The following is a 55,639-nucleotide window of genomic DNA, read 5'->3' on the forward strand; positions in this document are numbered from 1 at the left end:
AACGGAACAGCAGCAGGCCGAGCGGCAGCCCGACGACGAGGCCGATGAGCAGGGCGACCAGCAGCGGCACGCCCACCAGCGTCAGCACCCAGGCGATCACCGCGACCAGCAGGAACCGGGCCAGCAGGTACAGCGTCAGGTCACGGGCCAGGTTGGGGGCCTTCTCGTCGCTCACACCAACGCAGGCTACGCCCCGCCGGTGCGGTCCCGTTGCAGGCCCGCGTTGTTCGGGCGGCCCTCGAAGCGGGTCGAAAGCACGACGGTCGTGTTCGTCCGCCCGACGCCGGGGATGCGGCGGAGCCGGCCGAGGGTCCGCTCCAGCTCGTCGACGGTCGACACGCGCACCTTGACGACGAACGCTTCGTCACCCGCCACCGCGTAGCAGCTCTCGACCTCGTCGAGCTCGGCGAGCGCGTCGGCGACGTCGTCCTCCGTCGCGGTGTCGGTCGGGTGGATGCTGACGAGGGCGGTGACGCCGAGGCCGACCGAGTTCGGGTCGACGACCGCGTGGTAGCCGGTGATCACGCCGGCGGCTTCCAGCTTGCCGACCCGCTCGTGCACCGACGACGCGGACAACCCGACGGCCCGTCCGAGGTCGGCGTAGGTGGCCCGTCCGTTGATGCGCAACGCCGCGATGATCTTCCGGTCCAACTGATCCACGGGATCACTCTATGCGGTTGGACAATCCCCCATTGGCACCACGCCTGACGGCCGGTGACCCGCCGGAATCACGTCTCCGCACGTCAGCTCGCCGGACGGCCGGTTGCCGAAGGTAAACATCATGTCCGTTTTGACCTTTAAGGGCTCTTTACTCAAGGACAACCGTTCGAGTACCCGACGGGTGAAGTGCAACGATTGCCGTGTTGGCTACCCCGGCGCGACGGGCCAGAAGGGCCCGGACGCCTCCGGTATAGCAGTGAGGTCGTTAAGGAGGCGGAAAATGACCGCGACGATGGGCGGACGCCTGCTCACCCCTGGCGAGGTGGCGGCGCTGTTCCGGGTGGACCCGAAGACCGTGACCCGGTGGGCGACCGCGGGCCGGATCGGCTCGATCCGGACCCCGGGCGGGCACCGGCGGTTCCGGGAATCCGAGGTCAACGAGCTCCTCGCGGAGCTGACCACGGACGCCAGCGAACCGGCTCGCAAGGCCTGAACCACCCGACGCCAGGGCCGTGCCGGGCACGGGGACCGCTCCCCGGCCCCGCACGGCCCTTCGGTTTTCCGGAGGGTTCACGCGGGTTTTCGCGAACCGTCCGCACGCCGGAGCCGTATCCGGACCAGGGGCACCTGTTCCGGTCGTCACCCCACCCGAGGCGGTTCGGGCCGAAACCCGGCCCGACGGGTTAACCTCGGGGGACCCACACGGAAGGATCCGGCATGCTCGCTCTGCTCGCGGCGGTCGGCGCGCTGGTCGTCGCCCTGCTCCTGTGGCGGTCGTTCGCCGGCCAGCGGATCGGGGTCACCTCGGCCCCCCGCCGCGCCCCGATCGCCCCGGACGACGATCCCGACTTCCTGCGCCAGCTGGCCGAACAGCAACGCAAACGCCGGGACGAAGACCACTAGCCAAGGTCGCGCGGATCAGCGGTAACCCTGGGAAAGCGGGGTGGCGAAGCCGTCGGCGACGGTCGCGGCCAGCTCCAGCAGGGCCAGGCGCGTGTCGCCGGACAGGCGGTCCAGCTCGATCTCCGCGCCCTCTTCCAGGTGCGGGTCGAACGGCACGCGGCAGACCGCGCGGACCTTGGCGCCGAAGTGCGCCGACAGCTTGTCGAGGTCGACCGAGCCGCCCTTGGGCCGGACCGAGTTGATCACCGCCACCGAGCGTTTCACCAGCTCGCCGTAGCCGTGCGCCTCGAGCCAGTCCAGCGTCGCCGAGGCGCTGCGGGCGCCGTCGACCGAGCCCGAGGACACCACGACCAGCGCGTCCGCGACGTCCAGGACACCCTTCATCGCCGAGTGCATCAGGCCGGTCCCGCAGTCGGTCAGCACGATGTTGTAGAAGTGCTCCAGCAGGTTGACCGTGCGCCGGTAGTCGTCTTCGGAGAAGGCCTCGGAAACGGCCGGATCCTGCTCGCTGGCGAGGATTTCCAGCCGGCTGGCGCCCTGGGACGTGTAGGACCGCACGTCGCTGTAGCGCGTGATGCGGGCCGCGTCGCGCAGCAGGTGACGGACCGTGGCGGTGGTCTCCAGCGGGATCTTCTGCGACAGCGTGCCGCGGTCGGGGTTGGCGTCCACGGCCACGACGCGGTCGCCGCGCAGCGACGCGAACGTCGAGCCCAGTGTCGTCGTCACGGTCGTCTTGCCGACGCCGCCCTTGAGCGACAGCATCGCGATCTTGTAGCACCCGCGCAGCGGCTGGTTGACGCGCGCGATGAGGTCGCGGCGCTGGGTGTCGGCCGGGCTCTCGCCCGGGTTGATCAGCTTGCCGCTGCCGAGGTAGACGGCCTTGCGCCAGCCCGACTGCGGGGGCCGCTTGGTCTGCTTGACCAGGTGCGCGGTCGACAGGTCGTGACCGTGGCCCGGCTGCGGCGGCGCCGCGTGCCTGCCGCCCTGCGGCTGGGGCAGGCCGGGCTGCTGCTGCGGCGGGTACTGCGCCTGGGCCTGGGCGTACTGCTGCGCCGGGTCGTACTGCGGGTGCAGCGGCGGCAGGTTCTGGTCGTAGCCGTACGGCGGCACCTGGTGCGGCCCGGACACCGCCGGGTTCGGCACCTGGTGCGGGCCCGACACCGCCGGGTTCGGCAACTGGTGCGGGCCCGACACGACCGGGTTCGGCACCTGATGCGGGCCCGACGCCGCCGGGTTCGGCGGCGGCGCGACGGCCTGGGTCGGCTGCACGTCGTACGCGCCCGAGGTCTCCGGGTGCGGGTGTGAGTCCGTCCGGTCGTCGGCGAACAGCCCCGGTTGCTGCGGGGCAGCCGCCTGTTCAGCCTGTTCGGGGTGGCCAGGAGCCGATTCTTCGCTGGGTCCGGTCACCGGTGTAAACCTCCGCGCACTCCGCCCGACATCGCCACTCCCCCGGTGACGACGGTAGTCGGCGTACCCGCGGTCTGCTCAGCCCACCCCGGCGTAGGAGTGCAAGCCCGCCGTGACCAGGTTCACGAAGAACAGGTTGAAGATCATCGCGGCGAACCCGACGATGTTGATCGCCGCGGCCCGGGCGCCGCGCCAGCCCGCGGTCGCCCGCGAGTGCAGGTAGGCGGCGTAGATCACCCAGGCGATGAACGCGACGGTCTCCTTGGGGTCCCAGCCCCAGAACCGGCCCCACGCCGACTCGGCCCAGACCGCGCCGCAGAGCACGCCGAAGGTGAACACCGGGAAGGCGAAGATCGTCGTCCGGTAGGCGATCCGGTCGAGGACGTCGGCCGCGGGCAGCTTCGAGGCGAACCGGGCGAACTTGGTCCCGTCCTTCTCGTACGCCGACCGGAACAGATAAAGCACGCTCGCGACACCCGGCACCAGGAAGACGCCGGAGCCGATGATGGCCGCCGAGACGTGGATGACCAGCCAGTAGGACTGCAGCGCGGGCTGGACCGGCGCCGCGGTCGTGTACAGCAGCGTGCCGTTGATGAACATCAGGATCACGACGGGCAGCAGCAGGAAGCCGGTCAGGTGCCGGACCGGGAACTTCCACATCACGACCAGCCAGGTGACCACCGTGATGAAGGTGACCGCCATGCCGTACTCGTACATGTTGCCCCACGGCGCGCGGTGCACGGCGAGCCCGCGCAGCACGATCGCCGACAGCTGCAGCAGCGCGCCGAGGACGAGCAGCGACGCGCCCATCCGGCCGATCCGCTCGGGACGCCCGACCTCGCGCTGACCGGCAGGGACGTCCTCGACCGGCGGCCCACCCGCGCCGACGAGCTCACGGGCCCGCAGCTTGGCGCGCTCGGTGGCGAGCCGGCCCTTGGCGCCGAAGCCCTGTTCGATCAGCGTCATCATCAGCGCGACGACGTAGATCGCGGCGGCGGTGGTGTACAGCCAGTCGCTGTAGGTCGAGAGCGTCTCGTTGATCGGCATGCCTCAGCCCTTCTGACCACTGATCAGGCGTTCACTGATCTTGTGGAACTCTTCGCCGTACCCCGCCTGGTCGGTGCGGGCGAGTCCGGCGACCTCGATCACGGTACCCGGGTCGTCCTCGGTTCCCGGCTTCACCCGCACCCACAGCCGCCGGCGCTTGACCAGCAGCGACGCGCCGAGGCCGAGGAACATCGCGATGGCGAAGCCGAGCACGAATCCCTGCGTCGGGTCGTGGGAGACCTGCAGCGACACCCAGTGCCCGACGCCGTCGAAGCGGATCTTGGTGCCGTCGTCCAGCTTGATCTCCTGGCCGACCTTGAGGTTCTGGCGGGCGACCTTCTTCAGGCGGCCGTCGTCGATCAGCGACTGGTCGACCTCGAAGACGGACTGCCCGCGCCCGGCGTCCAGGCCGAGGTCGCCGCGCAGGACGTCGACGGCGACGGCGGGGTCCTTCAGCTCCGGCGCCGACGACGTCAGGACGTTGCCGTGCAGGAACGCCGTAGGCGCGAAGAGGCCGGTGACGGCCAGCTGGCGGGTCCGCCGCTGCACCTCGTCGGTGATGCCGGGCTGGTCGAACTTCGTGGCGCCCTCGGCGAGCATCGTGCCGGGGTCGACGGTGCGCCACTGCGTGTTCTGCGTGCGCTGCTCGCCGTCCGGGAAGGTGACCGTGAACTTCGGCGAGTAGCCCTGGCCGAGCAGGTAGACGCGGTCGCCCGCGGTCCGCAGCGGGGAGTTGACCTCGAGGCCGTACGGGCGCCAGGTGTTCGTGTCGAGGTCGGGGCCGGACTGGTACTCGATGTTCGAGTGGTAGTAGTCCGGCTGGCCGGACGCGGTGTAGCGCGCGGTGAAGTCGTTGACCTTCACGCAGAAGGGGTCGAGGTCGGTGCCGTCGACGCGCAGGCCCGCGTTGAAGGAGTCGTAGTTGTAGATGCCGGAGTTGCAGAAGGTGCTGCCGTCGGCCTGGACGATGACCTGGCCCTCGTAGCCGTAGAGCTTGCCGAGCGCGAAGAAGACGATCAGGCCGAGCATGCTGAAGTGGAAGAGCAGGTTGCCGGTTTCGCGCAGGTAGCCGCGTTCGGCGGAGATCGTCCGGACGCCGTCGGCCTCTTCGCGCTCGACGCGGCGCCAGCCGGACAGGTGCTTGTGGACGGCCGCGATCTCGGCGGCCACGTCGTTCTCGCCGCGGCCGAGCCGGTAGTGCGGCATCCGCGTCAGGTTGCGCGGGGTCAGCACCGGCTTGGCGCGCATCGCCTTGACGTAGTCGAAGCTGCGCGGGGTCAGGCAGCCGACCAGCGAGATCATCAGCAGCAGGTAGATCGCCGAGAACCAGACGCTGGAGTAGACGTCGTAGAACTCGAGCTTGTCGAGCAGGGTGCCCCACCAGCCGTGGGCGGCGATGTACTCGTCGACCTTGGGAGCGTTCAGCTTGCGCTGCGGCAGCAGCGCCCCGGGCAGGGCGGCCAGCGCGAGCAGGAAGAGCAGGACGAGCGCGGTGCGCATCGACGTCAGGCCGCGCCAGGTGTTACGCAGGAAAGCCAGGACGCGGCGGACCGGGCTCGTGTGGCGCTTGGGCGCTTCGGGGGGTGCTTCGGTGGTCGTCACAGCGGCAGCCTCAGGTCGCCGGCGAGCTCGTTGCGGAGCCAGCCCATCAGATCCCCCCAGACGCCGGTGACCAGCAGGATGCCGACGACCATCAGCAGCACGCCGCCGAAGATCTGCACCTGGCGGCCGTGCCGGCGCACCCAGTCGGTGGCGCGCACGGCCCAGCGGGCACCGAGCGCGATGAGCAGGAACGGCACGCCGAGGCCGAGGCAGTAGACGGCGATGAGCAGGTAGCCGCGGGCCTCGGCGCCGCCGGTGGCGCTGGCGAGCGTGGTGACGGCGGAGAGCGTGGGGCCGATGCAGGGCGTCCAGCCGAGGCCGAAGACGGCGCCGAGCAGCGGAGCACCCCAGATCCCGCCGCCGGGGACGCGGTGCGAGCGGACCTCCCGCTGCAGGCCGGGGATCCAGCCGAGGAAGACGAGGGCCATGCCGATGGTGAGGACACCGCCGATGCGCTGGAGGAGGTCCTGGTTGAGCACGAGCGTGTCGGCGAGCCAGACGAGCGTGCCGAGGGTGGCGACGAAGACGACGGTGAACCCGAGCACGAAGAGCAGAGCGGCCCCGAGGACGGCCCAGCGGCCCTGTTTGCGTTCTTCGTCGGCGCTGACGGCGGGAGCATCGGCCCCGACGAGCGCGGCGAGATAGGCGAGGTACCCCGGCACGAGCGGCACCACGCAGGGCGAGGCGAAGGAGAGGGCCCCGGCGAGCAGCGCAACGCCCGCAGCGAGCAGCAGCGGTCCGGAGATCGCCAGCTCGGTAACGGAGTTCACCCCGTTGAGGGTAGGCAGTGAGGTCCGGGTGAGAACGCCGGGGCCGGTTCACAGGACCTCGGTCACAGCAGTTCAGGACCTTGGTCCCGGTTCGTCCCGGCCCAGCCGAGCGGGGCGGGCGGTCAGGCCTCCGCGTCCAGGCCCTTCACCACCGGCAGCAGGTCCTGGGCCAGCACCTGCCGCAGGAACACCGCCGCCACCCGGTGCTGCTTGTCCAGCACGAGCGTCGACGGGATGATGTTGCGCGGGTAACCGGTCAGCTTCAGCAGCACCCGGCCGTCCGGGTCGTAGATCGACGGGTACGTCAGCCCGCGGTCCCGGACGAAGTCCTGCGCCACCTCGCGCGCCGGGTCACGGACGTCGATGCCCACCACCTGCACACCCTGCTTGGCCAGCGACTCCATCTCCGGTGCCTCCGTGCGGCACGGCCCGCACCACTGGCCCCACAGGTTGAGCACGAGCACCTTGCCCGGGAAGTCGGCCAGCGACAGCTGCTTGCCCTCGTGCATCAGGTCTTCGCCCGCCAGCACCGGGGCCGTCTGGCGCTGGGCGACGTCGTAGGTGATGTCGACCTTGCCGCCCGGGGACACGAAACTGAAGCTGCTGCCCTGGACCACCGCGTCCTTGCCGCTGCTGCAGCCCGCCAGTGCCAGCACCGCCGCCGCCACGCACACCAGCCGCTTCATGCCCCGGTCACCTTCGGGTCCGTCGTGCCCGCCGGCTCGCTGTAGACGATCTCCCGCAGCTCGTCGCCGTCGAACACCAGCGACGTCAGCGACGCCAGCGAGCACTGGCGACGCCGTGGGTCGTGCCACAGGCGCTTGCCCTCGAGGAACCGCCGCAGCGTCCAGATCGGCAGCTGGTGCGACACGCACAGCGCCTCGTGGCCGAGTGCCGCCTCGCGGGCCCGGTGGACCGCGCTCAGCATCCGGTGCGCGATCTCGATGTACGGCTCGCCCCACGACGGCTTGAAGGGGTTCACCAGCTTCGGCCAGTGGCGAGGCTCCCGCAGCGCGCCGTCGCCGACCGCGACGTGCAGGCCCTCGAACTGGTTGCCTGCCTCGATCAGGCCCTCGTCGGTCGCGATGTCGAGCCGGTGCGCCGCGGCGATCGGGGCCGCCGTCTCCTGGGCCCGCTGCAGCGGCGACGCGACGACGTGCACCAGGTCGTGACCCGCGACCGCTTCGGCGACCGTCAGTGCCTGACGCTGTCCGCGCTCGGAGAGCCGGTAGCCCGGCAGACGGCCGTACAGGATCTTCTCGGGGTTGTGCACTTCGCCGTGACGCAGCATGTGGACGACGGTCGTCACTGGACGGCTCCAGCCGCCGCACGCGCCGCCGCGGGGAGAGCCGCTTCGATCACCGAGAACGCTTCGTCGTCCATGGCCGCGTTGACGAACCAGGCCTCGTACGCGCTCGGAGGCCCGTACACGCCTCCGTCGAGCAACGCGTGGAAGAACGGCGGGAAGCGCCACGTCTCGGACGCCTGAGCCTCGGCGTAGTTGCGCACGGGCTGCTCTCCGAAGAACACGCTCACCAGGTTGCCCGCGTACTGGACGTTGTGCGCAACGCCGGCTTCGCTCAGCGCCGCGTCGAACAGCGAGCCGAGACGCTTCGCGTTGGCGTCGAGAGCCGCGTACACGGCGTCGTCGGCCGCGCGCAGCGTCGCGAGGCCCGCGGCGACGGCGACGGGGTTCCCGGACAGCGTGCCGGCCTGGTAGACCGGGCCGCCCGGGGCGAGCTTGGCCATCACGTCGGCGCGGCCGCCGAACGCCGCGGCCGGCAGGCCGCCGGACATCACCTTGCCGAACGTGTAGAGGTCGCCGGCCACGCCTTCGAGGCCGTACCAGCCCGCGCGCGAGACGCGGAACCCGGTCATCACCTCGTCCATGACGAGCAGCGCGCCGTGCTCGTGGGCGATCTCACGCAGCCCCGCGTTGAAGCCGTCGGCCGGGGCGACCGCACCCATGTTGCCCGCCGCCGCTTCGGTGATCACCGCGGCGATCTCACCCGGATTGTCCACAAAGGACTTCCGGACGGCGTCGAGGTCGTTGTAGGGCAGCACCAGCGTGTCCGCGGCCTGGGCGCCGGTCACCCCGGGTGACGTCGGCAGCCCGAGCGTCGCGACGCCGGAGCCGGCCTGGGCGAGCAGCGCGTCGACGTGACCGTGGTAACAGCCGGCGAACTTCACGATCTTCGAGCGGCCGGTGAAGCCCCTGGCCAGCCGGATCGCGCTCATCGTGGCCTCGGTGCCCGAGTTGACCAGCCGGACCTGCTCGACCGGCTCGACCCGGGCGATGATCTCCTCGGCCAGCTCGACCTCGCCGATCGTCGGCGTGCCGAACGACAGCCCGGACGTCGCCGCCGCGCGCGCCGCCTCGACGACCGCCGGGTGCGCGTGGCCGAGGATCATCGGGCCCCACGACGACACCAGGTCGACATAGCGGTTGCCGTCGGCGTCCCACAGGTGCGGGCCCTCGCCGCGGACCATGAACCGCGGGGTGCCGCCGACGGAGTTGAACGCGCGAACCGGCGAGTTCACCCCGCCCGGGACGGCCGCCTTGGCGCGTTCGAACCATGCCTTGGACTGCTCGGTTCCAGTGCTCACCCGTCCAGTCTCGCAAACCCGGGCGACCTGCCTACCGCGCGGCCTGCTGGGTGATGGCCTGCGCGGTCACCGTGCCGTCCTCGGCCGCCTGGCCCTGGACGACGACCGTCGCCCCCGGCTTCAGGTCCGACAGCTTGCCCGGCTGGGTGACGCCGACCGTGGTCGAGTCCGAAGTGGACACCTTGACGTCGTCGCCCTGCGCGGTCTTGACGTAGACCGTGGTGCCGTCGACGTGGTCGACCGTGCCCGTGGTGCCCCGGCCGCCGCGGAACCCGCCGCCCGGCTGGCCGCCGGCGCCCTGGGTGCCGCCCTGGGCGGTCCCGGCCGGCCGGGTGGGCGACGCGGGCGACGAAGAGCCGAACGCCGCGTGCGTCCAGGCGCCCGCGCCGAACGCGACCGCGAGGACGACGAGCCCGGCCAGCACCAGCGTCGTGCGGGAAAACGGCTTCGCGGCGCGGCGCATCTCGGCGTGCAGGTCGCCCTCGACCGCCGGGCTGGCGACGATCTGCTCGGCCGTCGGCTCGACGGCAGGCAGCACGGCCGTCGGCTCGTCTCCGGGCGGGGTCGTCGTGGAGGTGGACATGCGGGGACTCCTTATTCGTGCCGCAGGGCGTCGATGGGCCGCAGCTTGGCGGCCCGGTTCGCCGGGAAGCTGCCGAAGAACAGCCCGATCAGGGCGGATACCGCGAAGGCGAGCAGGATCGACGACGGCACCACGACGGGCTTGATGCCGGAGATGGTGAACCGGCTGCCGACCAGGCCGATCGCGACGCCGAGCAGCCCGCCGAACAGGCTCAGCATGGTCGCTTCGGCGAGGAACTGGCCGAGGATGGCCGACCGCGGCGCGCCGATGGCCTTGCGGATGCCGATCTCGCGGATCCGCTCGGTCACGGTGACGAGCATGATGTTGGTGACGCCGATGCCGCCGACGAGCAGGGAGATCGCCGCGACCGCCGCCAGCAGCACGGTGAACGTCTGGGTCGCCGACGTCCGGGTCGCGAGCAGCTGCTCGGAGTTCTGGATCTGGTAGTCGGCGGTGCCGCCGAGCCGGATGCCGTGGCGGGCGTTGAGGATGGCCGTGATCTCGGACTGGGCCAGGGACACGGAGTCCGCGCTGGTGGCCTGGACGGCGATCTGGCTGAGGCTGCCGTAGCCGGCCAGCGAGTTCTGCACGGCCGAGATCGGCGCGATCGCGACGTCGTCGGCGTTCTGCAGGCCGGTGCTGCCCTTGGCCTGCAGCACGCCGATCACCGTGAACTGGATGCTGTTGAGCAGCACGTTCTTGCCGACCGGCTCGGCCGTGCCGAAGAGCGACTGCGCGGTCGTCGGCCCGAGCACGACGACCTTCCGCGCCGTCGAGACGTCTTCGCTCGTGAAGAGCTGCCCGTCGGCGATCTCGCGGTTGGTGGTGGTGAAGTACGCCGGTTCGGTGCCCGCGACGCTGGAGATGTCGTAGGACGTCTGCCCGTAGGTGGCCGTCGCCGTCGTGTTCACCACCGGTGACGCGGCCTTGACGTCCGGCGCGCCGACGGGGTCGACGAGCGCGTGCGCGTCCTGCACGGTCAGCGGCCGCGCCGACGCGCTCTGGCCGCCGCCGCGCGCCGGGGAGACGTTGACGACGTTGGTGCCGAGGCCCTGGATGCTGGCCGCGATGGCCGCGGACGCGCCGTTGCCCACCGCGACCAGCAGGATCACCGCGGCGACGCCGATGGTGATGCCGAGCGTGGTGAGCGTCGAGCGCAGCTTGTTCGCGGTGAGCCCGCGCACGGCGAAGCGCAGGATTTCGAGGAAGCTCACGAGACCGCCCCCACCGCGCGCGTGACCTCGTCGGAGACGATGCGGCCGTCGTCGACCCGGACGATCCGGTGCGCGTGCCCGGCGACCTCGTCTTCGTGCGTGATCACGACGATGGTGCGGCCGAGCCGGTTGAGCCGGTCGAACACGCCGAGGACGTCTTCGGTGCTGCGGCGGTCGAGGTTGCCGGTGGGCTCGTCGGCCAGCAGCATCGCCGGTCCGGTGACCAGCGCCCGCGCCACCGCGACGCGCTGGATCTGCCCGCCGGACAGCTCGCTCGGCAGGTGCCTGGCCCGGTCCGACAACCCGACCATCTCCAGTGCCGCGAGCGCCCGGCGGCGCCGCTGTGCCCGGCGGACTCCACTGTAGACCAGCGGTAATTCCACATTGGACAGTGCGGACGTCCGCGGCACCAGGTTGAACGACTGGAAGACGAACCCGATCTTCCGGTTGCGCAGCAGGGCCAGCTGCCGTTCGTTGAGCCTGCCGATGCCGAAGCCGTCCAGCAGGTATTGGCCGGACGTCGGCACGTCGAGGCAGCCCAGCATGTTCAGCAGGGTCGACTTCCCGGAACCGGAGGCGCCCATGATGGCGACGTACTCGCCGGGCCACACGGTGAGGTCGACGCCGCGCAGCGCGTGCACGGCCGTCTCGCCGGCGCCGTAGGTCTTGCGCAGCCCGGAGACCGCGATCACCGGGTTCACCCGCGGCCGCCGAAGCCGCCGCCGGCGCCCGTGCCGCGCTGGCCGCCGCCCGGGAAGCCACCGGTCCCGCCGCCGGGGAACCCGCCGGTGCCACCGGTGCCGGTCCGGCCGGTGCCGGTGCCGGTCGTGGCCGTCCCGGTGAGCACGACGTTCTCGCCTTCGGTCAGGCCGGAGGTGATCTGCACGGTGGACTCGCCGCGGAGGCCGACCTGGACCTGGCGGGTCACGTTCCGGCCGTTCTCCTGCACGGTGACGAGGTTCGTGCTGCCGACGGTCTGCACCGCCGGGGCCGGCACGCTCAGCGCGTTCTCGGCGGAGGCGACGGTGATCACGACGCTCGCCGACTGGCCCGGCCGCAGCCCGTCCGGCGGGTCGGTCAGGGTCAGCTGGGCGCCGTAGGAGACGACGCTGCCGCTCGTCGTCGGCGTGAGGTTGATGCTGGCGACGGTCGCCTGGATCGGCTTGTCCGGCAGCGCGTTGAGCGTCACGGTGGCCTTCTGGCCGGTCTTGACCTTGCTGACGTCGATCTCGGCGACCGAGGTGTTGACGACCAGGCCGGTCATGTTCGTGATGGTGATGAACCCGCTGCTGCTCGAACTCGAACTCGACGAGGACGCGGCGCTGTTCGAGGAACCCTGCCCGCCTTGGCCGCTGCCGCCGGACGACGACTGGGCGCTGCCGCCGTTCGACGAGCCGCCGGAGGACTGCTGCCCGACCGCGCCGTTGATCGCGGTGACCGTGCCGGCGCCGGGCGCGTACAGCGTCGTGTTGTCGAGCGCGGTTTGGGCGGTCTGGACGTCCAGCTCGGCCTGGTCCAGCTTCGCCTGCGCCGACGTGACGTTGTTGGCGGCCGACTGCGCGCTGTTCTGGCTGTTCTGGTTGTTCTGGCCGGTCGCGGGAGTGTTTTCGGCGTTCTCGGCGGCGTCGAGGTTGTCCTGCGCGACCGCCAGGTTCGCCTTCGCGACCTGAAGCTGCTTCGCGGCCTGCGTGCTGTCGATGGTGGCGAGCTTCTGCCCGGCGCTGACGACGTCGCCGACCTTCACGTCGATCGAGGTGACCTTCCCGGCCGTCGCGAAGTTCGCCGCGCCGGTGTAGCTGCTGGCGATGGTGCCGGCGGCGGAAACGGTCTCGGTGACGGTCGCGCGGCGCACCGGGGTGCTGCGCGTCTGCGCCTGCGCCGTGTTCGTCGCCGGGGTGAATGCCTGGTATATCCCGAATCCCGCCCCGGCCAGCAGCACGACCAGGGCACCGTTGATCAGCCATGCCTTCGAGGCACGCACGCGCGTCATGCGGACACCTTGGTGCCGCTGCTTAGCAATTGACTGTTCGTTCCCTGTGCGGGAGCTGTGTATCAGGCCTTCGGCTTGCGGTGCCGCGCACGGACGGCGAGCGCGAGCTGACGGACCGCGTCGACCAGCAGGATCGCGGCCACGGTGCCGAGCCCGATGGCGGCGGCGAGCAGCCCGCCGAAGTACCGGTGCGACTCCAGCGTCGCGCCGTCGTCGGTGTGGGTGACGACGGTGGCGACGGCGCTGTGCCAGCAGAGGGTGGCGGCCCATCCGGCGGCGACGGCCAGCACGACCTCCACGGCGGCGACGAGCGTCCGCCACGGCTTGTGCAGCCGCGCGGGCGGGCCGGGTTCTTCCGGCGGCCAGAGCTCGGCCCCGGTGGGCTGCGGAAGGTCGATCACAACGGGGATTTTCTCATGCCTGCCCGGGCGCCGCCCGGACGAGCCGGTCGAGCGCGTCCCGCAGGGCTTCGACGTCCTTCGCCCAGGCGAGGACGACCGTGCCGTCCGCCAGCTTCACCGGCAGCGAGTCGTACTTGCGCGGCACCGCCCAGCCACCGCCGAGCACGCGCGCGCCGACCGGGGCGCCGACGTCCGTGACCGAAGCCAGCTGCTCGGCCGGCACCTTCTCCCGGCCCTGCCGCAGCTGCTTCGTCGTGACTTCCAGCGAGAGGAACCGGCGGCGCGCGTACACCCACGGCACGGTGATCGCGCAGAGCCCGGCCCCGACCAGCAGCCAGCCCACGACGTGCACCGGCCCGCCGGTCACCAGCTCGGCCAGCGCGCCGAGCAGCGCGAACACCGGACCCCACACGATGGCGGCCCAGCTCACGCCGGACTCGGCGTAGAGCCGGTCGCTCACGGCTTCTTGCCGGCCTTCGGGAAGTAGCCCGCCACCGCCGGCAGGTACATCAGGACCAGCGCGATCACGAACAGCAAGGTCGCGATGATCGAGGGCACGCTGTAGAAGATGCCCAGCTGGAACAGCACGCAGGCGACCGCGAACCCGGTCAGCACCGTGCGGGCCGAGCGGGTGCCTTCGCGGGCCTTGTACGCGAACAGCGCGATGAGCAGCGAGAACACCACGGCCCCGCCGAGCAGCAGCCAGAAGGCCGTGGTGGCGCCGTTGGCTATCGCCGCCGCGTCGACCTGCTGCCCCCGTTCCCGGCTCTGCCGAACCAGGGCGTCGATCAGCTGCTGCTTGATGGCCAGGGTGAACACCTGACCGCCGATGAGCACCAGGCCGCCCGCCAGCCACAGCCAGAACGACGCCTGCACCGCGCCGGGCGGGTTGGCCTTCGGCGCCGGCTGCCCCGGCAGCACCGGGTCGGGCGAACGGCCCAGTTTCCGCCGTTCGTCGTCGGTGAGCCCGCTGAGGTCCTCGGTGTCGGCCACGTGCGGACTCTAGTCGAGCCAGGCGGCGGCTTCGGTGGCCCAGTAGGTGAGGATCATGTCGGCGCCCGCCCGGCGGATCGAGGTGAGCACCTCGAGGATCGTCCGCTCGCGGTCCAGCCACCCGTTCGCCGCGGCGGCCTCGACCATCGCGTACTCCCCCGAGATGTTGTACGCCGCGACCGGCACCGGGGAGATGTCCGCGGCCGCCTTGATGACGTCCAAATAGGACAGCGCGGGCTTGACCATGACCATGTCCGCGCCCTCGGCGAGGTCGAGCTCGATCTCGCGCAGCGCCTCGCGGGCGTTGCCCGGGTCCTGCTGGTAGGTCTTGCGGTCGCCCTTGAGCTGCGAGTCGACGGCCTCGCGGAAGGGGCCGTAGAACGCGCTGGCGTACTTGGCGGCGTACGCGAGGATCGCCGTCTCCTTGTACCCGACCTCGTCGAGCGCCCGGCGGATGACGCCGATCTGGCCGTCCATCATCCCGCTCGGCCCGAGCACGTGCGCCCCGGCCTCGGCCTGCGCGACGGCCATCTGGGCGTAAACGCGGAGGGTGGCGTCGTTGTCGACCGCGCCGTCGGCGTCCAGGACGCCGCAGTGGCCGTGGTCGGTGAACTCGTCGAGGCAGGTGTCGGCCATCAGCACGGTGGCGTCACCGAGCTCGTGCCGCAGGTCGCGCAGGGCGACGTTGAGGATGCCGTGTTCGTCGACAGCTCCGGAGCCTTCGGCGTCGCGCGTCTGCGGGACGCCGAAGAGCATGAGCCCGCCGACCCCGGCGTTGACCGCGTCGACGGCGGCCTTCCGCAGGGTGTCCCGGGTGTGCTGGACGACGCCCGGCATGCTCGAGATCGGCCGGGGCTGGTCGATGCCCTCGGCGACGAACATCGGGAGGATCAGCTGGCGTGGCCGCAGCGTCGTTTCGCCCACCAGCCTGCGCATGGCCGGGGTGGTGCGAAGCCTGCGGGGACGATGCTCGGGGAACACCCCTCCAAGTTACTCCCGTCCTGATCGTCCGGGTTCCGCAAGGGTGCTTGACCCCGGTCCGCGCGGACGATTCGGTACGGAGGTGACCGAGTACGTCGAACGCCTGCCCGTGCCGCGGCTGGCACCCTTCGTGCGGACGGTCTGGCTCCAGCGCACCGGCGACGCGCCGTACGTCCAGCGGCACCTGCCCACCGGCGGCGTCGAGTTCCACTTCCCGCTCGGCGGACGGCCCCGGCTGCTCGGTCCGCTGACCGCCGCCCGGCTCGAGGTCATCCCCGCGCGCACGGCACTCGTCGGCGTGCGGTTCCGGCCGGGTGCCCGCCCCCGCTGCCGGTGCCCCTCGACGAACTGGTCGACCAGCACGTCGACCTGGCCGGCGACCGGCTGGCCGAAGCCGTCGCCACGGCGGGATCCGCGGAACGCGCGCTCGAGGCCGTCCAGGACCGGTTGCCGCCGCCCGCGGTGGACCCGCTGGTCGCCGAGGCCGTCCGGCTGCTGATGCCGTGGCGCCCCGTCGGCATCGACACCCTGGCCGGCCACCTGGCGCTCTCGCCCAGCCAGCTGCGCCGCCGCTGCCTGCGCGCGGTGGGCGTCGCGCCGAACGTCCTCCAGCGGACGCTGCGGTTCCAGGGATTCCTCGCGCTGGCCCAGGCGGGTGCCGTCGGCCCGGCCGGGTACGCCGACCAGGCGCACCTCGGCCGCGAGTGCCTGCGCCTGACCGGCCTCACCCCGCGTGCGTTGCTCGGCGGCAGCGTCGAGGAGTGTGCCTGCGGCCACGACCACTCGGCGTCGTACCTGCCGTTCCTGCGCGATTCGTTCAAGAACCCGGCGCGCGGCGTCCCTGGCCTGGCGCGATGATCCTCGTCACCGGCGGGCTCGGCATGATCGGCGCCCACACCGCCCGCGCTCTCCTCGACCTCGGCCACGAGGTGGTCGTCACCGCCCACCGGCGGGTCGAGGTGCCGTCGTTCCTCGACGGCCGGACATCGTGCACCTGGCGGGCAGCATCCCGGGCGCCGATCCGGTCGCGTTCTTCCGCCAGGACACTTCGGGGTTGCTGAACGCGCTGGAGGCGGCCCGCACGTGGAGCGTCCGCCGATTCGCCGTCGCGAGCAGCCTCGGGGTGTACGTCGGCCGTCCCGAGAACCCGTGGACCGAAGACCTCTCACTCCCGAGCGTCGGCCTGCCACACCTGATCATCGCGTTCAAGAAGGCGGTCGAGCCGCTGACGACGCACGGCCTCGCCGGGAGCGGCGTCGAGCCGGTGGTGCTGCGGATCGGGACGATCCGGGGCCCGCTGGTCGATCCGGAGTCGCCGTTCTGCCCGATCCCGCGGTTGGTCAACGCGGCCTCGCCGCCCCCGGACGTGCACGCGGGCGGCGGCGACGTCTGCTACGCCGCCGGACGCGGGAGGGCGATCGCCCTGCTCACGACCGCACCGAAGCTGAACCACGAGGTCTACAACGTCTCGAGCGGCCGCCCGTTCATGTACGGCGAGTTCGCGTCGGCGCTGGGCGTAACCCTTCAGCCGGGCGGCTCGAACGGCCCGTACCTCGACATCACCCGGCTCACTGAGGACACGGGGCTCGAGCCCCAGTTCGACGTCGCCGCCTCGGTGGCCGACTACCTGAAGTGGCGCGAGGACAACGACCGCTGAAACGAGCGAAGGCCGCCCCGGCGAACCGGGGCGGCCTTCGTCGTGAAGAACCTCAGGAGCGGCGAGCCCGCTTCGCCTTCCGCGGCGGCGGCAGCGCGCCCTCCGCGCGAAGCCGCGCAGCGTGCTCCGCCAGCGCGTCCACCAGGTGCGGGACGTCCGCCTTCTCCGGCTGGACGTCCACCCGGAGCCCGAACTCCACCGCCGTCTCCGCGGTCTTCGGGCCGATGCACGCCACCAGCGTGCGCGTGTGCGGCTTGCCCGCGATGCCGACCAGGTTCCGCACGGTCGACGACGACGTGAAGCACACCGCGTCGAAGCCGCCGGTCTTGATCATCTCGCGGGTCTCCGCGGGCGGCGGGGCCGCGCGGACCGTCCGGTACGCCGTCACGTCGTCGATCTCCCAGCCGCGCTCGCGCAGGCCGGCCGACAGCGTCTCCGTGGCGATGTCCGCCCGCGGCAGCAGCACGCGGTCGACCGGGTCCAGCACGTCGTCGTACGGCGGGAACTCCGCCAGCAGCCCTTCCGACGACTGCTCGCCGGACGGGACCAGCTCAGGGATGATGCCGAACGACCGCACCTTCGCCGCGGTCGATTCACCCACACAGGCGATCTTCACGCCGGAGAACGCGCGCGCGTCCAGGCCGAACTCCTCGAACTTCTCCCACACCGCGCGGACCGCGTTGGTGGAGGTGAAGACGATCCACTGGTAGCGGCCGTCGACCAGGCCCTTGACCGAGCGCTCCATCTGCGCCGGGCTGCGGGGCGGCTCGACCGAGATCGTCGGCACCTCGTGCGACGTCGCGCCGTGGCCGCGCAGGCGCTCGGCCATCTCGCCGGCCTGCTCCTTGGTGCGCGGCACCAGGACCTTCCAGCCGTACAGCGCGCGCGACTCCCACCACGACAGCTTCGAGCGCTGCCCGGCGGCCTGGCCGATCGTGACGATCAGCGGCCCGACGAGCTCGCCCGCGTCGTTGGCGAGCTTCTCCAGGGTGGTGTCCAGCGTGCGCTGGGTGTTGATCGTGCCGTTCGCGGTGACCGCGACCGGGGTGGACGCCGGGAGGCCGTTGCCGGTCAGCGCCGACGCCGCCTCGGCCAGGTGGGCCGACGTCGCGTGCAGCACCAGCGGGCCGGGCGCGGCGGCCAGCGCCGCCCAGTCGACGTCGCCGCGGACGTCGACCTCGGTGTGCGTGCCGCCCAGCGCGACGCCCGCGTACGCCGGGACGGCCGCACCCGGCGAAACACCCGGGATGACGTCGAACACGGCGCTCGTGCGCGCGACCGCCTGGACCTCGGCCACCACGGCCGGGGTGGTCAGCGGGTCGCCCGCCACCAGCCGCAGCACCAGACGGCCGGCCTTGGCCTCGGTCGTCAGGTCCTTGGCGACCTCGGCGGCCTCGCCGACGGCGGGCCGGACCTCGGCGCCCTCGGCGGCCATGGCCAGCACGGCCTGCGGCACGTCGGGGTCGGTCACCACGACCTCGGCCTTGGCGAGCAGTTCCTGGGCACGGACCGTGAGCAGGCCGGCGTCGCCGGGCCCGGAGCCCACGAACGCTACGCGCCCGGTGGTTTTTCGCGCGGGGGTCATCTGTGCGTTTCTCCTCTTGCGGCGGCCGTGCGCGGTCGCACGAACGCAGTTCTCCTACGTCTTCGAAAGCGCTCGCGAGAGCGCTACTGAGCGGGGCCGGAGAGGGCTCCGGCCCCGAGGTCCAGCAGCTCGGCGGCCAGGTCCTTGCCCAGCTGGGCGGCCTGGTCCTTGTCGGCCAGCGCGGAGGCCCGGACCATGTCCACCGCGCCGTTCCCGCCGTCGATCGCGGCGGTGCCGCGCAGCGAGATGCGTTCCACGACCTTGCCCTCGGCGTCGAGATCCTCGACGATCTCGGCGAGCGCGCCCACCGGCGCGCTGCACCCCGCCTCGAGCGCGGCCAGCAGGGCCCGCTCGGCCGTCACCGCGGCCCGCGTGCCCTCGTCGTCCACTGTGGACCTGAGCAGGTGCTCGAGGTCCACGTCGGCGGCCCGGCACTCCACCGCCAGCGCGCCCTGCGCGGGCGCCGGCAGCATCTGGATCGGGTCGAGGGTCTCGGTGATCGCCTCGGCCCGGCCGATCCGGGCCAGTCCGGCACGCGCGAGCACCACGGCGTCGAGCTCGCCGTCGGTCACCTTGCGCATGCGGGTGTCGATATTGCCGCGAATCGGCACGATTTCCAAACCGAGACCCAGCGCGCGCAGCTGCGCGGTGCGCCGCGGGGCGCCCGTGCCGACGGTCGCGCCCGGCGGCAGCTCGCCGAGGGTGAGCCCGTCCCGCGCGATCAACGCGTCCCGCGGGTCCTCGCGCGGCGGCACGGCGGCCAGCGCGATGCCCGGCTCGGGCGCGGTCGGCAGGTCTTTGTACGAGTGGACGATGACGTCGACCTCGTTGCGCAGCAAGGCTTCCCGCAACGCCGACGTGAACACGCCGACCCCGATCGTGGGAATCGGCGCGGCGGACTTGTCACCGGGCGTGGTCACGGTGACGATCTCGACCTCGACGCCGGTGGCGCGCAGGGTGTCGGCGACGGTCCCGGTCTGGGCGAGCGCGAGCTTCGAACCGCGCGTGCCCATGCGAATGACTCTGGTCACTGCTACTTCTTCTCTGGTGGGGGCTTCGGGCTCGCCACCGCGGCGGGTGCCTGCGGGTCGAGGCAGAACAGTTCTCGCAACGCGTTCGCGTAGTCGGTGTCGGCCGTCTCGGCGGCCAGCTGCTTGACCCGCACCGTCGGCGCGTGCAGCAGCTTGTCGACCACCCGGCGGACCGTGCGGCCGACCTCCTCGCGGACCCCCGAGTCGAGGTCCGGCAGGCGGTGGTCCAGCCGCAGCAGCTCGGCGTCGACGACCTCGGCCGCGCGGCGCCGCAAGGCGGTCACGGTCGGGGTGACCTCGGCGCTGCGCTGCCCGGCGAGGTAGTCGCGCACCTCGTCGAGGACGATCCCGGTCGCCTTGGCCGTCTGGCGCTCGGTGGTCGGGGTGCCTGCTTCGCGCATCCGGCGCTGGATGGTGGCCAGGTCGACCACCCGGACGCCGGCCAGCTCGCCGACCGCCGGGTCGACGTCGCGGGGCAGGCCGAGGTCGCAGACGACCAGGTCACGACCGCCGCGCGGCAGCACGTGGCCGGGCCCGAAGACGGCGTCCTGCGCGCCGGTGCAGCAGATCACGACGTCGGCGTCACGCACGGCTTCGGCGACCCCGGACAGCGGGACCGCGCGGGCCGGCACGCCCTGCTCGGTGACGTTCGCGGCGAGCCGGCGGGCGCGGGCGTCGGTGCGGTTGGCCACGGTGATCTCACCGATCCCGGCCTTGCGCAGCTGCGACGCGCTCAGCGCGCCCATCGAACCGGCGCCGACGATGACGGCGTGCTTGCCGGTGACGTCCCCGGCCGCGGCGAGCGCCTCGGACACGACCGACGCGCCGAGCTGGTCGAGCCCGGTTTCGGTGTGCACGCGCTTGCCGACGCGCAGCGTGGTCTGGATCAGCTCGTGCAGCGTGCGGCCGACCGTGCCGGCCTCGCGCGCGGTGGCGTAGGCGGCGCGGACCTGGCCGAGGATCTGCGTCTCGCCGACGACCATCGAGTCCAGGCCCGAAGCGACCGAGAACAGGTGCTCGACGGCCGCGCCGGCGTAGTGCACGTACAGGCTGTCGTAGAGCTCAGCGGGTTCCATCCCGGCCTGGCGGGACAGCACTCCGGTGACGTCGTCGAGGCCGCCGTGGAAGGTCTCGACGACCGCGTAGACCTCGATCCGGTTGCACGTCGAGACGAGCATGACCTCGTTGATGTGCTCGGCCTGCTGCAGCTCGTCGAGGATCTTGCCGACCTCGTGGGCGGGGACCGCGACACGTTCGAGCGTGCTCAGCTCCGCACTCCGGTGCGAAAGCCCGACCGCCAACACGCTCATGCCGTCACCTCGCTGGCGCTCGGTGAACGCAAGAGCGAACGCGCTGTGTTGAATGATTCACTCGCAGGCTCGCTCATGAGCGCACCACCATTTCCCGTCCGCCATCCGGACCCGAACCGTTCCGGCCGCCCTTCCCATTGTCGGACGGCAGGCCCGCGCCGGGTAATCCGGAATTGCCCTGACTACCGGCGGCGTCATCCGCGCGGCGGGCCACATGGAACGAGAGTATCTGCAGCTCCACGGCCAAATCCACTTTGCGGACCTCGATGTGAGGAGGAACCTGCAAAACGACCGGGGCGAAGTTGAGGATGCACTGGACACCGCCCGCGACGAGCCGGTCACACACCGACTGCGCGGCGGTCGGCGGGGTGGCGATCACGCCGATGGAGATGCCGCGTTCGGCGCAGATCCGCGGGATGTCGTCCATGTGGGACACCGGGAGACCGCCGACCGGCACCCCGATCAGGTCCGGGTCCAGGTCGAACAGCGCCTCGACCGGGAAGCCGCGTCCCGGGAAGCCGCCGTAGTTCGCCAGCGCGTGACCGAGATTACCGATGCCGACGACCGCGACCTTGTGCTGGCGGGTCAGGCCGAGGATCCGCTCGATCTGGCTGACCAGGACGCTGACTTCGTACCCGACGCCGCGGGTGCCGTAGGAGCCCAGATAGGAAAGGTCCTTGCGCAGTTTCGCGGAATTGACGCCCGCCGCCTGGGACAGCTCTTCGCTCGAAACGGTCGTCGCGCCCTGTTCGGACATTCCGGACAGCACGCGGAGGTAGACCGCGAGGCGGGCGACGGCCGCTTCGGGGATCGACTTCGCCCGGACGGCCTCGGGGGCATCCCCGTTGGGGCCGGCGGGGACGGCCGGCATCTCGGCGGTCGGGGCGTTGTCGGCGTCCGGGGTGTCCTGGCGGCGGGACCGGCGCGGCGGCCGGTCCGGGGAGCCCGCCGCGTCGCGCCTCCCCCGCTGTGTCACCACGCCGTCGTCTCCTGCCCGCTGTGCACCCGGCGGCCATCGCCACGACCGTGCCGAACTGTGTCTTGACCCAGGGCGCGAGGTCCGGTTCGATGCCGGACAACCCGGGGGCGATGGCCCTACGGTAGACCACTTGTGAACGCGTGCACAAAGTCACTGGTCGGAGGCGGTTCGGGGCCGCCGTCGATCATGACGCGGCGTCAGAATCCTTGTCCGCCAAGGCAGTCCGGGTCAGCTCGCGTCGAGGGTGACCGAGTGCCAGCCGGTGGCGCCGTCCGGCACCGGGTCCGCGCGGTTCTCCGTCTGCGTGTAGCCGCCGGAATCGGTGGCCCGGACGAACGCCTGGTGCGTCCCCTTCGGCACGTCCAGCTCGATCCACCACATGCGCCAGGTGTCCTTGCTCACCTCCGCCGAGAGCACGGCGGGCTGCCACGCGCCTTGGTCCAGCCGGACCTCCACCTTCGCGACGCCGGTGTGCTGCGCCCAAGCCGTCCCGGCGAGCCGGACCTTGCCCGCGCTCACCTTCGCGAACCCGGTCGGCGTGTCGATCCGGGACTCGGTCTTGATCGGCGCCTGCTCGGCCCAGCCACGGCTGAGCCAGTACGCCTGCCGGGCGTCCCACTTGGTGAATTCGAGGTCTTCGACCCACTTCGTCGCCGACACGTACCCGTACAGGCCGGGGATGACGATCCGCGCCGGAAAGCCGTGCTCGACCGGCAGCGGCTCGCCGTTCATCCCGATCGCCAGCATCGCGCCGCGCTGCGGGTCGAGCGCCACGTTCGCGGGAGTGCCGCACGTCCAGCCGTCGACGCTGGTGGCGAACATCTGCTCGGCGCCGGCCTGCACGCCGGCCTCGTCGAGCAGGTCGACAAGGTCGACGCCGAGCCAGGTCGCGTTCGAGATCAGCGGGCCGCCGACCTCGTTGGACACACACGTCAGGGTGATCCGGCGCTCGACCAGCGGCCGGTTGCGGATGTCGGCGTAGGAGAACGTCACCTCGCGGTCGACCATGCCGTGGATGCGCAGGCTCCAGTCCTCGGCGCGGATCTGCGGCACGACCAGCGCGGTGTCGATGCGGTAGAAGTCCGGGTTCCGCGTGATGAACGGCGGCGAGCCCAGCTTGGCGAAGTCGGCGTCCGCCGGCAGCGGCGGCGCGGTGCGCGCGGGCACGAGCGGCCCGACGGCGGCCCGGGAGTCCTCGGCGTTCGAGCTGGTCCCGGCCACCTGGCCGACGACGGCCGCGACCCCCGAGCCCGCGACGACGCCGACACCCGCGCGCAGGAACTTCCGCCGGTCGAACCCCCGGTCGTGCACCACGTCCGGCGGCAAGGCGATCCGGTGCAGCCAGGTGAACGCGGCGAGCCCGGCGACCAGGGCGGCCACCGGCGCGAGCAGGGAGATCTGCCCGAGGTCGCTGCGCGCGTACACCGCGGCGACCCCGGCGGCGCCGAGCAGGACCACCAGGATCTGCCCCGCGCGCGGCGTCCGGCGCGAGAGCTGCCCGGCGAGCAGCGCGAACAGCACCAGCACCACGCCGAGGCCGAGCTTGAGGACCGGCTTGTCCCAGGTGCCCAGCGTCCGCTCGGCCCACTTCACGATGCCGGTCGGGCTGTGGTCGATCACGTAGTTCGCGACCGCGATGAACGGCGAAGCCGTGTACCCGACGAAGCCCGCGACCAGGTGCCCGACGCCCAGGGCGGCGGCCAGCGCGAGGAGCCCGACGAGGGTCGCGACCGGCAGCGAAAGCCGCCGTGGCGGGGCGTCTGGCAACGTGGTGGTCACGTCTCCATCTTCGGAGCGCACGCCCGCCCGGGTGGCCCGATGTGGCTTACGAGCTTGTTACGGCTCAGGTGAGCGCGCGCCGGAGCCGGTCCTCCTCGACCCGCCAGTACCCGTGCTCGGCCCCGTCGACCAGGATCACCGGGACGCGGTCGCCGTACTCCGCGCGCCACTCCGGGTCGGTGTCGACGTCCGCGCTCTTCCACGCGACGCCCAGCTCGCCGCAGATCCGCGCGACGTCGGCCTCGGCGACCTCGCAGAGGTGGCAGCCCTCGCGGCCCATGACCGTCACTTCGTGCGCCATGCCGTCCTTCCTACCGCAGCCGCAGGCGGCGCAGCTTCCCGGTGGCCGAATGCGGCAGCGACTCGGCGAACTCGACCGCGTGCGGCACTTTGTACCCGGCCAGGTGGGCCGCGCAGTGCTCGACGACCTGCTGCTCGGACAGCGACGCCCCGGCCGCCGGCACGACGAAGGCCTTCACCGCTTCGCCGCTGCGCTCGTCGACCACGCCGACGACCGCGGCCTCGGCCACCTCGGGCAGCTGCCCGATGACCTCCTCGACCTCGCGCGGGAAGACGTTGAAGCCGTTGACGATGATCAAGTCGTTGGCCCGGTCCACCAGGTGCAGGTCACCGTCGGTGTCGAGGTAGCCGACGTCGCCGGTACGGAACCAGCCTTCCGCGTCCGGCCCGTGGTCCCCGTCGGGCCAGTAGCCGGAGAACAGGTTCGCGCCGCGGATCGACACCAGCCCGGTCTCACCCTCGGCTTCGAAGACGTCGTCGACGTCGTCCGGGTCGAGCGGCACGGCCTGGTCGGTGCCGTCGCTGTCGACCAGCCGCAGCTCGATCCCGGGCAGCGGCCGCCCGACCGAACCCGGCTTCGGGTAGCCGGTGACCAGCGTCGAGGTCACCACGGGCGCGCACTCGGTGAGGCCGTAGCCCTCGTAGACGTCCAGGCCGGTGGCCTCGCGGATCGCGGTCAGCACCTTCGGGTGCAGCGGCGCGGCGCCCGAGGTCATCCGCCGGACGGTGGCCAGCTTCTCGCGCAGCTCACCGGCACCGAGCGCGGCGAACTCCGCGTACATCGTCGGGACGCCGGCGATCGTCGTGACGCCGTGTGCGGCGCAGTCGTCCAGCGTGCGCTGCGCCTCGAAGCGCTCCGAGAGGATCGCGGTCGCACCGGCGGACACGGCGTGCAGCAGGCCGGGGCCGAGGCCGTAGACGTGGAAGAGCGGGATGGTGATCAGCACGCGGTCGTCGTGCGTGAGCACGCCCTCGATCCCGTCGAGCTGCGCCAGGTTGGCCAGCAGCGCGCGGTGGGACAGCATCACGCCGCGGGGTGGCCCGGTGGTGCCGGACGTGTAGGAGATGACCGCGATGTCCTCGCCCGCCCGGCCGGCGTCGGCGGACTCGGCTACTCCATCCGGGTCGGATCCGGGCGTGAGGACGCTCACGCCGCCGGGCAGCGGCGCGTCGGCGTCCCGGCTGATGACAACCTTGGCACCGCTGTGGCCGAGCAGCTTCTCCAGTTCGGGCCCGGGTGCCTGCGGCGACAGCGGTACGACGATCGCCCCGGCCCGCAGTGCGGCGAAGAACGCGACGGCGAAGTCGACCGACGTCGGCAGCCGCAGCGCGACCCGGTCGCCGGGCCGGACACCGGCGTCCGCCAGCCGCCCGGCCTGCACCTGGGCGGCGGCCGCCAGCTCGGCGTAGGTCAGGCCGTGCCCGGTGCCGGTCTCGCGCACGGCCGGGTGCTCCGGCCACGTGGCCGCGGCCCGCGTGAGCAGCCCGCCGACCCCCGACTGCGTCGCCTCTGGAGCACTCACCGGCGGTCCACCTTTCTTCTTCCGGCCAAACCGTTGCAAGTCTGTCATTCGGAGCGACGTCATGGGTGCTGACCGCGAGCGTCGCCATTGCGCAACCCCGGAAGCCACTACCTACTTCGCGGTAACTACACGTATGCTGCACTGCGTCGGGCCGGTGGTGTTGATCACCGCCGCGACCGGAGAGAGGGAGTCGCCGTGACGAACTTGCCTGCCCACGAGGCCGTGGGGCATGCGAGCCGGCAGGCCCCTGCTCGCCCGCCGTCCGGGGGTATCGTGGCCCACTGGGCCAGAGCCGCCGCCGGAGGTGCCGCCCGATGACCGTGCCGACCGCCGTGAGCCGCGGCCCCGTCTCCATGTTCGCCGAGCGCGTGTTCGGGCGGTCCTCGGCCGTGCCGCTGAGCAGGCAGGCGGCCGAGGAAGAGCGGGCCGAGGCGGCCAAGGCCGAAGCCTGGGAGCTGGTGCGGGCGGCGCAGGACGGCGACTCGTCCGCGTTCGGCCGCCTCTACGACCGCTACGTCGACGTCGTCTACCGGTACGTGCTGTTCCGGCTCGGCGACCGCGACCTGGCCGAGGACGTCACCAGCGAGACGTTCCTGCGCGCGCTGCGCCGGATCACGTCGGTGAGCTACCAGGGACGTGACGTCGGCGCCTGGTTCGTCACCATCGCCCGCAACCTGGTGCTCGACCACGTCAAGTCGAGCCGGTTCCGCCTCGAGGTCGTCACCGACGAGGTGACCGAGCCGGGTTCGGCGCCGTTCACCGTCGGCGCGACGGCGCAGGCCGGGCCCGAGCAGGAGGCCATCAGCCGCGCGACCCGCGCCGAGCTGCTGCGCTGCGTCGCGGAACTGGGCGACGACCAGCGGGAATGCATCATTCTGCGCTTCCTGCAGGGCCTGTCGGTGGCGGAGACGGCCGAGATCATGAACCGCAACGAGGGCGCCATCAAGGCGCTCCAGCACCGCGCGGTACGCCGTTTGGCACAACTGCTGCCCACGGGATTGCGCTGATCCCGCGAACTTTCCGGCCGGTCGACCGAATCCGGTAACCCCGGCGCCTTCTGGATCGTTACTCCTGCCAGACCGGTGTCATCGAGCCGGCCAAGGCCCGAGATGGAGCTGCGCAGTGAGGTTTGCGCGTGAGCGAGCCGAGATCGAACGGTTCGCACGTGCCCTGGAGCCGTCCCCGGTACGCCGGGACGGCGAGTTCGCCGACGAACTGGCCCTCGTCGGCGCGCTGCGCGACCTCGGTGCGGCCGGGGCCCCGGACCTGGAGACACGGCAGCGGATCCGCGCGGAGATCGCGGGCCGCCTGGAGACGGCGGCGGCCACCCCGCGTCGGAGGTGGCGGCCGCGGACCGCCGACCTGGTGGCCGCCGCGCTCTTCCTGGTCCTCGTGCTCTCCGGGCTGACGCTGGTGCTGTCCCGGAACGCGTTGCCGGGTGACGCGCTGTACGCCGTGAAGCGCGCTGGGGAGTCGACGGCGTTGAGCTTGACGTTCGGTGACCAGGCGAAGGCGCGCAAGCACCTGGAGTTCGCCACCAACCGCATCACCGAGCTGGGCGAGATGGCGGCCGCCGGCGCGAGCCAGGCCGACTACCGGAAGGCCTACGACGACTTCGCGGCCGATCTCCGCGCGGGCGTGGCGGAGCTGGCGACCGTGGCGACGAGCGACGGCGGCGGCGCACAGGCGCTGGCGGACGTCCGGCTGTGGGCCCGCAACCAGGCGGCCCGGCTCGCGGCACAGCCGCTGCCGTCGGACGCCGCCCCGGTGATCGGCGACGTGCGGGACCTGCTCGGCAAGGTCCAGGAGCGCGCGAGCGGCTTGGTCGCGCGGCTGAACTGCTACGAGATCACCACCGGCAAGTCCGACGAGCTGGGGCTGGTCCCGGCGACGGGCGAGTGCACGGCCCGGCCGGCCCCGGCCGCCGGCGAACAACCGGCATCGCCGGTCCCGGCCGCACCCTCGTCCTCCGGGGAGAGCACCGCGCCGGCGCCGACCGGCACGCAGCTGCCGCCATCGGACGCGGCGGCCACCCCGCGCCTCCCGGCGCCGACGGGCGGGATCCAGCCCCCGCCGGTGTACGGCCAGCCGCCGACGACCACCCGGCCGCCATCGACGACCACGACGACGCCCCCGCCGCCGCTGGTGTCGATCCCGCCGTTGCTGCCCGGGCTGCCGCCGATCGTGATCGGCTGAGGTCCGGGGCCACACCTGCGACGGCGCGGTGCGTGGCTCGCTACGCTGTGCGAAGGACCCGGACTTTCGCGAGGACGTGGCCAGCAGACGTGGAGGCGGTGGGCGTGTCAGCTTGGCGTGGCAGGGATAAGTGTCAGGAGCTGGAACGGCTCGCCACGCTCGCGGGCGAGGCGTCGGCCGAAGCCGCCCACGCCCGAGTGGTGTCCGAACCCGCCCCGCCCGCCCCGCCGGACCTCACGGCGGCCGCGTTCTTCGACGTCGACAACACGATGATGATGGGCGCGTCCATCTTCTACTTCGCCCGCGGCCTCGCGGCGCGGAAGTTCTTCACCTCGTCGGATCTGGCCGGGTTCGTCTGGGGCCAGATCAAGTTCCGCCTCGGCGGCCGTGAGAACAAAGAGGACATCAAGACCCACCGCGAGCGCGCACTGTCCTTTGTGGCCGGACGGACGGTGGCCGAGCTGACGTCGATCAGCGAAGAGATCTACGACGAGCTGATGGCGGACAAGATCTGGTCGGGCACCCGCGCGCTGGCCCAGATGCACCTGGACGCGGGCCAGCGCGTCTGGCTGGTGACGGCGACCCCGATCGAGCTGGCGACGATCATCTCCCGCCGCCTGGGCCTGACCGGCGCGCTGGGCACGGTGGCGGAAACCCGTGACGGCGTGTACACGGGACGCCTGGTCGGCGACCTGCTGCACGGCCGGGCGAAGGCACACGCGGTCCGGGCGCTGGCGTCCAGGGAAGGCCTGAACCTCAAGCGCTGCACGGCGTATTCCGACTCGGCGAACGACATCCCGATGCTGTCGGTGGTGGGCACCGCGGTGGCGGTGAACCCGGACGGCGGCCTCCGCGACGTGGCCCGGGCGCGCGGCTGGGAGATCCGCGACTTCCGGACCGGCCGCAAGGCGGCCAAGATCGGCGTGCCGTCGGTACTGGGCGCCGGCGCGCTGGCCGGCGCGGTGGCGGCGGGGATGGCGTACCGCCGCCGCTGAGCGCTCAGCCCCGGAAGACCGACTTCCGCTGCGAAAGCCGCCGGTACAGCGTCTGCTGGATCGACTCGCGCACCTGGTCCGTCAGCTGGAACACCAGCATCGGGTCCTCCACGGCTTCCGGGCCGTACTCGTCCGTCGGGATCGGCTCGCCGAACTCGATGCTCCACTTCGTCGGCAGCGGGATCGCGCCCAGCAGCCCGAAGTGCGGGAAGAACGGCGTCACCGGGAAGTACGGCAGCCCGAGCATGCGGGCCAGCAGCTTGATGTCGCCCAGCTTCGGGTAGATCTCCTCCGCGCCGATCACCGACACCGGGATGATCGGCACGCCCGCGCGCAGCGCCGCCGACACGAAGCCGCCGCGGCCGAACCGCTGCAGCTTGTAGCGGGACGAGAACGGCTTGCCGACACCCTTGAAGCCCTCCGGCCACACGCCGACCAGCTCGCCCTTGCGCAGCAGCCGTTCCGCGTCCGCGTGGCAGGCCAGCGTCTGGCCGGACTTGCGGGCGAACGAGCCCACCAGCGGCAGCTGGAACACCAGGTCCGCGCCGAGGCCGCGCAGGTGACGGCCGCCGGTCTCGTCGTGCACCGCCACCGCCGTCATCAGCGAGTCGAGCGGGATGGTGCCCGAGTGGTTGGACACGAGCAGCGCGCCGCCCGAAGCCGGCAGGTTTTCGACGCCGAACGTGTCGACGCGGAACCACTTCTTGTACAGCGCGCGCAGCGGCGGCAGGAACAGCGCGTCGGTCAGCTCGGCGTCGAAGCCGAACTCGTCGACCGTGTAGTCGCCGGTCAGCCGGTCGCGGAGGAAGCCGAGCACCGAGCGTGCGGCGTCCGAAAGCGGCTCCGGGGTCTCCCGGTCGGCGCCCGGGAAGGCGACGACCGGCGCGTCCGCCCGCGCGGCTTCCTCACGAACGTCACGTCCGGCTTCCGGCTTCTCCCGGCCCGGTCCGTGCAGGGGGATGACCTGCGCCTCGGCACCGCCCACCGTTCCCGCCTCGCTTTCGAAGTCGTCCAAGTCGTGCGGTCTGCTGTGACAACCGGAGCTGCGCTCCGGGCCGGGGGCTTCGCCACCCGGACCCCCGAGAGCCCTGCTCATCGGCTCTGCCCCGTCGCGGCGGCGACGAGCACCTTCCCGGCCAGGCCGGCCAGCTTGCCGCCGTCGAGCACCGGCCTCAGGCCGCGTCCGGCGATGTAGTCGTCGAACGCCTCACGCGTCGTCCACCGCGGGGTGTACCCGAACTCGTGCTTCAGCTTGGTGATGTCGACGACCCGGCCGAAATTCAGCAGCCGGACCTGGTCGGCGGAGAAGTCCACGACGCGGGCCCCGCGCAGGACCTTGCCGACCGACGGCACCACGCTCCGCGGCATCGGCAGCTCGACCCGGCCCGCTCGCCGGATCGCCTGCGATAGGGTGAGTACCCCCTCCGAGCCGACGTTAAAGACGCCGGGCTTGTCGTGCAGGGTCGCCCGCTCCAGGACGGCCAGCGCGTCCGACGCGTGCAGCAGCTGGATGCGCGCGTCGTAGCCGAAGACCGTAGGGACGACCGGCAGCGCGAAGTATCGCGAAAGGACGGTGTCGGTCTCGGGCCCGATGATGTTGGCGAACCGGAACAGCGTCGTCGTGATGTCCGGACGGCGCCGGACCAGGCCGCGCACGTAGCCCTCCATCTCGACGGCGTCCTTCGCGTACCCGCTGGACGACGTCGGGATGAGCTCCGAGTCCTCGGTGAAGACCGCCTGCGACCGGGCGCTCGCGCCGTACACCGCCGCCGTCGACTTGACCACCAGCTTGCGGACCAGCGGCGAGCGCTGGCACGCGGCCAGCAGCCGCATGGTGCCGATGACGTTGACTTCCTTGATCGCGGTGCGGCGGCCGGGACCGGCCGGGTGCGCGGTGCAGGACGCGTGCACCACCGTGTCGACCTTCGCCGTGCTGATCACCTTGGCGATCAGCGGGTTGCGGATGTCCGCGCGGACGAACTCCGCGTGGCCCATGCGCTGCAGCACCGTCTTGTCCGGGGCGACCGTGTCGACACCGATGACCCGTTCGAAGTCGGGGTTGTTGCCCAGCCGGGCGAGCAGCTTCCCGCCCAGTTCCCCGGCGACCCCGGTCACGAGCACGATGTTCGACGGCATTCGACTCCCTGCGGCGTAGGGCGTGGTGGGGGTGGACGATCACCCGAGGTGCGCGAACCCGCACTCACTGGAAGCATCGCGCGGACGCCCTTGAGATGTTACCGCTCTTCAGTGGTAGCTCCGGGTCGTCTTACGTGCTATTAACCGCTTCGCGCCGGAATGCGACGAAGACCTCACTCGAACGGGCGGAACCGGCCCACCAAATGGACGTGGCCCGTCCAGGAACTGGACGGGCCACGGCTACGCTCGGGCGGCTTACTTGCCGGCCTTGCGACGCTGCACTCGCGTGCGGCGAAGCAGCTTGCGGTGCTTCTTCTTCGACATGCGCTTACGGCGCTTCTTGATCACAGAGCCCACGGGCGCTCCTTCGGTTGTCGTCGGTCACGCTGCCCGGCGCAGCGTCCAACGGGTGGAGCGCACAGGCACGAGCGGTTCTCCAGGTTACCCGGCACCCGGCGCGGGCCGGTCGGCGGGCAGGCGGTAACCCCGCGCGCCGCCGCCCGGCGGCCGGTTCACCCGGCCTTTCCAGGGGGTCCGGGTGGCGGAGCCCCCGGCCGGAGCAAAGCTCCGGTTGGCTCAGCCCACGTCGTAGTAGGCACCCTGCAGGTACTCGTGCACTGCTTTCTCCGGCACCCGGAAGGACTTGCCGACCCTGACGGCGGGCAGCTCACCCGAGTGCACGAGACGGTAGACGGTCATCTTGGAGACCCGCATCAGCGTGGCCACCTCGGCGACCGTCAGGAACTGGACCTGCCCGACAGCGGGGAGGTCTTCCTTCTTGTTCGGCGACATGTTTACCGCGTCCTTCGACACGTGTCGCGCCACGAGGCTTCCCCACCTGTGGTATCGACACGCACGTGCTCTATCGAGAGTAGCGGGACTGGTGGGACTGATGCGACGCCTGTCACCGAGATGGGCCCTTACCAGGGCTAACGCACAGGCACCCGCGCGTGCAAGACCTCAGGAATCGCCCATTCCGGCGAATTCACCCCCGTTGGCCGGTCGCCAGCGCCCCGGTGCGGCCTTGGGCGCTCGGACTCAGGCGTCGTGGGCCTTGCCCAACTCGACCGACCGGTCCCGCGCGGCTTCGATGGCTGCCAGGAGCGCGGCCCGGACGCCGTGCTTCTCCAGCTCGCGGATGGCGTTGATGGTCGTGCCGGCCGGTGACGTCACGGCTTCGCGCAGCAGCACGGGGTGTTCGTCCGACTCGGCGAGCATCTTCGCCGCGCCGACGGCCGACTGGATGATCAGCTGGCCGGCCAGCGCGCGCGGCAGCCCCAGCAGGATGCCGGCGTCGATCATGGCCTCGACCAGGTAGAAGAAGTACGCCGGGCCGGAGCCGGAGAGCGCGGTGACGGCGTCCTGCTGCCCCTCCGGCACCTCGACGACCTTGCCGACGTGCGAGAGCAGGTCGCGCACCACGGCCAGGTGCTCGGCCGTGGCGTGCCGTCCCGCCGAGATGGCGCTCATGGCCTCGTTGACGAGCATCGGCGTGTTCGGCATGACGCGGACGACCGGAACGCCCTCGGCGAGCCGCCGCTCGTACAGCGACGTCGGCAGCCCGGCGCACAGCGACACGACGAGCGAGGAGGGGCCGAGCAGCGGCGCCAGCTCGTCGAGAACCGGCTCGATGTCCTGCGGCTTCACGGCGACGACGAGGACATCGGCGCGCTTCGCGGCTTCGGCGACCTCGACACCGCGGACGCCGTACCGCTGCGTCAGCTCCTCGACGCGTGCGGGATACCGCTCGGTGAAGAGCAGGTCGCCCGGCTCGTGGCCGCCGTGCAGCAGCCCCGAGAGCAACGCCTCGCCGATCTTGCCCGCACCCAGCACCGCGATGACCGTCATGGCGTCAAGCGTGCCAAACGCGGCTCAGCCGCCCGGGGCCGGGGCCAGGCCCAGCTGGCGGGCCTGGCAGACCAGCCGTCCCTGCGAATCCACCACCGTCGCGTCCGAGTCGAACCACGACTCGTGCACCGACCGCGACTCCACCACCACCCGCAGCCAGCCCGGCGCGGGACGCGTCCGCAGCAACGCCGTCAGCTGGACCGTCGGGGCCCAGCCGATGCGGCCGAGGTTCATCACCACCGGCGGGTTGACGTCCGCGGCCAGCAGCGTGAAGTACGGGTCCACCAGGCTGTGCCGCGGCCGGACCCACAGCCGCATCCGCGGCGGCTCGCCCGTGCGGCCGGCCAGGTAGCCCGCGGTCGCCGGGTCGAGGCGGACTTCGCAGCCCTTCGCCAGGTTGAACGGACCCTCCGTGCTCTCGGCCATCGCGATCGCGCCCGGTGAGGGCTCGGCCGGCATCGACGGCACGTCCGTCCACTCCGGGCGCCGCATCGGCAGCCGTCCGGTCGTCACCCGCGCCTCGACGCAGCTGCGGCCGCGCTGCTCCAGCCGGACTTCGACGACCGTCGCGCGCCGGCCGACCTTGCGGACGTCCGTGCGCAGCAGTACCGGGCCGAGCGCCGGTGCGTGCAGGAACTCCGCGCTGACGACCAGCGGTTCCGCGTGCGGTTCACCGCGCTCGTGCAGCGCGGCGATCGCCGCCTTGGCCAGCAGGGCCAGCAGGAAACCCCCGTGCGGGTGCGAGCCGATGGCCCACTCCGCGCGCAGCACCGCGGTGAAGGTGCCGTCCCCCAGCGACCGCGCCGCACTCGCCATGTCGAAGGACACGGCGTTGCCGTCCGTTCCGCTCACCGACGCGCCGTGCCAATGGGGAAATCGGGGCAGGTGACGAGCAACGGTCGCAACGGGTTCACAGTCGGAACTTTACGTGTTCGACCGGCGGAAATGGAGCCGGGAGCAGTCGTGTCCGCGGGCGAATGTGCGCCATCACTGCCCCAGGTGGAATCGCGCGAACAGCAGCGCCTCCGCCAGGTCGCGGACCCGCTGGGCCCCGGTGGCGGCGTGCCGGGTGTTGATCTCCAGCACGATCTGGCCGGCGAAACCGCTGCTGACCAGCTTCTCCAGCAGCTCGGCGCAGGGCTGGCCGCCGCGCCCCGGCACCAGGTGCTCGTCCTTGGGGACGCCGGTGCCGTCGGCCAGATGGACGTGCGTGAGTCCTTCCGCCATCCGCTCCGCCAGCGCCAGCGCGTCCATCCGGGCTGCCGCTGTGTGGGACAGGTCGAGCGTGTAGTGCCGGAAACCGACGTCCGTCGGGTCGATCGACGGCCGGAACGCCGAGACGCGGGAATTCCGCGAACCACCCGGCGGCCGGACCTTGAACATGTTTTCGACGGCGATTTCGATTCCGCTCGACGTCTCCAGCTCGTCGACCAGATCGCCGAACGCGTCACCGTAGCGCCGCTGCCACCGGAACGGCGGGTGCACGACGACAGTGCGCGCGCCCAGCTCCTGGGCCGCGTCGACGGACATCCGCAGCCGCACCACCGGGTCCGGCGACCAGACCCGCTGCGTGATCAGCAGCGACGGCGAATGGATCGACAGGACGGGCACCCCGGTCCGGCGCGACCAGCGGCGCAGCGCGGTCACGTCCTGGCTGACCGGGTCGGCCCAGACCATGACCTCGACGCCGTCGTAGCCGAGCTCGGCGGCCAGCTCGAAGGCGCTCCCCGCCTTGAGGGGCCACACGGACGCCGTGCTGAGCCCGACGCGGACCGGCTGCTCGTCTGTCACGCGCGACATCCTGCCTCGTCACCGAGGGTGCGGGGCAGGGGCGTGTGCCGAAGGGGACGCGGATCACCGCGTCCCCGCCGCCGTCAGCGGCCGACGAGCAGCAGCGCCGCCGGGGACACCGTCACCACCAGGCCGACCAGCACCGCGAGCACCGTGGTCTGCAGGTCCTCGGCGCGGCGGATCTTCCGCACGATCCAGACCAGCGCGACGACCACCAGCAGCGCCGCCACCAGCGCGGCGGCCGGGATGTTCACCCACAGCCAGTTGAAGCCCAGCCACACGGCCGCGCCGCCGACGACACCCAGCGCGAGCTGGCCGGCCAGCGCCAGCCACGCCTTGCCGGGCGAGGCCGCCGGCTCCGGCTCGGCGAGCGGCTCGGGAACGTCTTCGTACTCGTCGTCCTCGTAGCCTTCGCCCTGCTCGTAGGCGTAGTCGTCCTGCTCGAAGTCCGGGCCGTCCGGGTAGCCGTCGGCGAATTCGCGCTCGTACGGTTCGAGGTCGTCCGGGATCGGCGCGCGCGAGGCGCGGTCACCGGGCGCGAACGGCATCGGCGGCGGGTACGCGCCGGTCGGCGGGCCCGCGTCGTAGGCCGCCTGGTAGCCGCTGCCCTCCGGGGCGAAGCCGTCGGGCTCGAAGTCGTCCTCGGGGTAGCCGTCGTCGTCCGGGGCGTCGGTGGGCACCACCGGCATGACGCCGATCTCGGTGTCCTCCATCTGCTCCTTCTGCCGCCGCTTGCGCCAGTTCGCCAGCCCCGCCGGCGACGACGGCTCCGGCGCTTCCGGCTGCTTCGGCGGTTCCTCGCCGGCTACGGCGTCGAACTGCTCGGTGTAGGCCTCCTGCTGCGGCTGCGGGCGGCGCGCCGGGGCGCGGCGCGGGCGGCCGGGTGCGGCGGGCGGCGTCGCGAAGGTTCCGCTCGCCATCGGCGGCGGCGGCACGTCGATGTCGGCGTCCGGGGTGCCGTTGAGCCCGTCGAGCCGGGCCGACAGCGGGCCGCCGGACGGCGGCGGCACCGGCAGCTGCTGCGAAGGCTGCGGAGGCGGCGGGGTGGGCAGCTGCTGCGACGGCTGCGGCGGGCCGGGGCGACGCCGGACCGGCGGGACGGCCGCGCGGGTCTCCTCGGCGGCGGGCGGCGGCGCGACCGGCAGCTGCTGCGAAGGCTGCGGAGGCGGCGGCTGACGCCGTGGCGCGCGCGGCGGCACGGGCAGCTGAGCGGACTCCGGCGGCCGCGGCGGCCCGGCCAGCTGTGCAGACTCCGGCGGCCGCGGCGGCACGGCCAGCTGAGCGGACTCCGGCGGCCGCGGCGGCACGGGCAGCTGAGCGGACTCCGGCGGCCGCGGCGGCGCGGGCGGCGCCGCGGGCTCCTGCGGCGGGCGCGCGAACTGCCCGGACTCCTGGGGTGCCTGCCTGCCGAACGAGCCGGGCTCCGCCGCCGGGCGGCCGTACTGGCCGGACTCGGCGCCGCCGGGGGCGGGCCGGGCCGGGGGCGGCGGCGTGACCGGCCGCGGCAGCGGCTGCGAGTCCTGCGGGACCGCGCGGGGCGCGGGCGGCGGCGGGGACGGCGGCTCGGCACGGCGGCGGCCGGCGGGCCGGTTGGGCGGGGGCGGCGTGCCCTCGGCGGCCACCCGGTCGATGATCGCCTGCGGGCCGGTGTCGCTCACGCCCGGCCGCCGGTGGGAGCCGGTCGTGCCACCGGTGGCTTCGGGGGTGGCGGGCTCGTCGTCGTCCTCGGCCGCGCGCCGTCGCCGGCGGCGGCTGCCGTCGACCTGGGCACCGTGCTGGGCGAGCAGCTCAGCCACGGTCTTCTGCGGCTGGTCGCCTCCGGTCTGGTCCGTCATACCTGGTAATCCCCTGCGCGCTCCGGTTCCTCGGCACCTCGCGGGGAGGTACCCGACGGCATCCCGGCGGCGCAGCGCGCGCTGTACGCCGTCTTCTGCATGTCCGTCACCTCTCCACCGTGCCCGTCTCCCGTTCGCGAAGTCCAGCCGCGTGCTTTCACCGGTCCTCCTGTGCGCCGAAGCGCCCCACGAGGGCGGCTCCAGTCTCATCCGCGCCGTTGGAATGGTCCAGCCGCCGCAGGATGACACCCTCTCGCAGAGCCCACGGGCAGATCTCGAGTTCGGTCAAACCGAGCGCCCGCATCGTGGCCTGCGCGACGAGCGCGCCCGCCACGAGCTGGTGCGACCGGCTCGCGCTGACCCCTTCGAGCTGCGCCAGGTCGGCGGAGGTCATCCGCGAGATGAAGGCCAGGAGCTGGCGCAGCGCGGTGTCCGTGAGCGTACGTCGCACGTGCGGGCCCGCCGCCGAGGGGGCGGCGCCGGTCAGCCGGGCGAGCGAGCGGAACGTCTTCGACGTCGCCACGACCCGGTCGGGTTCACCCCATTTGGTGACTTTCCGCGCGAGATCGGTGAGCTGGTCGTCGAGCCACGCCGACGTCGCGACGAGCTCCGAGCGCGTCGGCGGGTCGTGCTTGAAGCGGGTGCGCGTGGTGCGGCCGGCGCCCAGGGGCAGCGATTCGGCCAGGACGGGCTCTTCGTCGCGGCCCATCGCGACCTCCAGCGAGCCGCCGCCGATGTCGAGGACGAGCAGCTGGCCCGCGGACCAGCCGTACCAGCGCCGGACGGCGAGGAACGTCAACCGGGCTTCGTCGGTGCCGGAAAGGACCCGCAGCTCGACGCCGGTCTTGTCGGCGACCCGGGCGAGCACCTTGGCGGAGTTCTTGGCTTCGCGGACCGCGGAGGTGGCGAACGCCATGACTTCTTCGCAGCCGAGCCGGACGGCGGCGTCCTTGGCGGACTCGACGGCGGTGACGAGCTCGTCGGCACCGGCCTTGCTCAGCTCGCCGCCGGGCGTGATCCGCTCGGCCAGGCGCAGCACGGACTTCTCGGAATGCATCGGCGTCGGGTGGGCGCCACGGTGGGCGTCGACCACGAGCAGGTGGACGGTGTTGGAACCGACGTCGAGTACCCCTAGGCGCACGGGGGTCCAGGGTACCGGCCTCAGCGCCAGGTCTCGAACTTGTAACCGAAAACACTCGGTGCGGTACCGCCCCGGCGCGCCTCCCACCGGCGCGGTACCGCCCGAAAAGCCGGTTACGTCTCGAACTTGTAGCCCAGGCCGCGCACCGTCACCAGGTGCCGCGGCGAGCCCGGGTCCGGCTCGATCTTCGAGCGCAGCCGCTTCACGTGAACGTCCAGGGTCTTCGTGTCGCCGACGTAGTCCGCGCCCCACACCCGGTCGATCAGCTGACCGCGGGTGAGCACCCGGCCGACGTTGCGCAGCAGGTACTCCAGCAGGTCGAACTCCTTGAGCGGCAGCGAAACCTCGGCGCCGTCGACCGTCACGACGTGCCGCTCGACGTCCATCCGCACCGGCCCCGCCGACAGGACCAGCGGCGCCAGCTCACCCTCCGAGCCCGGCTCGCCGCCGCGGCGCAGCACCGCGCGGACCCGCGCGATCAGCTCGCGCGCCGAGTACGGCTTCGTCACGTAGTCGTCGGCACCCAGCTCCAGGCCGACGACCTTGTCGATCTCGCTGTCCCGCGCGGTCACCATGATGACCGGCACGGCCGAGCGCTGACGCAGCTGCTTGCAGACGTCGGTGCCGCTCATCCCGGGCAGCATCAGGTCGAGCAGCACGATGTCGGCGCCGTTGCGGTCGAACTCCTCCAGCGCGGCCTGGCCGGTGCCGGCCACGGCGGCGGTGAACCCTTCCTTGCGCAGCAGGAAGGCGAGGGGGTCGGCGAACGACTCCTCGTCCTCGACGATGAGAACCCTGGTCACAGGTTTCCTCCATGATCTGGGCTGTCCTGCCCGGTAACCACGAGCCTCGGGGTGCGCTCGGGGGTCTTCTCCTGCCGCGGTGCCGGCGAGGTCTTGGCGCCCCGCGCCGGCTCGGCGGCCGGGTCGGGGCGGACGTGCGCGGGGATGCGCAGGGTGAACGTCGAGCCGGTGCCGGGACGGCTCCACAGCCCGACCGAGCCGCCGTGGTTGGCCGCGACGTGCTTGACGATCGCCAGGCCCAGCCCGGTGCCGCCGGTGGCGCGCGAGCGGGCCTTGTCGGCGCGGTAGAAGCGCTCGAAGACGCGCTGCTGGTCCTCCTCGGCGATGCCGATGCCGCGGTCGGTCACGGCGATCTCGACCATCCCGTCGGCGAGCCGGCGCGAGATCGAGACCGGGCTGCCCGCCGGCGAGTAGTTGACCGCGTTCTCCAGCAGGTTCGACAGGGCGGTGACCAGCAGCGTCCGGTCGCCCTCGATGAGCAGGCCGCTGGGGCTGTCGGTGGTGATCCGGATGTCGGCCGACTCCGCCGAAAGCGTGGTGCGGCCGAGCGCCTCGCGCACGACCGCGTCGACCTCGACGACGTTGAGGTCGGGCAGCCGTTCGGCGCCCTGCAGCCGCGAGAGCGCGATCAGCTCGGTGACGAGCTGGCCGAGCCGGGTGGATTCGCGGAGGATCTTGCCGCCGAAGCGGCGGACCTCGTCGACGTCCTCGGCGGCGTCGAGCACGGCCTCGGTGAGCAGCGCGATCGCGCCGACCGGGGTCTTGAGCTCGTGGCTGACGTTGGCGACGAAGTCGCGGCGGACGGCCTCCAGCCGGATGGCCTCGGAGTGGTCGACCGCCTCGACGACGGTGAAGCCGTCGCCGAGCGGCCGGACCTGGCCGAGCACCGCCTCCGGCTGGCGGCCGCGCGCTTCGAGCGGCGAAAGGTCGATCTCCACGGGTTCGTCGGTCTCGACGACCTGCTCGGCCGCCTTGCGGGCACGCGGGTCGGCCTGGTTGACCTTGACCAGTCCCAGCTCGTAGGCACGCGGGTTGTGCAGCACCATGTCGCCGAACCGGTTGAGCACGACGACGCCGTTGTTGGACGAGCGGACCAGCCGTTCGAGCAGCTCCGCGACGGTCGGGCCCGGCGGCCGGGCCTCCTCCCGGCGGGTGCGGGCCCGCGCCAGGAAATAGCCGACCACCGCACCGGCCACCAGTGCGCCGATGGCCAGTGCGAGTGAAACAGGCGTGGTCACGGGCCGATCGTAAGCTGAGAAGTGGCCCTCCGGCCTAGCGTTGTCCGCCTTGTCGTGAGCACCGCGACACCTGCGGAGGACATGTTCGCCGGGGCTTCAGGCGGCGTTCACCCGATCGATTCCCCGGCGAGACATTCCGGGCGAATTCACCCGAGCGTCTTCAGGTCCTCGCCGGTGAGCCGCAGCGCCGCGGCGGCGACGTTCTGGTCCAGGTGCGTGACGTCGCCGGTGCCCGGGATGGCGAGCACGTGCGGGCCCTGGTGCAGGGTCCACGCGAGCCGCACCTGCGCCGGGGTGGCGTCGTGCCGGCGCGCGACCTCGGCGACCCGCGCGTCCTCGCCCGTTCCGCTCGCGACGGCGAAGAACGGGACGAAGGCGATCCCGCGCTCGGCGCACATCCGGACCAGCTCGTCGTCCTCGCGGCGGGCGGACAGGCCGTACTGGTTCTGCACGCAGACGACCGGCGCGATGGCCAGTGCCTCGGTGAGGTGCTCCGGGCCGACGTTGGAGATGCCCAGCTCGCGGATCAGGCCCTGCTCGCGCAGCTCGGCGAGCGCGCCGAAGCCGTCGGCGAGCGAGCCGGTACCGCGGTCGAGGCTCTGCCCGATCCGGTAGTTGACGACGTCGAGGTGGTCCAGGCCCAGTTCGCGCAGGTTCTGCTCGACCTGCGCGCGCAGCTGGTCCGGCCGGGCGGTGAAGAAGTTTCCCGCGAAGTCGCGGCCGGGACCGACCTTGGTGGTGAGCACCAGGTCGTCGTACGGCGCCAGCGCGCTGTTGATCAGCTCGTTCGCCGAACGCGGCCCGGCGAAGTAGAAGGCGGCCGTGTCGAAGTGGTTCACGCCCAGCTCGACGGCCCGGCGCAGCACGGCGAGCGACGTCTCACGGGCGCGGATGCCGCCGTCCGAAGTGGACATCAGGCGCATCGCGCCGAAGCCGAGCCGGTTGACTTCGAAGGAGCCGAGCTGCCAGGTGCCCGCCGCGGCGGCGGGGAGGGTGTTCGTCGTGGTCATGGCTCCAGCGTCGCGGCGTCACCCGCGCGAGGACCGGGTTTGGCACTTTGCTGCCACACTGGAACACGTGGAAAAGGTGACCGACGTCGTCATGGTGCGCGGCGAGGCCGAGCTGTTCGAACGGACGGCGCACCTCTTCGCGACCGCGACGGAGATTTCCTGCGCGGCCCGCGACCTGCACACCTGGTCGGTGGCGCACCCGAGCGCGCCCGAGCGCGAGCAGTCCGTGCGCGGGATGACCGTGCGCAAGATCTACCTGCCCGGCGTGCTGTTCGACCCGGCGCTGGCCGGCCACCTGCGGTTCATGGCCGCGAGCGGCGCCCGGATCCGGATCACCGAACGCGAGATCAACGAGACGATCCTGCTCGACCGCCGGATCGCGATCGTGGCGGGCGACCGCGTCGGCGGGGTCCGCGGCTACACCGTGGTCAGCAGCCCGGAGCTGGTGCAGGGCATCCAGTCGCTGTTCGAGGCGGCCTGGCACGGCGCCACCGACCTGGAGTCCTACCAGGCCCGGTTCGCCGAGCTGGGCGCGCGGGAAATCCTGGAGCAGCTGGCGTCCGGCTGCAAGGACGAGACGGCGGCGCGCGCGCTGGGCGTCGGCCTGCGCACCTACCGGCGGCGGGTGGCGGAGCTGATGGAGCTGCTCGGCGCGACCTCCCGGTTCCAGGCGGGGGCGCGGGCCCGCGAAGCCGGGCTCCTGTGAGGCGCTTGCTGCCGGCGCTGGTCCTGCTGACCTCCGCCTGCACGGTCACCGGCACCGCCGTGCCGATCAGCGGCAACCTCGCGCTGGTCGACGCGCGCGGGACGGGCGCGGCTCTCGACGCGGTGAAGACCGCCGCCGAGACGGTGTTCAGCTACGACTCCGGCAACCCGGCCGCCTTCGACCAGGCCGTGGCGGCCAACGTCACCGGCGCGGCCAAGGACCAGCTGGCGCGGCTGTTCGACCAGATCCGGAAGAGCCCGCAGCCGGTGCACCTCGTCACGCGGGTGCGGCAGGCGGCCGCCCTCGAGTTCACCGGCGACCGGGTCCGGGACCTGGCCGTGCTGCAGCAGGACAGCGGGACCTCGACGGGCCTGGCCACGGTCGCCTTCACCGCGGTGCGGGAAGGCGGGCGCTGGCGGCTGTCCGACATCGCGGTGAACCCGGCCCAGCCGTCGCCCGCGCCGCAGCCGGACGACGGCAGCACGGGCGGGCTGCGCGACTCGGCGCTGGCGGGCGCCCGCGCCGTGGCCGGCGCGCTGTTCACGACCGACAGCGGCGATCCGGAAGGCAGCTACGCGCGAGCCGAAGCGGTCACGGCCGAGCCGTTGCGCAGCGACTACCGCGCGAAGAAAGACACCTACGTCGAGGCGATCCGCCGGAGCGGCACGAAGGTGGCGCTGGGCCCGGACCCGATGGCCGGGGCCGTCACGCTCACCGGCGGCCGGGCCACCGTGCTGTTCTTCACGACGCTGCAGGTCACCGACGCCGCGGGCAAGGTGACCAGCCGCCCCTTCACGACCGAACTCGACGTCGTCCGCGAAGGGGCGAGCTGGAAGGTGACCGGCGTCCGGCCGGTCGTCGCGTCCTGATGGGACTCAGCGGCCCTGGTTGGCGACCGCGGCGGCGGCTTCCTCGGCGGCGTCGGGGTCGAGGTACTCGCCGCCCTGCTTCACCGGCTTCAGGTCGTCGGTGAGGTCGTAGCGCAGCGGGATGCCGGTCGGGATGTTGAGGCCGGCGATGTCCGCGTCGGAGATGCCGTCGAGGTGCTTGACCAGCGCGCGCAGCGAGTTGCCGTGCGCGGCGACCAGGACGGTCTTGCCCGCCCGCAGGTCCGGCACGATCGCGGACTCCCAGTACGGCAGCAGGCGCGCGACGACGTCCTTGAGGCATTCGGTCAGCGGCGCGTTGTCGCCGAGGCCGGCGTAGCGGGCGTCACCGGCCTGGCTCCACTTGTCCTGCGGGTCGATGGCCGGCGGCGGGGTGTCGTACGAGCGGCGCCAGAGCATGAACTGCTCCTCGCCGAACTCCTCGAGGGTCTGCTTCTTGTTCTTGCCCTGCAGCGCGCCGTAGTGGCGCTCGTTGAGCCGCCAGTCGCGCTTCACCGGGATCCAGTGCCGGTCGGCGGCGTCCAGCGCGATGTTCGCGGTGGAGATCGCGCGGCGCAGCAGCGAGGTGTGCACCACGTCCGGCAGCAGGCCGGCGTCGGCCAGCAGCCGGCCGCCCTGCCGGGCTTCGTTCTCGCCCTGCTCCGAGAGCGGCACGTCCACCCAGCCGGTGAACAGGTTTTCCGCGTTCCACGTGCTCTGCCCGTGCCGCAGCAGCACCAACGTCCCAATCTCGCCCATGCGTTCAGCCTGCCAGACGGACCACCGGGCCGACCGGTGACCTCCCGTCCTACCCAGAGTGTGTTACTGCGAAGTAACACCTCACCCTTCGACAAGTCCGGCCGCCAACAACGCGCAAAATCCCGGAAGCGGACTGCACACTGTTATCGGCCGTGTCGAAATTCACTCGAACGGACTACTGAGTAGTCTTGTGATTACAGGTCGAGATCTGACAGGTTGGCTTACGTCCCGAGCGGCCGGATTCCACGCACTCCCCGGCCGGTTTCGGGCTTCGACCGCGGCTCGTCTCCCCCCTGCCGAGCCGCGGCCCGCCGGCCCCGTTGACATCCCCCTCGTCACCGGGTCCTGATCGGCGGGAACTTCAGCGGGGCGGCTCGAGATCGCGACTCCCCCCTCCCTCGAGCCGTCCCGCCTGCCCGCGTCAGACCTCGGTCGGCTCGGGACGCGCGGTCCGGCGACGGCGGGCCAGCCACCACGCCAGCCACGCCAGCGGCACCGCGACGAGCAGGAACGGCGCGATCGCGCCCAGCACCGTCAGCACGCCGCCGCCGAAGGTCAGGAACGCGTCCCAGCCGGCGGCCAGCCCGCCGAAGAAGCCGCTGCGGTCCTCCGCCGCGGGTGGCGGCGCGGCCACGCCGCGGACGGTCATCGAGACGGTCGCCATCGCGACGCTGCCCGCCAGCGAGTTCCGCTGCTGCTCGAGCGATTCGAGTGCCGACTCGCGGTTCGTCAGCTCGCTTTCGATCGACGTGATGTCCGACACGGACGTCGCCTTCGCCAGCAGCGCGCGGATCCGCTCCACCGACGCCCGCTGCGTCGCCAGCCGCGCTTCGACGTCGATGACCTGCCCGGTGACGTCCTGGGTGTTCAGCTCCCGCTTCACCAGGCTCGAGCCCAGGTGCGAAAGCTGGTCGAGCACGGGGTCGAGCTTGTCGGCGGGCACGGCCAGCGACAGCGTCGCCGAGTCGTCGCCGGTGCTCTCCTGCCCGGTGTAGCCGCCGGCGCCCTGCGCGATCCCGCGGGCCTGCGCGACGACGTCGGTGACCTTGGTGGCCGTCAGCTCCAGCCGCGCGCTGCGCGAGAGCTTGCGGTCACCGGCGCCCGCCTGCGGTGGCGTCACCTTCGACTCGCCCTTGCCGGTTCCCTGCTGCGGGGCCGCGGGCGCGACCCCGGCACTGTCCGCCGTGGACGCCCGGTCGTCCGCCGCCGAGCAACCGGCCAGCACGAATGCCACGCCCGCGATCGCGAGCGCCGCTCTCCATCGAGTCCGCATCCTGGTTCTCCCTCCAGTTCGACTGGCGAGGAGACGGATGTCCGGTTCAGGGCCGTTGCACGGCCCTGGTCACGACTCGGTCAAGCCCGGTTCGTGCGGCTTACCGGGCGCCACCAGGTGCTTGAACGCCTGCAGGTTGGCCAGTGACTCGCCGCGGGAGACGCGCCAGTCCCACTCGCGCTTGATCGACGTCGCGAAGCCCAGCTCCAGCAGCGTGTTGAAGTCGCCGTCGGCGGCTTCCAGCACCTGGCCGAGCACCTTGTCGAGCTCGTCGGCGGTCATCGTGTCCCTGCCGAACCGGCCGACCAGGTAGATGTCCCCGAGACTGTCCACTGTGTAGTGCACACCGTAGAGCTTGGCGTTGCGCTGCAACAGGAACCGGTAAACGTCCTCATGGGACTCGTCGGGACGGCGGCAGACGAACGCTTCCACGGAGAACGCGTGGTCGCCGTCGACCAGCCACGCGTTCGTCTGCAGCTTCTTCGTCCCCGGCAGCGTGACGAAGTACTTGCCGGGACCGCGCTTGTCGTACTTCAGCTCCGCGGAGTCCAAAGTAGACTGGATCAGCTCGTCCAGGCTCACACCGCCACCTCCGCGCGCAGGTCCAGCGCGTGCCGGAAGGCGCTGGTGGCCTGAGCATAGATGTCCAGCAGCGCGTCCGTCGTCCGGCGCCAGGAGAACCGCCGAGCGTGCACGACCGCGTTCGCGGCCAGCTCGGCGCGCCGGTCCGGGCGCAGCGCGACGGCGGCGAGCGCGCCGGCCCACTCCTCGGCGCCGTGCCCGGGCACCAGCAGCCCGGAGACGCCGTGCGGCACCGCCACCGGCAGGCCGCCGACCTCGGCCGCGACCACCGGCGTCCCGCAGGCTTGCGCCTCCAGCGCGACCAGCCCGAACGACTCGTTGTAGCTGGGCACCGCGACGACGTCGGCGGCGCGGAAGACCCGGGCGAGCGCCTCGCCCGGCTGCGGCGGCAGGAACCGCACCTGCCGCTCGATACCGAGCGTGACGGCGAGCTCCCGCAACGCCTGCGGCTGCTCCAGCCCGGTGCCGGACGGCCCGCCGACGACCAGCACGACCAGCCGGGAAGCCAGCTCCGGCCGTCGCCTCAGCAGGGCCGCCGCGGCGTGCAGCAGCACGTCCGGCGCCTTGAGCGGCTGGATGCGGCCGGCGAAGGCCAGCACGACGTCGCCGTCGGCCAAGCCGAGGGACCGGCGGGCCTCGCGCCGCGAGCCCGGCGTGAAGCGCTCGAGGTCGACGCCCGGCGGCACGGCGTGCACCGCGTCCGGTTCGGCGTCGTAGAGGTCGATGAGCTGGCGTGCCTCGACCGCGGTGTTGGCGACCAGCCGGTCGGCTTCGGCGACCACCTGCTCCTCGCCGATCACGCGCAGGCGCGGCTCGGGCTTGTCGCCTTCGGCGAGCGCGGCGTTCTTCACCTTGGCGAGCGTGTGCGCGGTGTGCACCAGCGGCACCGACCACCGGTCGCGGGCGAGCCAGCCGACCTGGCCCGACAGCCAGTAGTGCGAGTGGATGAGGTCGTAGTGGCCGGGCTCGTGGAAGGCCTCGGTGCGCAGCACGCCGGAGGTGAACGCGCACAGCTGCGCGGGCAGCTCGTCGCGGCCCAGCGGCTCGAACGGGCCCGCCTGGACGTGCCGCACGGTCACGCCCGGCGCCAGCTCGGCCACCGGCGGCTGGTCGGACGCGGTGGCGCGGGTGAACACCTCGACCTCGACCCCGCGGCGGGCCATCTCGGTCGCCGTCTGGCTGATGTACACGTTCATGCCGCCGGCGTCACCGGTCCCGGGCTGCTCGAGCGGCGAAGTGTGCACCGACAGCACCGCGATCCGGCGCGGCGCGGCTCGGAACCTCCGGATGGAGCTGGTCACCTGGTCACGTCTCCCGCGTTTGCGTCAGCATTCCTCGGCGAACTGCCGCAGCACCGCATCGAACTCGTCCGCGGACTCGGCGAAGGGCGCATGCCCCCCGTCAAGGAACCAACGCACGGTGGCACCCGGAATCTTCCCGGCCGCGTATTCGGCCGCCGAGGGCTCGATCACCCGGTCCGCGGAGCCGTGCACGACCAGGGCGGGCTTGTCGATCGCGGCCAAGACGTCTTCGCTGCCGGCGTCCCGCCGGAACAACGCCGCGCGCACCACCGGCGGCACGCTCAAACTGGCGCCGAGCAGGGCCTGCGCCTGCGTGCCGGGGACCGGACGGGTGACCATCCCGCGGCTGAACGCGGTGAGCGCCGGCACCGCGACGTCCGGATCGTCGGAAAGCATGGCGCGCATGTGCTCGCGCATCAGCGGACCGACGCGCCCGCCCGGCCGGTCGCGGCCGATCTCGGTGATCGCGCCGACGAGCACCAGCCCGCCGAGCCGTGCGGTGCCGTGCACCCGGATGTGGTCGGCGAGCACGAGGCCGCCGTAGGACCAGGCGACGACGATCGCGTCCGGCCCCGCGAAGTCGAGCACGGCGGCGAGGTCGTCGGCCCAGACGCGGGGGTCGTCGTACCCGGTGGCCGGGACGTCGGACGCGCCGTGACCGCGCAGGTCCACCGCGACCAGCCGGTACCGCTCGCTCAGCGCCGGGTCGGCGAGCTGCGCGGCCCAGCAGCCCGCCGACTGCGCCCAGCCGTGCACGAACACGATCGGCCTGCTGTTTTGCTCGCCTTCGACCCGCAGGCCGAGCCGGACCCCGCCGTGCCCGACGACTTCGGTGCGCACGGGTTACTTCGCTCCCAGCGACTTCCAGGCCGACCAGCTGTAGTTCCAGTCCTTGACGTCGGAGGCCATCGGCGGGCCGAGCTTCGAGCCGGTGATCTCCACCGGGTCGCCGATCATCGCCGAGTCGAAGTAGTCCTTGGCGTCGGCTTCGAGCAGGTTGACGCAGCCGTGGGAGTTGTTGGTCTTCCCGATGTTTGCCGCGTTGTCCTGGTTCTCGTGGATGTACTCGCCGTGGTTGGAGAACCGGCAGGCCCACTTCTTGTTGACGTTCGTGTAGCCGTAGCGGGCGTTGTCGAACACCGCCGTCGGCTCCTTCGTCATGATGATGTAGGTGCCGTTCGGGGTGTTGCGGTCGACGTCGGCGTCCAGCCCGTTCGCGCACGGGTAGCTCTTGACCTGGGCACCGTTGCGGTAGACGCGCATCTGGTGGTCCGGGGTGTTGACCTTGACCACCTGGTTGCGGCCGATCTTGAACTTCGTCGTGACGTCGGCCTTGCCGTACGCGCCGCCGCCGAGGTCGACGCCGTAGAGCTTCGCCTCGACGTTCACGGTGATGTTCTGCGGCCAGTACTCCTTCGGCCGGTAGTCGACCTGGCTGTCCGACAGCCAGCCCCAGGCGCCTTCGACGTCCTTGTCCGTCTTCACGGTCAGCGCCTTTTCGACCGCCGCGCGGTCCTTGACCGGCGACGCGAACTTGACGCTGATCGGCATGGCGACGCCGACCGTCTGGTTGTCGGCCGGGTTGAGCGTGGCGCGGACCTGCTTGGCCGGGGCGACCGTGGTGAACGTGCCGGTGAGCTCGACCGGCTTGCCGTCGGTGCCGGTGGCCTTGGCCGCGTAGGTGTAGGTCTTGCCGTAGCCGAGCGGCTCGGAGCTGGTCCAGGTGAGCCCGTCGGGCGCGGTGTCGCCCTTGACGGCCTTGCCGCCGTCGGCGGTCACCTTGCACTCGGTGAGCTTGCCGTCCGCGACCTTGATCACCACGGGCTTGAGGACGGAGACGTCCTTGGTGTTGACGGCGGGCTCGGCTGTGATCTTCGCCACGGGCTGGGCCCCGCCCTGCCCGTCGGCGTTCGCCGCGCCCGTGGGCAGCGCGGTGCCGTCGTTGGAACTCGAACACGCCGCGGCGACCAGTGCGGCCCCGGCCGCGAGGGCGGCCTTGAAGACCATACGCCGTTCGATCACCACAACCTCCTGCTTGAACCCCCGCCGACCAGCGGGCACACGCTCTACCGCTGGTGGCCCGGCTGACGTTACCCGCGGAACGGTGGGGACCATCCGATCAGGTGGACTCAGCCTTTGTCGACAAAGACGTCCGGAACACGTCCAGGTTGCCCGGTTCGGCTCAAATGACACAGTTGATCAAGAGCGGTTCGGGGTGCAGCCGGACCCCGAACCGCTCGTGGACGCCGTCCCGGACCTCCCGGGCCAGCGCCAGCAGGTCCTCCGTCGTCGCGTTGCCGCGGTTGGTCAGCGCGAGCGTGTGCTTGGTCGACAGCGAGACGCGGTTCCCCGGTCCGGGGTACCCCTTGGCGAAGCCGGCGCGCTCGATCAGCCAGGCCGCCGACAGCTTGACGCCGCCGTCGGCCGGGTACTGCGGGACCTCGGCGCCGACGCGCTCGGTGATCCGCGCCAGCACGGCCCCGGCCTCGGCGGACGGGATGATCGGGTTGGTGAAGAACGAGCCCGCGCTCCACGTGTCGTGGTCGTCGGGGTCCAGGACCATGCCCTTGCCGCGACGCAGCTTCAGGACGGCTTCGCGCGCTTCGGCCGCCGGGACGCGGGCGCCGATCTCGACACCGAGCGTCCGCGCCAGCTCGGCGTAGCGGATGGGCGCGGACAGGCCGTCCTCGCTGACCTCGAAGCGGACCGAGAGGACGACACCGCTGTCGGTGCCCTTCAGGACACTGGTGCGGTAGGCGAAGCCGAGCTCGTCGGCCTTGAGGGTGCGCACCTCGCGCGTCCGCCGGTCGTACAGCTCCAGCGACACGATCGACTCGGCGACCTCGCGGCCGTACGCGCCGACGTTCTGGATCGGCGTCGCGCCGACGCTGCCCGGGATGCCGGAGAGGCACTCGAGCCCGCCCAGGCCCGCCTCGACCAGCGCGGCGACGAACGCGTCCCAGTTCTGGCCCGCCTCGACGTCCACGACCGCGCCGTCGCGCCGCCAGCCGGTGGTGGCCACCTCGACCAGCGTGCCGTCGAACCCCGCGTCCGCGACCACCAGGTTGGAGCCGCCGCCGAGCAGCAGCACCGGCTCGCCCGCCGCGTCCGCCTCGCGGACGGCCGCGACGAGGTCTTCGCTGGTCACGGCGCTGACGAACCGGCGGGCCGGGCCGCCGAGACGCAACGTGGTGTACGCGGAGAGCTTCGGGAGCGCGGGAGTTCGGGCGGAGTTCACGCGTCTGACGGTACTGTCCGGCTCATGGGATCCCGGATCGAGCACCGCGCTGAGTTCTCCGCCGACGTCCCCGCCGTCTACGCCGCGGTGGCCGGCGAGGACGCGCTGAAGGCGCGCCTGGAGCGCCTCGGCGGGCACGGCGCGGCGCTGGTGTCGTACACGCCGACGGCCGACGGCGTCCGGTTCGAGCTGCGGCAGGGCATCAGCGCGGACAAGCTGCCGCAGGCGGTGCGGACGCTGCACAAGGGCGACCTGCTGGTGACGCGGACCCAGACCTGGCGCGCGAGCGGCGACGGCCACCAGGGCAACGCGACCGTCGAGGTCGGCGGGGTGCCGGGGGAGATCGTCGCGCGGACGGCGCTGGGTGCCGCGGGCGGCAAGACGGTGCTGCGAACCAGCGGCGAGGTCACGGTCCGGATCCCGCTGTTCGGCGGGAAGCTGGAGAGCGTGATCGCCGAGCAGGTCACGAAGCTGCTGGAGCGCGAAGCCGAATTCACCGCGAAGTGGCTCACCGAAGCAAACTGACCCCGGTCGGCGCGCCGACCCGCGGCACGACCAACCCGAACCGCCTCCGCCGGGTGGACCGGTGGATCGCTTCGGCACCGGCGACGTCCCGGCTGCTGCGCGCGGCCGACGCGCCACTGGTCGTCGACCTCGGCTACGGCGCTTCCCCGGTGACCACGGTCGAGCTGGCGCGGTGGCTGCGCCGGGTCCGGCCGGACGTGCGCGTGCTGGGCCTGGAGCTGGACCCCGTCCGGGTGGCGGTCGCGCAGCCCGCGGCCGTGCCGCCGTGGCTGGAGTTCCGCCGCGGCGGGTTCGAGCTGGCCGGGACGCGGCCGGTGCTGGTCCGGGCGTTCAACGTGCTGCGGCAGTACCAGGAGGACGAGGTCGCGGGCGCGTGGGCGCTGGTGCTGGGCTCCATGGCCCCGGGCGGGCTGCTGGTCGAAGGCACCTGCGACGAGATCGGCCGGCTGTCGACGTGGGTGCTGGTCTCGGCGTCCGGGCCGCTGTCGTTGACGCTGTCGATGCGGCTGGCCGGTCTCGACCGCCCGTCGACGGTGGCCGAGCGGCTGCCGAAGGCACTGATCCACCGGAACGTCCCCGGCGAGCGGGTGCACGCGTTGCTGACCGCCTTGGACACGTGCTGGGCGACCGCGGCCCCGCACCAGGCGTTCGGGGTCCGGTTCCGCTGGCTGGAGACGGTCCGGCTGCTGGCCGCGCGGGGATGGCCGGTGCTGGGTCCGCCGTCCCGCATCCGGCTCGGCGAGCTGACGGTCCCGTGGGCGTCGGTCGCCCCGGCGTGAACGTTCACCGGGCCACCCCCGCCGCGTCACCCGGGCGCGACCTGCGGTGATCACCATTGAGCCGTGGAACTGCTGGCGCACGTCACCGACTGCTGCGCGGCGCGCTCGGCTCGCCGTGGCTGTGGGTGGTCGTGTTCGCCGTGGCCGGGCTGGACGCGCTGCTGCCGTTCATGCCGAGCGAGACGACCGTGATCACGGTCGCCGTCCTGCTCGGGCCGGCACCGGCCGACCTCGCCCTGCTCGCCGCCGTCGCGGGCGCCGGGGCGTGGGCGGGTGACTGCGTCGGGTACGTCGTCGGCCGGTCCGCCGGGCCGCGCGTGATCGCGCGGCTCCAGCGTGGCGCGGACGGGCAGCGGCGCTACGCCTGGGCGCGCGAGCAGGTCCGGCGCAACGGCGGCCTCCTGATCATCGCCGCGCGTTACCTGCCCGGCGGTCGCGTCGCCAGCGCGCTCGCGAACGGCAGCCTGGGCTACCCGCTGCGCCGGTTCGTCCCGCTCGACGCCGCCGGCGCCGCGATTTGGGCGGTGTACAGCGTGCTGATCGGCCTGGCCGGCGGAGCGGCGTTCGCCGACGAGCCGGTCAAGGGTCTGTTGCTGTCGTTCGGTCTCGGCCTCAGCCTGGTCTTCGCCATCGAAGCCGGACGGCGGCTGCGGCCGGCCGCCCGTCGCCCGCCCGCCTCCCGGGCCACTGACCAGCGCGAGGGAGAATGCTCCGCGTGACCGCTCCCGAACGCCGCTACGTCATCACCTTCGGCTGCCCCGACCGCACCGGCATCATCGCCCGGATCTCCGGGTTCCTCGCCGAGCACGGCGGCTGGATCGTCGAAGCGGCCTACCACACCGACCCGGACACCGGCTGGTTCTTCACCCGCCAGGTCGTGCGGGCCGACTCGCTGCCGTTCGACGCCGACGGGCTGCGCGCCCGGTTCGGCGAGGTCGCCGCGGACCTGTCCGCCGACTCGAGCTGGCAGGTCAGCGACACCGGCGAACGCCGGCGCGTGGTGATCCTCGTCTCGAAGGCCGGGCACTGCCTCTACGACCTGCTCGGCCGCGTCGCCTCCGGTGAGCTGGACGTCGACATCGCCGCGGTGATCGGCAACCACGACTCGCTGGCCGACATCACGCGCGCGCACGGCATCCCGTTCCACCACGTGCCGTTCCCGGCCGACGGCAAGACCGAGGCGTTCGAGCACGTCCGCAAGCTGGTCGCGGAGCACGACCCGCACGCGGTGGTGCTGGCCCGGTTCATGCAGATCCTGCCCGCCGACCTCTGCCGCGAGTGGGCTGGCCGGGCGATCAACATCCACCACAGCTTCCTGCCGTCGTTCATCGGCGCGAAGCCGTACCACCAGGCCCACACGCGCGGCGTGAAGCTGGTCGGCGCGACCTGCCACTACGTGACGGCGGACCTCGACGCGGGCCCGATCATCGAGCAGGACGTCATCCGCGTCGACCACGGCGACTCGGTCGAGGACATGGTCCGCAAGGGCCGGGACATCGAAAAGGTGACCCTGGCGCGGGGCCTGCGCTGGCACCTGGAGAACCGCGTGCTGGTGCACGGCAACCGGACAGTGGTGTTCTGACCGGTCGCCGTGCCGGGTGTGTCAGGCGCCGATCGTCTTGGCGTCGATGACGAACCGGTAGCGCACGTCGGAGTTCTCGACGCGCTCGTAGGCCTCGTTGACCTTGTCGGCCGGGATCGTCTCGATCTCCGCGCCGATGCCGTGCTCGGCGCAGAAGTCCAGCATCTCCTGGGTCTCGGCGATGCCGCCGATCATCGACCCGGCCAGCACCTTGTTGCCGCCGAGCAGCGAGAAGGCGTTGTACGACAGCGGCTCGCCCGGCGCGCCGACGTTCACCATCGCGCCGCCGACCCGTAGCAGGCCGAGGTAGGCGTCCACCGGCAGCTTCGCCGACACGGTGTTGAGGATGATGTCGAACTTGCCCTTGAGCACGTCGAACGTCGACTCGTCGCTGGTGGCGTAGTACTCGGAAGCGCCGAGCTTGAGGCCGTCCTCCTGCTTCTTGAGGCTCTGGCTGAGCACCGTCACCTCGGCGCCCATCGCGGCGGCGAGCTTGACGGCCATGTGGCCGAGGCCGCCGAGGCCGATGACCGCGACCTTCTTGCCCGGGCCGGCGCCCCACTGGCGCAGCGGCGAGTAGGTGGTGATGCCCGCGCAGAGCAGCGGCGCGGCGACGTCGAGCTCGATGCCCTCGGGGATGCGGCAGACGAAGGCGTCCTTCACGACGATCTGGTTGCTGTAGCCGCCGTAGGTGTTCTCGCCGTCGTAGCCGACGCCGTTGTACGTCTGGACGTTGCCCTTGACGCAGAACTGCTCGGTGCCGGCCCGGCAGTATTCGCACTCGCCGCAGGAGTCGACCATGCAGCCGACCCCGACCCGGTCACCGACCCGGTACCTCGTCACCTCGGAACCGACCGCGGCGACGACACCGGCGATCTCGTGGCCCGGGACCATGGGGAAGATCGCCTGCCCCCAGTCCTCCTTGGCCTGGTGGATGTCGCTGTGGCAGATGCCGGCGTAGGCGATGTCGATCAGCACGTCGTCGGGACGCAGGTCACGGCGCTCGATCGTGGTCGGCGCGAGCGGCGCGCCCGGCGCCGGAGCGGCGATGGCGTGCGTGGTCGTGCTCATGGAACCCTCCAAGTTCAAGTACCGTCGTAAGAGGTCTCTTACATGCCTACGTAAGAGGGGTCTTACATATTTCGAGCGAGAGATGTGATCCGGGTCATGGGCGGCAAGTACCACCACGGCGATCTGCGCGGCGAGCTCGTGCGCGTCGCACTGGACCTGATCGCGGAGCAGGGCCTGACCGGCTTCTCGGTCGCCGAGGTCGCGCGGCGGGCGAAGGTCAGCCCCGCGGCGCCCTACCGACACTTCCCCACCCGCGAGAGCCTCCTCGCCGAGGTCGCGGCGCACATCGCTTGCCAGCTGGCGGACCGCGTCGCGGCCGCGGCCGCCGCCCACGACGACCCGGTGGACGCACTGGCCGCGGCGGCCGGCGCCTACACGCGGTACCTGATCGAGCGGCGGGCCGGGATGAACGTCATCTACGCCGACGGCCTCCACGGCCCGGACCACGTCGAGCTGCACGAACAGACCCGGCGGCTGACCGACGAGTTCCTCATGCGCTGCCTCGTCGTCGCGCCGGACCCGGGGACCGCACTGGAGCTGATGGAGCAGCTGTTCACCCAGGCCCACGGCTACGGCACGTTCCAGCTCGACGGCGTCTTCGTGAAGCACGGCTATTCGGTGGACCTGGTGGTGCGCAAGTCCACCGAGGCGGCACGGATCGCGATCGCGGGCCGGACCGCCAGCCGCTGATCCCGGCGACGACGTCGAGCAGGCCCGGGGAACTTCGCGCCGAACTCGTCGCGCCGCCGGACCAGCCCGGCCTCGCGCAGCACCCGCCAGTGGTGCGTCCGGGTCGGCTTGGCGATCGGCAGCGGGAACGGCGAGCACGACCGCACGGCGGGGCAGCTGTCGTACCTTCGACGAGGTACGAAAAACTTCGAACCTCGGAGACCCGCATGCTGTGCGTGTTCGACGTGAACGAGACCCTCCTCGACCTCGCCGCCATGGACGATCTCGTCGGCGGCACCGACCTGCGGCGCGAGTGGTTCGGGCTGGCCATCCACACGGTCCTGACGGTCACGGCGACCGGCGGCTACCAGGACTTCGCCGGCATCGCGGGCGCGGCCGCCGTCGAGGTCGCCGCACGGCACGGCCGCGAAGTCGACCTCGCCGAGATCGGCGAAGGACTCCGGCGCCTCCCCGCGCACCCGGACGTCGAACCCGGCGTCCGGAAGCTGCGCGAAGCGGGCCACGACGTCGTCGCGCTGACGAACTCGCCGCTCGCCACGGCGGAGGCGCAGCTGCAGAACGCGGGACTGGCCACGCTCTTCGACCGCATCTTCTCCGCCGAGCAGGTCGGCAGGCTCAAGCCCGCACCGGAGCCGTACCGGCAGGTCCTGACCGCCTGCTCCGCCGGACCCGGGGACGCGGTGATGATCGCCGCGCACGACTGGGACATCGCCGGCGCGCAGGCGGCCGGGCTCCGGACGGCCCTGCTCGCCCGGCCCGGCGTCCGCCCGCTGCCCGGCACGCCTTCGCCCACGTACACCGTGGCGGCGTTGCCGGAGCTGGCCGAGCTCCTCTAGTCCGCGATCCGGACCAGCATCTTGCCGGTGTTGGCCCCGGAAAGCAGGCCGAGGAACGCGTCCGGCGCGTTGCGGATGCCGTCGACGAAGGTCTCGGAGTACTTGATCTTCCCCGACTTCACCAGCGGCGCCACCTCGCTGACGAACTGCGGCTGCAGGCCCCAGTGGTCGAGCACCAGCAGGCCGCGCATGGTGAACCGCTTGGCGATGATCTGCGACAGGTTGCGCGGCGCCGGGGTCGGCTCGGTGGCGTTGTACTGCGAGATCATGCCGCAGACGGCGATCCGGCCGTGCAGGTTGATCGCGTCGATGGCGGCTTCGAGGTGCTCGCCGCCGACGTTGTCGAAGTAGACGTCGATGCCCTCGGGCGCCGCCTTGTGCAGCTGCTCGGCGACCGGGCCGTCCTTGTAGTTGAAGGCGGCGTCGAAGCCGAGGTCGTCGACCAGGTGACGCACCTTATCCGCCGACCCGGCCGAGCCGATGACCCGCTTGGCGCCCTTCAGCTTCGCCAGCTGCCCGACGAGCGAGCCGACGGCGCCGGCCGCGCCCGAGACGAAGACCGTGTCGCCCGCCTTGAACTCGGCCGACTCCAGCAGGCCCGCGTAGGCGGTCAGGCCGGGCATGCCGAGCACGCCGAGGTACGCCGAGAGCGGGGCGGCGCCGGCGTCGACCTTGACGTACCGGCCGGCGTCGAGGACGGCGTGCGTGCGCCAGCCCGCCTGGTGCAGCACGTGGTCTCCCGGCTTGACGTCGTCCACATGGGACTCGACGACCTCGCCGACCGCGCCGCCGGACATGACCTCGCCGACCTCGAACGGCGGCGCGTAGGACTTCACGTCCCGCATCCGGCCGCGCATCGCGGGGTCGACGCTCATGATCAGGTTGCGCACCAGGATCTGGCCGTCGCCCGCCGTGGGCACCTCGGTGTCCACGATGGCGAAGTTGTCGTGCGTCGGAACGCCTTCCGGACGCGAAGCCAGCCGGATTTCGGTCGCTGTGGTCATCGTCGAACTCCTCGAAGTCGTTGAACCGGGGCGGTCGCCCCGCATTCCTTTCCGGTCAACGAGCTAACCGGGGCGCGCATTCCGTCTGTGAGTCGTCACACGATCTCGGCGA

61 protein-coding genes and 2 pseudogenes (2 of these 63 only partly in view) are annotated in these 55,639 nt (G+C 72.1%); 17 read left to right on the top strand and 46 right to left on the bottom strand.

Translation table 11 applies throughout. From position 1 onward, the window contains the following. Together BT341_RS03505 and BT341_RS03510 are read right to left on the bottom strand one after the other, a co-directional pair. Window positions 1-175, bottom strand: the 5' portion of a protein-coding gene (locus tag BT341_RS03505) for a DUF4229 domain-containing protein (RefSeq protein WP_072474888.1). 113 nt of this gene lie to the left of the window's left edge; 175 of the gene's 288 nt are visible here — the first part of the coding sequence; it begins with the start codon at window positions 173-175; its stop codon lies beyond the left edge, outside the window. Between the two features lie 11 nt (window positions 176-186). Then, the gene (locus tag BT341_RS03510; RefSeq protein ID WP_072474889.1) at window positions 187-660 is read right to left on the bottom strand and encodes an Lrp/AsnC family transcriptional regulator; all 474 of its coding nucleotides are present in this window, start codon (window positions 658-660) and stop codon (window positions 187-189) included. 280 nt (window positions 661-940) lie between these two features. Here BT341_RS03510 and BT341_RS03515 point away from each other — a divergent pair, with 280 nt between their 5' ends. After that, complete coding sequence (locus BT341_RS03515; protein WP_072474890.1) at window positions 941-1,153, top strand: BldC family transcriptional regulator; 213 nt, start codon at window positions 941-943, stop codon at window positions 1,151-1,153. 224 nt (window positions 1,154-1,377) lie between these two features. After that, window positions 1,378-1,563, top strand: coding sequence for a hypothetical protein (locus BT341_RS03520; protein ID WP_072474891.1), 186 nt, complete (start codon window positions 1,378-1,380; stop codon window positions 1,561-1,563). A 15-nt stretch (window positions 1,564-1,578) separates the two neighbouring features. Here BT341_RS03520 and BT341_RS03525 read toward each other — a convergent pair whose 3' ends face one another. From BT341_RS03525 to hemB, 15 genes are all read right to left on the bottom strand, one after another. After that, on the bottom strand, window positions 1,579-2,970 hold the full coding sequence (locus BT341_RS03525) for a MinD/ParA family ATP-binding protein (protein WP_072474892.1): 1,392 nt from the start codon (window positions 2,968-2,970) through the stop codon (window positions 1,579-1,581). Between the two features lie 78 nt (window positions 2,971-3,048). Next, a complete protein-coding gene (gene ccsB / locus BT341_RS03530; RefSeq protein ID WP_072474893.1) occupies window positions 3,049-4,017 on the bottom strand; it encodes a c-type cytochrome biogenesis protein CcsB in 969 nt (322 codons plus the stop codon). Window positions 4,018-4,020: 3 nt separating this feature from the next. Next, the gene (gene resB, locus BT341_RS03535; protein ID WP_072474894.1) at window positions 4,021-5,619 is read right to left on the bottom strand and encodes a cytochrome c biogenesis protein ResB; all 1,599 of its coding nucleotides are present in this window, start codon (window positions 5,617-5,619) and stop codon (window positions 4,021-4,023) included. Next, complete coding sequence (locus BT341_RS03540) at window positions 5,616-6,389, bottom strand: cytochrome c biogenesis CcdA family protein (protein ID WP_072474895.1); 774 nt, start codon at window positions 6,387-6,389, stop codon at window positions 5,616-5,618. The genes resB and BT341_RS03540 overlap by 4 nt, the downstream gene beginning before the upstream one ends. 122 nt (window positions 6,390-6,511) lie before the next feature. Beyond that, window positions 6,512-7,075, bottom strand: coding sequence for a TlpA family protein disulfide reductase (locus BT341_RS03545; protein WP_072474896.1), 564 nt, complete (start codon window positions 7,073-7,075; stop codon window positions 6,512-6,514). Next, on the bottom strand, window positions 7,072-7,698 hold the full coding sequence (locus tag BT341_RS03550; RefSeq protein WP_072474897.1) for a histidine phosphatase family protein: 627 nt from the start codon (window positions 7,696-7,698) through the stop codon (window positions 7,072-7,074). The genes BT341_RS03545 and BT341_RS03550 overlap by 4 nt, the downstream gene beginning before the upstream one ends. After that, window positions 7,695-8,996 carry a glutamate-1-semialdehyde 2,1-aminomutase gene (gene hemL, locus BT341_RS03555; RefSeq protein WP_072474898.1) on the bottom strand — a complete coding sequence of 434 codons (1,302 nt, stop codon included), beginning with the start codon at window positions 8,994-8,996 and terminating at the stop codon, window positions 7,695-7,697. Before hemL ends, BT341_RS03550 begins: the two co-directional genes overlap by 4 nt. Before the next feature lie 31 nt (window positions 8,997-9,027). Continuing rightward, window positions 9,028-9,579 (bottom strand): hypothetical protein, encoded by a 552-nt coding sequence (locus BT341_RS03560; RefSeq protein ID WP_072474899.1) that lies wholly within the window; start codon window positions 9,577-9,579, stop codon window positions 9,028-9,030. A gap of 11 nt (window positions 9,580-9,590) precedes the next feature. Next, entirely contained in the window at window positions 9,591-10,793 is a 1,203-nt protein-coding gene (locus BT341_RS03565) for an ABC transporter permease (protein ID WP_072474900.1), read from the bottom strand. Beyond that, a complete protein-coding gene (locus BT341_RS03570; RefSeq protein WP_072474901.1) occupies window positions 10,790-11,494 on the bottom strand; it encodes an ABC transporter ATP-binding protein in 705 nt (234 codons plus the stop codon). Before BT341_RS03570 ends, BT341_RS03565 begins: the two co-directional genes overlap by 4 nt. Beyond that, a complete protein-coding gene (locus BT341_RS03575) occupies window positions 11,491-12,783 on the bottom strand; it encodes an efflux RND transporter periplasmic adaptor subunit (protein ID WP_072474902.1) in 1,293 nt (430 codons plus the stop codon). Before BT341_RS03575 ends, BT341_RS03570 begins: the two co-directional genes overlap by 4 nt. A gap of 62 nt (window positions 12,784-12,845) precedes the next feature. Further along, a complete protein-coding gene (locus tag BT341_RS03580) occupies window positions 12,846-13,184 on the bottom strand; it encodes a hypothetical protein (RefSeq protein WP_072474903.1) in 339 nt (112 codons plus the stop codon). Between the two features lie 13 nt (window positions 13,185-13,197). Further along, window positions 13,198-13,644, bottom strand: coding sequence for a hypothetical protein (locus tag BT341_RS03585; RefSeq protein WP_072474904.1), 447 nt, complete (start codon window positions 13,642-13,644; stop codon window positions 13,198-13,200). Then, window positions 13,641-14,177 carry a hypothetical protein gene (locus BT341_RS03590; protein WP_072474905.1) on the bottom strand — a complete coding sequence of 179 codons (537 nt, stop codon included), beginning with the start codon at window positions 14,175-14,177 and terminating at the stop codon, window positions 13,641-13,643. Before BT341_RS03590 ends, BT341_RS03585 begins: the two co-directional genes overlap by 4 nt. Before the next feature lie 9 nt (window positions 14,178-14,186). After that, a complete protein-coding gene (gene hemB / locus BT341_RS03595) occupies window positions 14,187-15,158 on the bottom strand; it encodes a porphobilinogen synthase (protein ID WP_072474906.1) in 972 nt (323 codons plus the stop codon). Between hemB and BT341_RS47800 the strand changes: the two are divergent. The 4 genes and pseudogenes from BT341_RS47800 to BT341_RS03605 form a co-directional block, all read left to right on the top strand. Further along, window positions 15,112-15,417 (top strand): annotated as a pseudogene (locus BT341_RS47800) (hypothetical protein); the annotation flags it as partial. The gene hemB and the pseudogene BT341_RS47800 sit on opposite strands and share 47 nt — an antisense overlap. Window positions 15,418-15,491: 74 nt before the next feature. Continuing rightward, window positions 15,492-16,016, top strand: coding sequence for a helix-turn-helix transcriptional regulator (locus BT341_RS03600; RefSeq protein WP_245804876.1), 525 nt, complete (start codon window positions 15,492-15,494; stop codon window positions 16,014-16,016). Beyond that, window positions 16,013-16,219: an NAD-dependent epimerase/dehydratase family protein gene (locus BT341_RS46265; RefSeq protein ID WP_245804877.1), complete on the top strand. Its 207-nt coding sequence runs from the start codon at window positions 16,013-16,015 to the stop codon at window positions 16,217-16,219. The genes BT341_RS03600 and BT341_RS46265 overlap by 4 nt, the downstream gene beginning before the upstream one ends. Next, the gene (locus BT341_RS03605; RefSeq protein WP_245804878.1) at window positions 16,213-16,815 is read left to right on the top strand and encodes an NAD-dependent epimerase/dehydratase family protein; all 603 of its coding nucleotides are present in this window, start codon (window positions 16,213-16,215) and stop codon (window positions 16,813-16,815) included. Before BT341_RS46265 ends, BT341_RS03605 begins: the two co-directional genes overlap by 7 nt. A gap of 52 nt (window positions 16,816-16,867) precedes the next feature. Here BT341_RS03605 and BT341_RS03610 read toward each other — a convergent pair whose 3' ends face one another. The 7 genes from BT341_RS03610 to BT341_RS03640 form a co-directional block, all read right to left on the bottom strand. Continuing rightward, a complete protein-coding gene (locus BT341_RS03610; protein WP_072474907.1) occupies window positions 16,868-18,400 on the bottom strand; it encodes a bifunctional uroporphyrinogen-III C-methyltransferase/uroporphyrinogen-III synthase in 1,533 nt (510 codons plus the stop codon). Between the two features lie 83 nt (window positions 18,401-18,483). Next, window positions 18,484-19,413, bottom strand: a complete 930-nt coding sequence (gene hemC / locus BT341_RS03615) for a hydroxymethylbilane synthase (RefSeq protein WP_072474908.1) — start codon at window positions 19,411-19,413, stop codon at window positions 18,484-18,486. Window positions 19,414-19,433: 20 nt separating this feature from the next. Next, window positions 19,434-20,741, bottom strand: a complete 1,308-nt coding sequence (locus BT341_RS03620; protein ID WP_072474909.1) for a glutamyl-tRNA reductase — start codon at window positions 20,739-20,741, stop codon at window positions 19,434-19,436. 73 nt (window positions 20,742-20,814) lie between these two features. Next, a complete protein-coding gene (locus BT341_RS03625) occupies window positions 20,815-21,720 on the bottom strand; it encodes a redox-sensing transcriptional repressor Rex (RefSeq protein WP_072474910.1) in 906 nt (301 codons plus the stop codon). 228 nt (window positions 21,721-21,948) lie between these two features. Beyond that, window positions 21,949-23,499 carry a molybdopterin-dependent oxidoreductase gene (locus BT341_RS03630; RefSeq protein ID WP_084742735.1) on the bottom strand — a complete coding sequence of 517 codons (1,551 nt, stop codon included), beginning with the start codon at window positions 23,497-23,499 and terminating at the stop codon, window positions 21,949-21,951. A gap of 64 nt (window positions 23,500-23,563) precedes the next feature. After that, the gene (locus BT341_RS03635; RefSeq protein ID WP_072474911.1) at window positions 23,564-23,800 is read right to left on the bottom strand and encodes a glutaredoxin family protein; all 237 of its coding nucleotides are present in this window, start codon (window positions 23,798-23,800) and stop codon (window positions 23,564-23,566) included. Between the two features lie 10 nt (window positions 23,801-23,810). Beyond that, entirely contained in the window at window positions 23,811-25,322 is a 1,512-nt protein-coding gene (locus tag BT341_RS03640; protein WP_072474912.1) for a long-chain-fatty-acid--CoA ligase, read from the bottom strand. A gap of 314 nt (window positions 25,323-25,636) precedes the next feature. On the opposite strand from BT341_RS03640, the gene BT341_RS03645 reads away from it, so the two are divergent. The 3 genes from BT341_RS03645 (at window position 25,637) to BT341_RS03655 (ending at window position 28,513) form a co-directional block, all read left to right on the top strand. Next, the gene (locus tag BT341_RS03645) at window positions 25,637-26,329 is read left to right on the top strand and encodes a sigma-70 family RNA polymerase sigma factor (RefSeq protein WP_072474913.1); all 693 of its coding nucleotides are present in this window, start codon (window positions 25,637-25,639) and stop codon (window positions 26,327-26,329) included. Window positions 26,330-26,444: 115 nt separating this feature from the next. Continuing rightward, entirely contained in the window at window positions 26,445-27,518 is a 1,074-nt protein-coding gene (locus BT341_RS03650) for a DUF5667 domain-containing protein (RefSeq protein ID WP_084742737.1), read from the top strand. Between the two features lie 89 nt (window positions 27,519-27,607). After that, window positions 27,608-28,513, top strand: a complete 906-nt coding sequence (locus tag BT341_RS03655; protein ID WP_177328729.1) for an HAD family hydrolase — start codon at window positions 27,608-27,610, stop codon at window positions 28,511-28,513. Between the two features lie 4 nt (window positions 28,514-28,517). Here BT341_RS03655 and BT341_RS03660 read toward each other — a convergent pair whose 3' ends face one another. From BT341_RS03660 to BT341_RS03715, 12 genes are all read right to left on the bottom strand, one after another. Beyond that, window positions 28,518-29,528 carry a lysophospholipid acyltransferase family protein gene (locus tag BT341_RS03660; RefSeq protein ID WP_072474914.1) on the bottom strand — a complete coding sequence of 337 codons (1,011 nt, stop codon included), beginning with the start codon at window positions 29,526-29,528 and terminating at the stop codon, window positions 28,518-28,520. Between the two features lie 77 nt (window positions 29,529-29,605). Then, a complete protein-coding gene (locus tag BT341_RS03665; RefSeq protein WP_072474915.1) occupies window positions 29,606-30,649 on the bottom strand; it encodes an NAD-dependent epimerase/dehydratase family protein in 1,044 nt (347 codons plus the stop codon). Window positions 30,650-30,904: 255 nt separating this feature from the next. After that, entirely contained in the window at window positions 30,905-31,006 is a 102-nt protein-coding gene (locus tag BT341_RS03670; protein WP_007030867.1) for a 30S ribosomal protein bS22, read from the bottom strand. 219 nt (window positions 31,007-31,225) lie between these two features. Beyond that, a complete protein-coding gene (locus BT341_RS03675) occupies window positions 31,226-31,441 on the bottom strand; it encodes a helix-turn-helix domain-containing protein (protein WP_013222402.1) in 216 nt (71 codons plus the stop codon). Between the two features lie 246 nt (window positions 31,442-31,687). Further along, window positions 31,688-32,497: a pyrroline-5-carboxylate reductase gene (gene proC, locus BT341_RS03680; protein ID WP_072474916.1), complete on the bottom strand. Its 810-nt coding sequence runs from the start codon at window positions 32,495-32,497 to the stop codon at window positions 31,688-31,690. Window positions 32,498-32,521: 24 nt separating this feature from the next. After that, the gene (locus BT341_RS03685) at window positions 32,522-33,313 is read right to left on the bottom strand and encodes a thioesterase family protein (protein ID WP_072481761.1); all 792 of its coding nucleotides are present in this window, start codon (window positions 33,311-33,313) and stop codon (window positions 32,522-32,524) included. Between the two features lie 171 nt (window positions 33,314-33,484). Further along, window positions 33,485-34,297 carry a sugar phosphate isomerase/epimerase family protein gene (locus BT341_RS03690; protein ID WP_177328730.1) on the bottom strand — a complete coding sequence of 271 codons (813 nt, stop codon included), beginning with the start codon at window positions 34,295-34,297 and terminating at the stop codon, window positions 33,485-33,487. Window positions 34,298-34,371: 74 nt separating this feature from the next. Further along, window positions 34,372-36,123, bottom strand: a complete 1,752-nt coding sequence (locus BT341_RS03695; RefSeq protein WP_177328731.1) for a hypothetical protein — start codon at window positions 36,121-36,123, stop codon at window positions 34,372-34,374. A gap of 157 nt (window positions 36,124-36,280) precedes the next feature. Further along, on the bottom strand, window positions 36,281-37,264 hold the full coding sequence (locus tag BT341_RS03700; RefSeq protein WP_072474917.1) for a Ppx/GppA phosphatase family protein: 984 nt from the start codon (window positions 37,262-37,264) through the stop codon (window positions 36,281-36,283). Window positions 37,265-37,377: 113 nt separating this feature from the next. Next, window positions 37,378-38,067, bottom strand: coding sequence for a response regulator transcription factor (locus tag BT341_RS03705; protein WP_003062718.1), 690 nt, complete (start codon window positions 38,065-38,067; stop codon window positions 37,378-37,380). Further along, on the bottom strand, window positions 38,064-39,305 hold the full coding sequence (locus BT341_RS03710) for a sensor histidine kinase (RefSeq protein ID WP_072474918.1): 1,242 nt from the start codon (window positions 39,303-39,305) through the stop codon (window positions 38,064-38,066). Before BT341_RS03710 ends, BT341_RS03705 begins: the two co-directional genes overlap by 4 nt. A gap of 146 nt (window positions 39,306-39,451) precedes the next feature. Continuing rightward, window positions 39,452-40,315, bottom strand: a complete 864-nt coding sequence (locus tag BT341_RS03715) for an aldo/keto reductase (RefSeq protein WP_072474919.1) — start codon at window positions 40,313-40,315, stop codon at window positions 39,452-39,454. A 67-nt stretch (window positions 40,316-40,382) separates the two neighbouring features. Between BT341_RS03715 and BT341_RS03720 the strand changes: the two genes are divergently transcribed. Further along, window positions 40,383-41,021: a helix-turn-helix domain-containing protein gene (locus BT341_RS03720; protein ID WP_072474920.1), complete on the top strand. Its 639-nt coding sequence runs from the start codon at window positions 40,383-40,385 to the stop codon at window positions 41,019-41,021. Continuing rightward, complete coding sequence (locus BT341_RS03725) at window positions 41,018-41,890, top strand: hypothetical protein (protein ID WP_143168471.1); 873 nt, start codon at window positions 41,018-41,020, stop codon at window positions 41,888-41,890. The genes BT341_RS03720 and BT341_RS03725 overlap by 4 nt, the downstream gene beginning before the upstream one ends. Before the next feature lie 6 nt (window positions 41,891-41,896). On the opposite strand, the gene BT341_RS03730 is transcribed toward BT341_RS03725, so the two are convergent. The 7 genes from BT341_RS03730 to BT341_RS03760 form a co-directional block, all read right to left on the bottom strand. Further along, a complete protein-coding gene (locus tag BT341_RS03730) occupies window positions 41,897-42,646 on the bottom strand; it encodes a phosphoglyceromutase (RefSeq protein ID WP_072474922.1) in 750 nt (249 codons plus the stop codon). Window positions 42,647-43,067: 421 nt separating this feature from the next. Next, window positions 43,068-43,919 carry a DUF4349 domain-containing protein gene (locus BT341_RS03735; protein WP_072474923.1) on the bottom strand — a complete coding sequence of 284 codons (852 nt, stop codon included), beginning with the start codon at window positions 43,917-43,919 and terminating at the stop codon, window positions 43,068-43,070. A gap of 69 nt (window positions 43,920-43,988) precedes the next feature. Then, entirely contained in the window at window positions 43,989-44,501 is a 513-nt protein-coding gene (locus BT341_RS03740; RefSeq protein ID WP_072474924.1) for a type III secretion system chaperone family protein, read from the bottom strand. Then, the gene (mshA, locus tag BT341_RS03745; protein ID WP_177328732.1) at window positions 44,498-45,802 is read right to left on the bottom strand and encodes a D-inositol-3-phosphate glycosyltransferase; all 1,305 of its coding nucleotides are present in this window, start codon (window positions 45,800-45,802) and stop codon (window positions 44,498-44,500) included. Before mshA ends, BT341_RS03740 begins: the two co-directional genes overlap by 4 nt. A 24-nt stretch (window positions 45,803-45,826) precedes the next feature. After that, window positions 45,827-46,642 (bottom strand): alpha/beta fold hydrolase, encoded by an 816-nt coding sequence (locus BT341_RS03750; RefSeq protein ID WP_072474925.1) that lies wholly within the window; start codon window positions 46,640-46,642, stop codon window positions 45,827-45,829. Window positions 46,643-46,645: 3 nt separating this feature from the next. Beyond that, the gene (locus BT341_RS03755; RefSeq protein WP_072481765.1) at window positions 46,646-47,824 is read right to left on the bottom strand and encodes a L,D-transpeptidase; all 1,179 of its coding nucleotides are present in this window, start codon (window positions 47,822-47,824) and stop codon (window positions 46,646-46,648) included. A 160-nt stretch (window positions 47,825-47,984) separates the two neighbouring features. Continuing rightward, window positions 47,985-49,040, bottom strand: coding sequence for a UDP-N-acetylmuramate dehydrogenase (locus BT341_RS03760; RefSeq protein WP_072474926.1), 1,056 nt, complete (start codon window positions 49,038-49,040; stop codon window positions 47,985-47,987). 24 nt (window positions 49,041-49,064) lie between these two features. Between BT341_RS03760 and BT341_RS03765 the strand changes: the two genes are divergently transcribed. From BT341_RS03765 to purU, 4 genes and pseudogenes are all read left to right on the top strand, one after another. Beyond that, entirely contained in the window at window positions 49,065-49,565 is a 501-nt protein-coding gene (locus BT341_RS03765) for a DUF2505 domain-containing protein (RefSeq protein WP_072474927.1), read from the top strand. After that, the gene (locus tag BT341_RS03770) at window positions 49,544-50,344 is read left to right on the top strand and encodes an SAM-dependent methyltransferase (RefSeq protein ID WP_072474928.1); all 801 of its coding nucleotides are present in this window, start codon (window positions 49,544-49,546) and stop codon (window positions 50,342-50,344) included. Before BT341_RS03765 ends, BT341_RS03770 begins: the two co-directional genes overlap by 22 nt. Window positions 50,345-50,407: 63 nt before the next feature. Next, window positions 50,408-51,063 (top strand): annotated as a pseudogene (locus BT341_RS03775) (DedA family protein). Further along, the gene (gene purU, locus BT341_RS03780; protein ID WP_072474929.1) at window positions 51,051-51,926 is read left to right on the top strand and encodes a formyltetrahydrofolate deformylase; all 876 of its coding nucleotides are present in this window, start codon (window positions 51,051-51,053) and stop codon (window positions 51,924-51,926) included. Before BT341_RS03775 ends, purU begins: the two are co-directional and overlap by 13 nt. 21 nt (window positions 51,927-51,947) lie before the next feature. Here the strand turns inward: purU and BT341_RS03785 are convergent, their stop codons facing one another. Further along, window positions 51,948-52,997, bottom strand: coding sequence for an NAD(P)-dependent alcohol dehydrogenase (locus tag BT341_RS03785; RefSeq protein ID WP_072474930.1), 1,050 nt, complete (start codon window positions 52,995-52,997; stop codon window positions 51,948-51,950). Between the two features lie 96 nt (window positions 52,998-53,093). On the opposite strand from BT341_RS03785, the gene BT341_RS03790 reads away from it, so the two are divergent. Together BT341_RS03790 and BT341_RS03795 are read left to right on the top strand one after the other, a co-directional pair. After that, on the top strand, window positions 53,094-53,687 hold the full coding sequence (locus BT341_RS03790; RefSeq protein ID WP_425426287.1) for a TetR/AcrR family transcriptional regulator: 594 nt from the start codon (window positions 53,094-53,096) through the stop codon (window positions 53,685-53,687). A 206-nt stretch (window positions 53,688-53,893) separates the two neighbouring features. Further along, window positions 53,894-54,523, top strand: a complete 630-nt coding sequence (locus BT341_RS03795; RefSeq protein ID WP_072474932.1) for a haloacid dehalogenase type II — start codon at window positions 53,894-53,896, stop codon at window positions 54,521-54,523. Here BT341_RS03795 and BT341_RS03800 read toward each other — a convergent pair. Next, entirely contained in the window at window positions 54,520-55,527 is a 1,008-nt protein-coding gene (locus tag BT341_RS03800) for an NADP-dependent oxidoreductase (protein WP_072474933.1), read from the bottom strand. The genes BT341_RS03795 and BT341_RS03800 overlap by 4 nt on opposite strands. Window positions 55,528-55,622: 95 nt before the next feature. After that, window positions 55,623-55,639: the 3' end of an SRPBCC family protein gene (locus tag BT341_RS03805; protein ID WP_072474934.1), read on the bottom strand. The gene runs 418 nt beyond the window's last position; the window shows 17 of its 435 coding nt (coding positions 419-435); its start codon lies off the right edge, out of view; it ends in the stop codon at window positions 55,623-55,625.

The sequence above is a fragment of the Amycolatopsis australiensis genome (genome assembly GCF_900119165.1).
GTDB lineage: Bacteria > Actinomycetota > Actinomycetes > Mycobacteriales > Pseudonocardiaceae > Amycolatopsis > Amycolatopsis australiensis.

Excerpts from the sequence above, each read along its gene's own strand:
- BT341_RS03515 (WP_072474890.1), top strand. The coding sequence starts at position 941 with ATGACCGCGACGATGGGCGGACGCCTGCTCACCCCTGGCGAGGTGGCG.
- BT341_RS03520 (WP_072474891.1), top strand. The coding sequence starts at position 1,378 with ATGCTCGCTCTGCTCGCGGCGGTCGGCGCGCTGGTCGTCGCCCTGCTC.
- ccsB (WP_072474893.1), bottom strand. The coding sequence starts at position 4,017 with ATGCCGATCAACGAGACGCTCTCGACCTACAGCGACTGGCTGTACACC.
- BT341_RS03545 (WP_072474896.1), bottom strand. The coding sequence starts at position 7,075 with ATGAAGCGGCTGGTGTGCGTGGCGGCGGCGGTGCTGGCACTGGCGGGC.
- BT341_RS03560 (WP_072474899.1), bottom strand. The coding sequence starts at position 9,579 with ATGTCCACCTCCACGACGACCCCGCCCGGAGACGAGCCGACGGCCGTG.
- BT341_RS03575 (WP_072474902.1), bottom strand. The coding sequence starts at position 12,783 with ATGACGCGCGTGCGTGCCTCGAAGGCATGGCTGATCAACGGTGCCCTG.
- BT341_RS46265 (WP_245804877.1), top strand. The coding sequence starts at position 16,013 with ATGATCCTCGTCACCGGCGGGCTCGGCATGATCGGCGCCCACACCGCC.
- BT341_RS03610 (WP_072474907.1), bottom strand. The coding sequence starts at position 18,400 with ATGACCCCCGCGCGAAAAACCACCGGGCGCGTAGCGTTCGTGGGCTCC.
- hemC (WP_072474908.1), bottom strand. The coding sequence starts at position 19,413 with ATGGGCACGCGCGGTTCGAAGCTCGCGCTCGCCCAGACCGGGACCGTC.
- BT341_RS03620 (WP_072474909.1), bottom strand. The coding sequence starts at position 20,741 with ATGAGCGTGTTGGCGGTCGGGCTTTCGCACCGGAGTGCGGAGCTGAGC.
- BT341_RS03635 (WP_072474911.1), bottom strand. The coding sequence starts at position 23,800 with ATGGCGCACGAAGTGACGGTCATGGGCCGCGAGGGCTGCCACCTCTGC.
- BT341_RS03645 (WP_072474913.1), top strand. The coding sequence starts at position 25,637 with ATGACCGTGCCGACCGCCGTGAGCCGCGGCCCCGTCTCCATGTTCGCC.
- BT341_RS03665 (WP_072474915.1), bottom strand. The coding sequence starts at position 30,649 with ATGCCGTCGAACATCGTGCTCGTGACCGGGGTCGCCGGGGAACTGGGC.
- BT341_RS03675 (WP_013222402.1), bottom strand. The coding sequence starts at position 31,441 with ATGTCGCCGAACAAGAAGGAAGACCTCCCCGCTGTCGGGCAGGTCCAG.
- proC (WP_072474916.1), bottom strand. The coding sequence starts at position 32,497 with ATGACGGTCATCGCGGTGCTGGGTGCGGGCAAGATCGGCGAGGCGTTG.
- BT341_RS03685 (WP_072481761.1), bottom strand. The coding sequence starts at position 33,313 with ATGGCGAGTGCGGCGCGGTCGCTGGGGGACGGCACCTTCACCGCGGTG.
- BT341_RS03690 (WP_177328730.1), bottom strand. The coding sequence starts at position 34,297 with ATGTCGCGCGTGACAGACGAGCAGCCGGTCCGCGTCGGGCTCAGCACG.
- BT341_RS03695 (WP_177328731.1), bottom strand. The coding sequence starts at position 36,123 with ATGACGGACCAGACCGGAGGCGACCAGCCGCAGAAGACCGTGGCTGAG.
- BT341_RS03715 (WP_072474919.1), bottom strand. The coding sequence starts at position 40,315 with ATGACCACGACGAACACCCTCCCCGCCGCCGCGGCGGGCACCTGGCAG.
- BT341_RS03730 (WP_072474922.1), bottom strand. The coding sequence starts at position 42,646 with ATGGGCGAGATTGGGACGTTGGTGCTGCTGCGGCACGGGCAGAGCACG.
- BT341_RS03735 (WP_072474923.1), bottom strand. The coding sequence starts at position 43,919 with ATGCGGACTCGATGGAGAGCGGCGCTCGCGATCGCGGGCGTGGCATTC.
- BT341_RS03765 (WP_072474927.1), top strand. The coding sequence starts at position 49,065 with ATGGGATCCCGGATCGAGCACCGCGCTGAGTTCTCCGCCGACGTCCCC.
- purU (WP_072474929.1), top strand. The coding sequence starts at position 51,051 with ATGCTCCGCGTGACCGCTCCCGAACGCCGCTACGTCATCACCTTCGGC.
- BT341_RS03785 (WP_072474930.1), bottom strand. The coding sequence starts at position 52,997 with ATGAGCACGACCACGCACGCCATCGCCGCTCCGGCGCCGGGCGCGCCG.
- BT341_RS03790 (WP_425426287.1), top strand. The coding sequence starts at position 53,094 with ATGGGCGGCAAGTACCACCACGGCGATCTGCGCGGCGAGCTCGTGCGC.
- BT341_RS03795 (WP_072474932.1), top strand. The coding sequence starts at position 53,894 with ATGCTGTGCGTGTTCGACGTGAACGAGACCCTCCTCGACCTCGCCGCC.
- BT341_RS03800 (WP_072474933.1), bottom strand. The coding sequence starts at position 55,527 with ATGACCACAGCGACCGAAATCCGGCTGGCTTCGCGTCCGGAAGGCGTT.